Annotated in this window: 55 protein-coding genes (1 of these 55 running past the window's edge); 36 read left to right on the top strand and 19 right to left on the bottom strand. The window is 56.8% G+C overall.

Annotated elements, in window-relative coordinates; translation table 11 throughout:
- The 7 genes from flgA to csrA all read left to right on the top strand — a co-directional run.
- Positions 1–531: the 3' portion of a flagellar basal body P-ring formation protein FlgA gene (flgA, locus tag HQL98_08965; GenBank protein ID MBF0272178.1), read on the top strand. It extends 210 nt beyond the left edge of the window; the window shows 531 of its 741 coding nt (coding positions 211–741); its start codon lies beyond the left edge, outside the window; its stop codon occupies positions 529–531.
- Between the two features lie 28 nt (positions 532–559).
- The gene (locus HQL98_08960; GenBank protein MBF0272177.1) at positions 560–1,279 is read left to right on the top strand and encodes a flagellar basal body L-ring protein FlgH; all 720 of its coding nucleotides are present in this window, start codon (positions 560–562) and stop codon (positions 1,277–1,279) included.
- A gap of 5 nt (positions 1,280–1,284) precedes the next feature.
- The gene (locus tag HQL98_08955; protein MBF0272176.1) at positions 1,285–2,397 is read left to right on the top strand and encodes a flagellar basal body P-ring protein FlgI; all 1,113 of its coding nucleotides are present in this window, start codon (positions 1,285–1,287) and stop codon (positions 2,395–2,397) included.
- Complete coding sequence (locus HQL98_08950; GenBank protein MBF0272175.1) at positions 2,394–2,909, top strand: rod-binding protein; 516 nt, start codon at positions 2,394–2,396, stop codon at positions 2,907–2,909. Before HQL98_08955 ends, HQL98_08950 begins: the two co-directional genes overlap by 4 nt.
- 50 nt (positions 2,910–2,959) lie before the next feature.
- A complete protein-coding gene (gene flgM / locus HQL98_08945) occupies positions 2,960–3,268 on the top strand; it encodes a flagellar biosynthesis anti-sigma factor FlgM (protein MBF0272174.1) in 309 nt (102 codons plus the stop codon).
- A gap of 23 nt (positions 3,269–3,291) precedes the next feature.
- A complete protein-coding gene (locus tag HQL98_08940; GenBank protein MBF0272173.1) occupies positions 3,292–3,807 on the top strand; it encodes a flagellar protein FlgN in 516 nt (171 codons plus the stop codon).
- A 93-nt stretch (positions 3,808–3,900) separates the two neighbouring features.
- The gene (csrA, locus tag HQL98_08935; protein ID MBF0272172.1) at positions 3,901–4,134 is read left to right on the top strand and encodes a carbon storage regulator CsrA; all 234 of its coding nucleotides are present in this window, start codon (positions 3,901–3,903) and stop codon (positions 4,132–4,134) included.
- 374 nt (positions 4,135–4,508) lie between these two features.
- Here csrA and HQL98_08930 read toward each other — a convergent pair whose 3' ends face one another.
- Positions 4,509–5,126, bottom strand: a complete 618-nt coding sequence (locus tag HQL98_08930) for an RloB domain-containing protein (protein MBF0272171.1) — start codon at positions 5,124–5,126, stop codon at positions 4,509–4,511.
- Positions 5,123–6,502 (bottom strand): AAA family ATPase, encoded by a 1,380-nt coding sequence (locus HQL98_08925; GenBank protein ID MBF0272170.1) that lies wholly within the window; start codon positions 6,500–6,502, stop codon positions 5,123–5,125. The genes HQL98_08930 and HQL98_08925 overlap by 4 nt, the downstream gene beginning before the upstream one ends.
- 283 nt (positions 6,503–6,785) lie before the next feature.
- On the opposite strand from HQL98_08925, the gene HQL98_08920 reads away from it, so the two are divergent.
- Positions 6,786–6,947: a hypothetical protein gene (locus HQL98_08920; GenBank protein ID MBF0272169.1), complete on the top strand. Its 162-nt coding sequence runs from the start codon at positions 6,786–6,788 to the stop codon at positions 6,945–6,947.
- A gap of 162 nt (positions 6,948–7,109) precedes the next feature.
- Here HQL98_08920 and HQL98_08915 read toward each other — a convergent pair whose 3' ends face one another.
- From HQL98_08915 to HQL98_08900, 4 genes are all read right to left on the bottom strand, one after another.
- On the bottom strand, positions 7,110–9,995 hold the full coding sequence (locus HQL98_08915; protein ID MBF0272168.1) for a hypothetical protein: 2,886 nt from the start codon (positions 9,993–9,995) through the stop codon (positions 7,110–7,112).
- Between the two features lie 69 nt (positions 9,996–10,064).
- On the bottom strand, positions 10,065–10,475 hold the full coding sequence (locus HQL98_08910; protein ID MBF0272167.1) for a hypothetical protein: 411 nt from the start codon (positions 10,473–10,475) through the stop codon (positions 10,065–10,067).
- The gene (locus HQL98_08905; GenBank protein ID MBF0272166.1) at positions 10,448–12,898 is read right to left on the bottom strand and encodes a response regulator; all 2,451 of its coding nucleotides are present in this window, start codon (positions 12,896–12,898) and stop codon (positions 10,448–10,450) included. The genes HQL98_08910 and HQL98_08905 overlap by 28 nt, the downstream gene beginning before the upstream one ends.
- 43 nt (positions 12,899–12,941) lie before the next feature.
- A complete protein-coding gene (locus HQL98_08900) occupies positions 12,942–13,940 on the bottom strand; it encodes an RluA family pseudouridine synthase (GenBank protein MBF0272165.1) in 999 nt (332 codons plus the stop codon).
- Positions 13,941–13,988: 48 nt separating this feature from the next.
- On the opposite strand from HQL98_08900, the gene HQL98_08895 reads away from it, so the two are divergent.
- Positions 13,989–14,321: a hypothetical protein gene (locus HQL98_08895; protein ID MBF0272164.1), complete on the top strand. Its 333-nt coding sequence runs from the start codon at positions 13,989–13,991 to the stop codon at positions 14,319–14,321.
- Here HQL98_08895 and ubiG read toward each other — a convergent pair.
- On the bottom strand, positions 14,269–15,003 hold the full coding sequence (gene ubiG, locus HQL98_08890) for a bifunctional 2-polyprenyl-6-hydroxyphenol methylase/3-demethylubiquinol 3-O-methyltransferase UbiG (GenBank protein MBF0272163.1): 735 nt from the start codon (positions 15,001–15,003) through the stop codon (positions 14,269–14,271). The genes HQL98_08895 and ubiG overlap by 53 nt on opposite strands.
- Positions 15,004–15,074: 71 nt before the next feature.
- Between ubiG and HQL98_08885 the strand changes: the two genes are divergently transcribed.
- Positions 15,075–15,380, top strand: coding sequence for a hypothetical protein (locus tag HQL98_08885; protein MBF0272162.1), 306 nt, complete (start codon positions 15,075–15,077; stop codon positions 15,378–15,380).
- Between the two features lie 33 nt (positions 15,381–15,413).
- A complete protein-coding gene (locus tag HQL98_08880; GenBank protein ID MBF0272161.1) occupies positions 15,414–15,878 on the top strand; it encodes a transposase in 465 nt (154 codons plus the stop codon).
- A gap of 231 nt (positions 15,879–16,109) precedes the next feature.
- Here the strand turns inward: HQL98_08880 and HQL98_08875 are convergent, their stop codons facing one another.
- The 4 genes from HQL98_08875 to HQL98_08860 form a co-directional block, all read right to left on the bottom strand.
- Positions 16,110–16,322 carry a hypothetical protein gene (locus HQL98_08875; protein MBF0272160.1) on the bottom strand — a complete coding sequence of 71 codons (213 nt, stop codon included), beginning with the start codon at positions 16,320–16,322 and terminating at the stop codon, positions 16,110–16,112.
- A gap of 81 nt (positions 16,323–16,403) precedes the next feature.
- Positions 16,404–17,318, bottom strand: coding sequence for a transposase (locus HQL98_08870; protein MBF0272159.1), 915 nt, complete (start codon positions 17,316–17,318; stop codon positions 16,404–16,406).
- A gap of 26 nt (positions 17,319–17,344) precedes the next feature.
- A complete protein-coding gene (locus HQL98_08865) occupies positions 17,345–17,971 on the bottom strand; it encodes a hypothetical protein (protein MBF0272158.1) in 627 nt (208 codons plus the stop codon).
- A gap of 304 nt (positions 17,972–18,275) precedes the next feature.
- Positions 18,276–22,544, bottom strand: coding sequence for a PAS domain S-box protein (locus HQL98_08860; GenBank protein MBF0272157.1), 4,269 nt, complete (start codon positions 22,542–22,544; stop codon positions 18,276–18,278).
- A 390-nt stretch (positions 22,545–22,934) separates the two neighbouring features.
- Between HQL98_08860 and HQL98_08855 the strand changes: the two genes are divergently transcribed.
- From HQL98_08855 to HQL98_08805, 11 genes are all read left to right on the top strand, one after another.
- A complete protein-coding gene (locus tag HQL98_08855) occupies positions 22,935–24,356 on the top strand; it encodes a sigma-54-dependent Fis family transcriptional regulator (GenBank protein MBF0272156.1) in 1,422 nt (473 codons plus the stop codon).
- 301 nt (positions 24,357–24,657) lie between these two features.
- Entirely contained in the window at positions 24,658–25,767 is a 1,110-nt protein-coding gene (locus HQL98_08850; GenBank protein MBF0272155.1) for a response regulator, read from the top strand.
- A gap of 154 nt (positions 25,768–25,921) precedes the next feature.
- The gene (locus tag HQL98_08845; GenBank protein MBF0272154.1) at positions 25,922–26,476 is read left to right on the top strand and encodes a hypothetical protein; all 555 of its coding nucleotides are present in this window, start codon (positions 25,922–25,924) and stop codon (positions 26,474–26,476) included.
- A gap of 99 nt (positions 26,477–26,575) precedes the next feature.
- A complete protein-coding gene (locus HQL98_08840) occupies positions 26,576–26,995 on the top strand; it encodes an Rrf2 family transcriptional regulator (GenBank protein MBF0272153.1) in 420 nt (139 codons plus the stop codon).
- Positions 26,992–28,437 (top strand): Fe-S cluster assembly protein SufB, encoded by a 1,446-nt coding sequence (gene sufB, locus HQL98_08835; protein ID MBF0272152.1) that lies wholly within the window; start codon positions 26,992–26,994, stop codon positions 28,435–28,437. Before HQL98_08840 ends, sufB begins: the two co-directional genes overlap by 4 nt.
- A gap of 2 nt (positions 28,438–28,439) precedes the next feature.
- A complete protein-coding gene (gene sufC / locus HQL98_08830) occupies positions 28,440–29,189 on the top strand; it encodes a Fe-S cluster assembly ATPase SufC (GenBank protein MBF0272151.1) in 750 nt (249 codons plus the stop codon).
- Positions 29,186–30,499, top strand: a complete 1,314-nt coding sequence (sufD, locus tag HQL98_08825; protein MBF0272150.1) for a Fe-S cluster assembly protein SufD — start codon at positions 29,186–29,188, stop codon at positions 30,497–30,499. The genes sufC and sufD overlap by 4 nt, the downstream gene beginning before the upstream one ends.
- A complete protein-coding gene (locus HQL98_08820; GenBank protein MBF0272149.1) occupies positions 30,496–30,954 on the top strand; it encodes an SUF system NifU family Fe-S cluster assembly protein in 459 nt (152 codons plus the stop codon). The genes sufD and HQL98_08820 overlap by 4 nt, the downstream gene beginning before the upstream one ends.
- 15 nt (positions 30,955–30,969) lie before the next feature.
- Positions 30,970–31,287, top strand: coding sequence for a non-heme iron oxygenase ferredoxin subunit (locus HQL98_08815; GenBank protein ID MBF0272148.1), 318 nt, complete (start codon positions 30,970–30,972; stop codon positions 31,285–31,287).
- A gap of 24 nt (positions 31,288–31,311) precedes the next feature.
- Complete coding sequence (locus tag HQL98_08810; GenBank protein ID MBF0272147.1) at positions 31,312–32,115, top strand: ferredoxin--NADP reductase; 804 nt, start codon at positions 31,312–31,314, stop codon at positions 32,113–32,115.
- 10 nt (positions 32,116–32,125) lie between these two features.
- Positions 32,126–32,743: a VOC family protein gene (locus tag HQL98_08805; GenBank protein ID MBF0272146.1), complete on the top strand. Its 618-nt coding sequence runs from the start codon at positions 32,126–32,128 to the stop codon at positions 32,741–32,743.
- Between the two features lie 117 nt (positions 32,744–32,860).
- On the opposite strand, the gene HQL98_08800 is transcribed toward HQL98_08805, so the two are convergent.
- Positions 32,861–33,895 (bottom strand): GGDEF domain-containing protein, encoded by a 1,035-nt coding sequence (locus HQL98_08800; GenBank protein ID MBF0272145.1) that lies wholly within the window; start codon positions 33,893–33,895, stop codon positions 32,861–32,863.
- A 363-nt stretch (positions 33,896–34,258) separates the two neighbouring features.
- On the opposite strand from HQL98_08800, the gene HQL98_08795 reads away from it, so the two are divergent.
- The 4 genes from HQL98_08795 to HQL98_08780 are packed head-to-tail and all read left to right on the top strand — an operon-like array spanning position 34,259 to position 37,868.
- The gene (locus HQL98_08795; protein ID MBF0272144.1) at positions 34,259–35,179 is read left to right on the top strand and encodes a polysaccharide deacetylase family protein; all 921 of its coding nucleotides are present in this window, start codon (positions 34,259–34,261) and stop codon (positions 35,177–35,179) included.
- Positions 35,176–36,072 (top strand): SPASM domain-containing protein, encoded by an 897-nt coding sequence (locus HQL98_08790; GenBank protein MBF0272143.1) that lies wholly within the window; start codon positions 35,176–35,178, stop codon positions 36,070–36,072. The genes HQL98_08795 and HQL98_08790 overlap by 4 nt, the downstream gene beginning before the upstream one ends.
- Complete coding sequence (locus HQL98_08785; protein ID MBF0272142.1) at positions 36,069–36,950, top strand: NAD-dependent epimerase/dehydratase family protein; 882 nt, start codon at positions 36,069–36,071, stop codon at positions 36,948–36,950. Before HQL98_08790 ends, HQL98_08785 begins: the two co-directional genes overlap by 4 nt.
- A 27-nt stretch (positions 36,951–36,977) precedes the next feature.
- Complete coding sequence (locus HQL98_08780) at positions 36,978–37,868, top strand: class I SAM-dependent methyltransferase (GenBank protein MBF0272141.1); 891 nt, start codon at positions 36,978–36,980, stop codon at positions 37,866–37,868.
- 78 nt (positions 37,869–37,946) lie between these two features.
- Here HQL98_08780 and HQL98_08775 read toward each other — a convergent pair whose 3' ends face one another.
- From HQL98_08775 to HQL98_08750, 6 genes are all read right to left on the bottom strand, one after another.
- The gene (locus HQL98_08775; GenBank protein ID MBF0272140.1) at positions 37,947–40,226 is read right to left on the bottom strand and encodes a response regulator; all 2,280 of its coding nucleotides are present in this window, start codon (positions 40,224–40,226) and stop codon (positions 37,947–37,949) included.
- A gap of 144 nt (positions 40,227–40,370) precedes the next feature.
- Entirely contained in the window at positions 40,371–40,940 is a 570-nt protein-coding gene (locus tag HQL98_08770; GenBank protein MBF0272139.1) for a hypothetical protein, read from the bottom strand.
- A 96-nt stretch (positions 40,941–41,036) separates the two neighbouring features.
- Positions 41,037–43,115: a TonB-dependent receptor gene (locus HQL98_08765; protein ID MBF0272138.1), complete on the bottom strand. Its 2,079-nt coding sequence runs from the start codon at positions 43,113–43,115 to the stop codon at positions 41,037–41,039.
- A 238-nt stretch (positions 43,116–43,353) separates the two neighbouring features.
- Positions 43,354–44,052: a pirin family protein gene (locus HQL98_08760; protein MBF0272137.1), complete on the bottom strand. Its 699-nt coding sequence runs from the start codon at positions 44,050–44,052 to the stop codon at positions 43,354–43,356.
- A gap of 166 nt (positions 44,053–44,218) precedes the next feature.
- On the bottom strand, positions 44,219–44,434 hold the full coding sequence (locus tag HQL98_08755) for a DUF4351 domain-containing protein (protein ID MBF0272136.1): 216 nt from the start codon (positions 44,432–44,434) through the stop codon (positions 44,219–44,221).
- A 232-nt stretch (positions 44,435–44,666) separates the two neighbouring features.
- Complete coding sequence (locus HQL98_08750) at positions 44,667–44,837, bottom strand: Rpn family recombination-promoting nuclease/putative transposase (GenBank protein MBF0272135.1); 171 nt, start codon at positions 44,835–44,837, stop codon at positions 44,667–44,669.
- Positions 44,838–45,062: 225 nt separating this feature from the next.
- Between HQL98_08750 and HQL98_08745 the strand changes: the two genes are divergently transcribed.
- From HQL98_08745 to HQL98_08700, 10 genes are all read left to right on the top strand, one after another.
- A complete protein-coding gene (locus tag HQL98_08745; GenBank protein MBF0272134.1) occupies positions 45,063–45,584 on the top strand; it encodes a hypothetical protein in 522 nt (173 codons plus the stop codon).
- Positions 45,585–45,886: 302 nt separating this feature from the next.
- Positions 45,887–47,794: a potassium transporter Kup gene (locus HQL98_08740; protein ID MBF0272133.1), complete on the top strand. Its 1,908-nt coding sequence runs from the start codon at positions 45,887–45,889 to the stop codon at positions 47,792–47,794.
- Positions 47,795–48,119: 325 nt separating this feature from the next.
- Entirely contained in the window at positions 48,120–48,212 is a 93-nt protein-coding gene (kdpF, locus tag HQL98_08735; protein ID MBF0272132.1) for a K(+)-transporting ATPase subunit F, read from the top strand.
- Positions 48,209–48,466, top strand: coding sequence for a hypothetical protein (locus tag HQL98_08730; GenBank protein ID MBF0272131.1), 258 nt, complete (start codon positions 48,209–48,211; stop codon positions 48,464–48,466). The genes kdpF and HQL98_08730 overlap by 4 nt, the downstream gene beginning before the upstream one ends.
- On the top strand, positions 48,463–50,271 hold the full coding sequence (gene kdpA, locus HQL98_08725) for a potassium-transporting ATPase subunit KdpA (protein MBF0272130.1): 1,809 nt from the start codon (positions 48,463–48,465) through the stop codon (positions 50,269–50,271). The genes HQL98_08730 and kdpA overlap by 4 nt, the downstream gene beginning before the upstream one ends.
- Before the next feature lie 15 nt (positions 50,272–50,286).
- The gene (gene kdpB, locus HQL98_08720; protein ID MBF0272129.1) at positions 50,287–52,350 is read left to right on the top strand and encodes a potassium-transporting ATPase subunit KdpB; all 2,064 of its coding nucleotides are present in this window, start codon (positions 50,287–50,289) and stop codon (positions 52,348–52,350) included.
- An 11-nt stretch (positions 52,351–52,361) separates the two neighbouring features.
- Positions 52,362–52,940, top strand: a complete 579-nt coding sequence (gene kdpC, locus HQL98_08715; GenBank protein MBF0272128.1) for a potassium-transporting ATPase subunit KdpC — start codon at positions 52,362–52,364, stop codon at positions 52,938–52,940.
- Positions 52,941–52,983: 43 nt separating this feature from the next.
- Positions 52,984–53,844, top strand: coding sequence for a hypothetical protein (locus HQL98_08710; protein ID MBF0272127.1), 861 nt, complete (start codon positions 52,984–52,986; stop codon positions 53,842–53,844).
- A gap of 35 nt (positions 53,845–53,879) precedes the next feature.
- Complete coding sequence (locus tag HQL98_08705) at positions 53,880–56,573, top strand: DUF4118 domain-containing protein (GenBank protein MBF0272126.1); 2,694 nt, start codon at positions 53,880–53,882, stop codon at positions 56,571–56,573.
- Between the two features lie 141 nt (positions 56,574–56,714).
- Entirely contained in the window at positions 56,715–57,419 is a 705-nt protein-coding gene (locus HQL98_08700) for a response regulator (GenBank protein ID MBF0272125.1), read from the top strand.
- A gap of 119 nt (positions 57,420–57,538) precedes the next feature.
- Here the strand turns inward: HQL98_08700 and HQL98_08695 are convergent.
- Positions 57,539–57,671: NAD(P)(+) transhydrogenase (Re/Si-specific) subunit beta (locus HQL98_08695; GenBank protein MBF0272124.1), on the bottom strand; the 133-nt coding region annotated here is incomplete at its 5' end.

Raw genomic sequence — 57,671 nt, 5'->3', positions numbered from 1 at the left:
TTGACCTTGCCCGACGGGAAAGTGACCTGGAAGGTGGTGCCCTCTGCGGAGGAGTGGCGGACCGGGCGGCAGAATGTCCCGGTGGAAGTGTCGGTGAACGGCAAGGTGGCGACGGTCATTCAGGTGGCGGTCACCTTGAAGCAGTCGATGCGTTATCTGGTGTTGCGGCGGCCCTTGAAACGGGGGGACGTGGTGACGGACGCGGATCTGAAGTGGGAAGAGAGCGAGTTGGAGCGTCCTCCGGTGGGTTTGGTGGAAGATCCCAAGCGGGTGGTGGGCCAGTCGGTGACGCGACAGATTCAGGCCAACCGTCCGTTGCAGTCCGATTGGTTTTCGGCTCCGGTGGTGGTGACCCGGGGTGAACGGGTCCAGGTGGCGGCCTCCCGCGGGGGACTGCACATTGAAACCACCGCGGTGGCTCATACCGCCGGACGTGTGGGGGAGACGATTGTTTTGGAAAATCCCTCCAGCCGTCGGCGGTTCGATGCCCGGGTGACAGGGCCGGGCCGGGCGGAAGTGGTGGCGTGGTAAGGTTGACTCTTGGGTGGGAGTGGATGCAATGAATGGACTGGCTAAAATGATCCTCCTGTTGCCGGTGCTGCCGATCGCGGTGAGCGGTTGCGGCATGACGCGGGCCACGGAACGTCCTCCGGCGCCCATTGCCGTCGTGCAGCCCACCCCGCCCGAAAGCCTGACCCCCAAGAAGGGATCCATCTGGCAGACCACGGATCGCAATACCCTGTTTTTGGACAACAAGGCCCGCAATATTGGTGATCTGATCGCGGTCATCATTTCGGAAAGCTCCAGCGCGGTCAGCGACGCCAACACGAAACTGGAACATACGGGCAGCAAAACCGTGGGTCTCACCGGCACCTCGGGATCCGCAGGCAGCAACAATATCGGCAAACTCCTGAACAGCACCTTGGGTACGGGTGGTGTGGCGGCAACCTTGGGGGGAACCAACGACAGCACCTTGAGCGGGAAGGGCAAAACCGATCGCAAAAGCGAGCTGAAAGCGAAAATCTCCTGTGTCGTGACCCAGGTGCTGCCCAACGGCAATTTGCGGATCGAGGGGCGTCGGGACATCACCGTCAACCACGAAAATCAGTTCATCATTCTTTCCGGGGTGGTGCGGCCTGAAGACATCAGCGCGGACAATTCGGTCACCTCCGACCAGATCGCCGATGCGCGTATTGATTATTCCGGGGATGGCGACATTGACGATCAACAGCGTCCGGGCTGGTTCGATCGTTTCTTCTCAACCATTAACGTTCTGTGACGTTCATGAAAACCTATCGCCGCAGCCCGAATTGGATCCTGGCCCTGTTGATCGCGGCCCCGGGTCTGGTCTACGTTCCACCGGTCGAAGCCGCCCGTCTCAAGGACGTGGTGGAGATCGAAGGGGTGCGGGACAACCCGTTGACCGGATTCGGTCTGGTGGTGGGTCTCAGCGGTACGGGTGATTCCAGTGCCGCTTTCACCAACCAGTCCCTCAAGATGATGCTGGAGCGGATGGGTATCTCCGCCGAGCAGGGGGTCAAGGTGAAGAACGTGGCTTCGGTGATGGTCACCGCCACATTGCCGCCGTTCGCCCGTCAGGGCAGCCGTTTGGATGTCACCCTGTCGTCGCTGGGGGATGCCAAGAGCCTCAACGGGGGTACCCTGATTCTCACCCCGCTGAAAGGCGCGGATGGTCGCATCTACGCCGTGGCTCAGGGACCGTTGGTGCTGGGTGGTTTTTCCGCCGAGGGGGGTGGGTCGTCGGTGCAGAAGAATCATCCCACGGTGGGTCGCATCTCCGGCGGGGCGACCGTGGAAAAAGAGATCGATTTTGAACTCAACAAGGAACAGCAGTTGCAGCTCTCCTTGCGCAATCCCGACTTCACCACCGCCAATCGTATCGTGCAGTCCATCAACGACGTGTTCGGCAAGCCGTTGGCGTCGGCCCGGGATTCGGGCACCATCGCCTTGACGGTTCCGCCGGATTATCAAGGCAAGGTGGTGAATTTCGTCTCCCGTCTGGAGGCGGTGCAGGTGGATCCGGATCAGCGGGCGCGGATTGTGGTCAACGAACGCACCGGCACCATCGTGATGGGTGAGAATGTGCGGGTTTCCACCGTGGCCTTGGCTCATGGCGGGTTGAGCATCAAGATCAAGGAGACCCCGAAGGTCAGCCAACCCAATGCGCTTGGTCAGGGCACCACCACCGTGACCCCCAATACGAATGTGACCGCCACGGAAAAAGACGCCAGAGTGCTGGAAATGCCGGAAGGGGTTACTCTCGGAGACTTGGTGCGCGGTCTGAACGGCGTGGGGGTGACTCCCCGTGATCTGATCGCCATTTTGCAATCCATCAAGGCCGCTGGCGCTTTGCAGGCGGATCTGGAAATCCTGTGAGTACCATTGATTCCTCTCTGCCGCCGGCGCCGATGCCCAAACCCTCGGCGTCGATTTCCAAGGACGATCAACGCCGGTTGAACAACGCCACTGCGGATTTCGAGGCCATGTTCATCCAGCAGATGTTCAAGGCCATGCGCAAGACCGTGCCCGAGGATCCCAAAGGCGGACTGTTTTCCAAGGGTCAGGGCGGGAAGATTTTTGAGGAAATGCTCGACGGGGAGTATGCCAAAAACTTCAGCCGCAATGGCAGCGGGCTGGGTCTGAAGGAGGCCATTTTCAAGCAGACGGTCTCCAAACAGATCGCGCAGGGCGTGGATGTCCAATCCGCCGTGAATCGTGCGCAAGGAACAGAGAATTCCTTAAACGCTGCGGCGCATTCGCCGATAGGTAAGGCAGGGGTGGTGAATACGGGTTCGATTCCGTACTTCCCCCCCAAAACCCATTTACCAGCGGCGGACAATCCACCTCGCGTCGGCCCCGAGGGTTCGGTTCATGGCGGGGACTCTTAGAGTTTTGAGTCCAGGCGTGACCGGATCGGGATTGAAGGAATGGAAGAGGCATGGTCACGAGAATCAAAAGCGTCAATGTCGGTCAACTCGGTCGGATCTCCCGCAAACGCACGGGGGGGAAGTCGGGCGGAGGAGTGGCGGGTAACGCGGCAGCGCGTGCGGATGACGCCGAATTTTCCTCGGGAGCCAGAACCATGGGGCTGGCGGGCGAGGCGATCAACGCGGCACCCGATGTGCGCGTGGAACTGGTGGAACCGATCCGTGAGGCTTTGGCCGGAGGTCGGTATCAGGTTTCCAGCCTGGAGGTGGCGGACAAGATCTTGCGTCAGGTCTTGATGGAACGGAAAAAATCAATCTGAAACACGTGGGGTCGGCTTTGCATATGTCATCTTCCTCCTTTGACGCGGTTGCCGAAACGCAACGACTCATCACGCTGCTGGAGCCGTTGATCGGTCAATTTGAACGGTTGATGCCGCTTCTGGAGCGGGAGAGGCTCGCTTTGAAGGCGCGCAATCCCGAGGAGTTGGAGATGGCCGCCCGTCAGGTGGAGGAGGTATTGATGGAGATCCGACGGATGGATCTCTCCCGTCAGGCCCAATCCCAGCGCATGGGGCAGGCGCTGGGATTGGCGAAAGATGCGATGAATCTCAAAGAATTGGACTTGGCCATGGGTGGCAACACCGGATTATTGGCCTATCGGCAGAAATTGCGCGACCGCATCGAACAGGCGGATCGCTCCAATCGGGAGAATCAGGCGATCTTCAAAGGGGTGTTGGTGGCCACCGAGACCATGTTGCGCGCTCTGAAAGGAAGCGCGCAGGGGCAATCCACCGCCTATGATCGACGCGGTTTCCGGCAAAGCGGACCGAGCTATCATTTTTTGTCCAAGCAATTCTAACGACCCATTGGCAATGGGCTGTCCAAGGATCGCGCGGGGTGGGGAAACCCCGCGTACCCTGTAGACCATTGCCCCCAGGGAAGGGATGACGACATGTTGATATTAACGCGCAGAATCGGTGAAAGCCTGAACATCGGCGATGAGATCAAGATTACCCTGCTGGGCATCAAGGGCAATCAGGTGCGCATCGGCATCGATGCCCCCCGTGATGTGGAGGTCCACCGGGAAGAGATCTACGACAAGATCAAGCGCGAAACCCGCAAGGCCAATACCAAAATGTCCATCGATACCCTGGATGCCGCCTCGCGTATTCTGTCGCGGACCTGATCGATCCTCCCCCCTTGCTTGTTAGGGGGGGTAAGTACCATGCCGCCTGCCTTTGTCAGGGGATGGGCACCATGCCGTCTGCCGTGTCCCGCCGCCAGGAGGTGATTTTCTGGCTCAGCGCCCTGTCATCCCACACGTGATCCGTCTCGCCGTGCCCTGGCTGCGTGGGTGGGGCTGTTTGGTCGGTCTGTTGTAATTACTTATATAATTCTATTGGCGAATGCTGGACCGGACCGGTTTTCATCCACGCCGGTTATTCCCCCCAGGCAATTGCATTTCAAATTAGGCCTGCCTGCCCGGGACGCTGGGTATTGATTATTCTGAACCGGAAGAGAGCAAATGCTAACGGACAATATGACGGTTTCAATGGTTCATTAGATCACCCAGGCTTGAAGTTTTTCGATCAACAAATCCATCTCGGTCGAGGGGCAGGTGAATCTCTGCGGCCCGCGGATCTTCTTGGCATGCTTCATGGCTTGGGACTGACTTTCCGGAGTAAAGAGTGAATAGATATGGATTGACTTGCAATATTCCTGATTGATTTTACCGCCAAGCCTGTTACAGATACTCTCACAGTCTTGATCTGGTTTATCTGTGAACCCATAATGCAATAAGAACCAATACTCAATACACGGAACAGAAACATACACTTCAATAGCAGGTGCCGCTCCTGCCTTGGTGATCGCTCCATCAAACTGAGCCTTTTCCGGACCACCCCGCAAAATACCATCACCATCGAAAACAGCGCAAACCTCGTTGTATTTTCCCTGTTTCAGGCTTCTCTTCGCAAATGTCACCACGCTCAAAGGATCCGTTCCCTGCTCACTGGGCTTGACGACCGTGATTGCGGACAATTGCAAATCATCCACCAGATCCTCCAGATAATACAGACCGCTTTTCGAGTCCTCACAAACGATCAGCATTTTCTTGGGTCTGGGGCGTACGCCTGAACGTCTTGCTGAGAGGGTGGTCTTGGGGGTGGAGATTCTCATGCGCCTTTCTCCTTCCCGGCCACATCTTCCGACAATCGCCGTTTGCGCACCATGGGCACGGCTCCGAACATTCCATCCAGATAGAGTTGCTGCAACGTCTCATGCTTTTTGAGCTGAATATCAAAATCCGAAAGCGCATAAAGCTGGGAAGAGTGATCGCGTTTTTTGTTCATTAACCAGATCTGATCCAGACGCAAAATTCGATGATCCAGCAGCGTGGTATCGTGGGTGGTCGCAATCAGTTGGGCATTGTTGGGGTTTTGTTCGGGATCGTGGATCAAATCAAACAAGAATCGCACCAGCCTGGGGTGCAAACCGTCCTCGATCTCATCCATGAAGCAGACCTGCCCATTGTCCAGAATCTCCCGCCATTTCCCAGCCAGAGCGAGCATCTGGTTGGTGCCTCGTGACTCCATGTCTTTAGAGAACGATAACGCTTCTCCGGTATTCGGCATCGTTCGAATGGAACGCAACCCTCTTGAAACGACCTTGAAAGCTTTATTGAGAATGTCAAAGTTCTTATTTTCTACAGCATTCTTTAATTGGCTCTTTACTCTTTCCGAAACCCCCTCATCATGATTGATCAAATCATTCGCAAGTTCAAGATAGATTTCATCGGGCACTTCTTTAACGTCTTCGAGTACGATATCATCGATGCCCAAATCAGCAGCCTTGACAAACCCCAAGACCCAATCATGTCCTTGTGCTGTTTCGCAAAAGTCTAGAGTTTCAGAAAAAATGACTTTCTGTTGAGGATCCATCACACGCAATTGCTTTTGAAACCAAGCGTACACATTTTTCAACGCGCCATGCAAAACCGGTTTTTTTTGCCCCAGTTGTGTCAAGGCCAACCAATCTTCCGGAAGCGATTGCACGGCATCCCGAATATCCGTTCCAAGGTCACTTTCGACCCAGTAACTGTCCTGTCCGGCGTCATATTCCCTGCGGAAAACCACGCTTTCCGGGCGCTTCGAAAACAGATACAACCACTCACCCACCACCCTTTTCCGGTCCACCTCAAACCCGTATTGATAGCGTGCGCCATTGGCAATAAAAATCATCTGAAAAGTGGCCGGAGCCTGTCGCGTCTCGGGATGCAACAGAAAGGGATCCTGGAAAATGGGATTATCCACCGATTTGCGATTTGAATTCAGGACTAGATGTCTCATGAAATGAGTCGCCCGGACTAGATTGGTTTTCCCGGAGGCATTCGGTCCATAGACCACCGAGGAACGCAGCAAACGGCGCGGTTGGCTTGACAATTGGGTGCCAAAACAATTTTCCGGCAAGCGGCGGATATTTGGTGCAGGCGACAGATTCAGCACGATCGGCTCATGGATGGAGCGATAATTCTTGACGGTGAACTCGATCAGCATCTCAATCTGACTCCTGCAATGGGTTTTCTCATGCCATTTCCATAAACCAATTTTATTGTCAGGGGAGTGTGAAGGATTGCAGGGAAAGACCTTTTTGAACGATAATCCAAATTCAAAAGAAAATAAAGCGACGCCTTGCTACCCTACTCACTCAATTCTGAAATGCGATTGCCCTGTTTTCCCCCACGATTTTCTTGACAGAGTATGCTGGGCAGTGTCACTGTGAATGGGCCTGACAACGGAATCAACCGGTTTCGTCACCCCATTGAAAAGAGTCCATCCCATGATCGGAGTGCTGATTGTCATCGGACTGTTTGTGGTGTTGTTCGTTTGGGTTTTGCGCGTCAATCGTCAGGATTTGCGGGAGCTTTACAAGGATCTGGAGTCGGAGGAAGACGACCAGAAGCCGAGCCCACCCGTCGCCCCGACAGGATCGGTTCCTTAACCACCACAGGTTGCAAGGGTGGTATTTTCTCGGGCGATTGGCTCCTGATCGCGCCGCCGCAAGGCTGTTGATTGCTTTTTTCCTGCCTGATGACACCCCCGGAAAGGCCGGTTTCCAAGTTGGAAGCCGGCCTTTCCGGTTTTTTTTGTCCCCACCGTTACCTCATTGCAGCGCGAGTCGCATCTGGTTCAAGACCTCTTCGGGACGTTGCAGGATCTGCTCCAGAGAGTCGGCCAGACACAGTTCCACCTCCGTGGGACCGATGGCCTGGATGAAGAGCCGTTTTTCCTTGAGATGGCCAGGGCCGAAGGTGACATTCTTTTCTTCGAGTTCCTGGGAGCCGCGGGGCAGATTGCCCATGCCCGCCTGGGGCGAACTGGAGTACAACAGCACAAAGGCTCCACGGGTCGGCACCCCCAGTTCCTGCCATTCCCGATAGGGACCGTTCTGGTGCAAAATCGGCTGGAAGTAACCGGAATTGAGACGACCGACAAAAATGCGGAAGGGCGCTTCGCCGCTTTCGCACGACGGGGTGGCGTTGAGGGCTAGCAGGGTTTCGCCCGGGATCAGTTTCAGCAGACCGATGGCCACCCCGGTTTTGGCCGTGGGGCAATAGGGGTTGTCCGGATCCCCCACCGGGGGACGATGCACCACGAAATGGGGAAAGGCCACCGCCCGTTGGATCTCTTCCAGGGCGGTGTTTTTGGCGATGCCTTCCGGGGGAGGGCACCATTTGAACATCTTGTTTTGCAGCATGGCCGCGAACAGCGCCTGCACCAGCAGGGCGCGACTGGCGTTGCCGGCTTGCAGGATGTGGACCTCCCGGGGGGCGAGGTTGCGGTTTTCAAAGGCCCGTTTCATGGCGATGAAAAAGCGGTGAATCCCTTTGCCCACCCGTTTGACCAGGAAATGATTGATCTGGTCCCGGTCGATGCGGAACAGGACCGGCACCTTCTCTCTGGCCCGGTTGAGAAATTCGATTTGTACTTCCAGTACGTTATCCGGGGGGGCGAGGGTCAGGGTTCCGGGGGCGAGGGCGAAATTTTCGTCCACCAGGAATTGGCTCAAGGCGTCGGCGATGCGGTCGGATTGGCGACGGGAGCTTTTTTTATGGTTGGGATCCGACTGGTGGGGATCTTCCAGATCCCAGCGGAAATTTTCCCACATCTGCCGCACTTTGGCGGTGAGCAGCGCGGTATTGGTTTGGGCCACGTGGGAGTTGTCCAGGAACAGCTCGTGTCCCGGGAATTTTTCCGCTTCCGGGGGGATGGAGAAGGGCAGTTGATGTTCCCGGCAGCTTTCCAGGTTTTGTTTGAAGGCGATGTAGGCCAGATTGGCCACCAGATTCTCACCACCCAGATACATGTCGCCGCTGGCCCCGAACCGCTCGATCACCCGTTCGTATCCCTGTTCGGTCTCTTCGGGGGTGGGCATGCGGTACAGTCCGAAATCGAAATCCGTGCTGCCGCCGCCGAAGTCGAAGACCGCGTAGGCGGTGCCGTGCAGGGTCGGAACGATGTCGAGCTCCTCCAGGGCGCAGGCCGCGTAGGCTGCCGGTTCCGAGGCCTCCTCCCGCATCTGGAACCGCTCCATCATCGGGCTGGCCATCAGGGATTCCGGCAGGCTGCGCATCAGCCCGCGGGAGAAGGCGGTGAGGATGGTGCGTTTGATCTCGCGGGGATAGGTGACCGGAAAGGTCATGTAATACTCCAGGAAAAGTCCGTTGGAGCGGTGATTGATGAACAATCCCAGATAGTAGGCGTACAGCTCGATGGGATCGAAGGGATCTTCCCTGGAGACCGCGATGGGTTGGCCCCGTACCGGCATGGGGGCGTCCGTGGCATGGATTTCCAGCTCCAGTCCGGTGTTTTGATCGGTGATGCGGCGGGAACGGGTCTCCGGCGGAGAGAGGGGCCATTGTTTGATGTTGGTGAGCATGCTGGCCACGATCCGTTGATTGGCCTCATTTTCCCGGAAGTTTTTCAAGGCTTCGTGGGAAAAGTGGAAGTCGTCCCAGCGGGTCAAGGGCTGATGGGCCTCGCCGGTCCAGGCGGCCAGCAGACGGGGCAGATGGATGAACTCCAGCACCGTGGGGTTTTGATAGTCCGCCGGAGCGGGCTTGCGGAAGAAATCCGGCATGCCGACCCGCAGCAGAGTGGTCTTGCCGTTTTCCCGGCAGGCCACCACCGTGGAACTGGTGCCGAAATCGATGGCGATCACCCCTTTGCGCACGTCGAGTTCCGGGTTGCGCGCCTCCCAGGGGGGATCCAGGGTCATTTCGATCCACCCTTTGCCGGTGGGGGGCACCGGTTGATACAGCTCCCACAACCCTTTTTCCATGTCCGTCAGATAGGATGGTTCTAAAATGGGCAGACGGGCGCGGATCCAGTCCCCTTCCATCAGACGGTTTTGCAAGGCCTTGAGGGAGGGCAGGGTGGGTTCGGTGGTGTTGCGGTTTTTTTCGTTCAGCTCCTTGGTGAGCAAATAAAGCTCGTGCATCTTGTCCCCGACGCCGGTGACATCCCGGGGGATCAGTCCATGGTTCAAAATGAACGCGAACACGTCCCGTTGCGCCACCCGGTGGATGGGCAGCACCATCTGCAAGGCGTCCGTGGCTTCGGTTTCACCGACCGCGCCGCCGAAGGTGATGGTGCGATAGCCCGGTCCGCTGGTGGCCGGATCCCGGGACAGAATGGTGGCGCCCCGGAATTTTTCGTGATTGCGGAACAGATCCTCCCGGGCGATGGAGCGCAACTCCTCCATGGAGGGGATTTCCCAGTGGCGGAAGGCGTAAATTTGCAACCGGGCCACATGCTGGAACATCTGTTCCGGGGTGGAGTTGAACTCGTGCAACAGCCACAGGCAGTTGAGCTGGTTGTCAAAGTGGAGCTTCGGCTGCTTGATGAAGGAGATGAACCGTTGCCGGGTCAACAAGGAGAGGATCTCCTCGCGCAGATCCCGCAGTTTTTTGCGGGCGTGTGGGTCCACCTCGGAAGGCAAACGCGGCACAAGGCGGTTTTCACGCAGTCGGATGTTATAAACCTTCATGGGGAACTCCAGTGGCGCGACGTGACGGATTCGGATGCGACCTGGGATGGCCGGGGGGTTGAAATGGGGTCATCGGGACTCTTCGCCCACGTGGATCACCTTGAAATCGGGCCAGACCGGTTGGATGCCGGCCAGGATCTCCCGGACGCCGCGGATCGGGTCGGCGTGATCGTCCAGGGCGTTCAAGGCCTCTTCGACGGGCAGGCCGAATAGTGGCCACTCTCCCACGTCGTCCAGATATCCCTTGGCCAGGGCGAAGGCCCAGTAGGGCAGATCGGCGGCCTCCTCCAGATAGGCGACATACCGTTGTCGATCTTCCGCGGGGCCGTCTTCGGTCACCACCACCCAGCGGGCCGAGGGGGATTCCAGAAAGGCGGCGAGCCATTCCGGCGGGTGTTGGCTGGCCAGGGCCAGCCAACGGTGCCGACGACCGGAAGCGGGCAGGGGAGGGGTCAGATCTTCTTGATATAATTCTCGCATCGGCGGAATTCCTTTTGTATCCGATCGATCAGCAAACGGCATTCGCCGGGGTCGTTGTTTTTGGCCGCGTCTTGCAATTGAATGCAGAGCCGGGACATGAGATGGGCTCCCATGTTGGCGCTGGCTCCCCGGAGTTCGTGGGCGTTCTCATCCAGGGATGCGGTGTCCTTGATCTTAAGATTTTTCTTCAATTTTGCAATGATCACCGAAGCCGACGAGAGAAAGGCCTCGATGAATTCCAGAATCACCTTGGGATCGCGACCGAAATGGCTTCTCAGCAGATCCAGGGAGATGGGGGGCAGGGCCAGGGCCTCGTTGGTATCCGGAGGGGGTGAGGCCGTCGGGGCCGGGCGGTTGGGCAGCCACTGGTCCAGACGGGCGGCCAGATCCTCGATGCGGATCGGCTTGGTGATGGTGTCGTCCATGCCGTGATCCAGACAGCGTTGCTGATCGCCGGGCAGGGTGTTGGCGGTGAGGGCGATGATGGGAATCCGCGGACGGTTTTCCAGGGTTTCCATCTGGCGGATGGCGCGGGTGGCTTGCAATCCGTCCAGGATCGGCATGTGACAATCCATCAGGATCATGGCATACGAACCGGATTGCAACGCCTGGATCGCATCCTTGCCATTGGCCACGGTATGCACCGTGAACCCCAGACGATGGATTTGCATCTGGGCCACCTTCTGATTGACCGCGTTGTCTTCCGCCAGCAGAATCATCCGTTCCCCCAGTTCCTCGGTCCGGTTGTGGGCGGAAGGGGGTTGATCCACCGGTGGGGTTTTGTCCGGAGGTGTGGGATCCGCGTCGGACAGCGGTTCCGGATTCACCAGGGAAAGCAGCCGGTCCAGCAGTTGATGACGGTGCAAGGGGCGGGTGAGATGGGCCACGAAACCGACTTTGCGGGCTTCGTCGAACCAGCGGTTTTCGTGGATGCCGGTGATCAGGATCAGTCCCACCGGGGGGATGGAGCGATCCTCGGTGATGGTCCGGCCCAGTTCCAGACACTGCTCCAAAGGAATGGGGGAGGCGGCCAGCAGCAGCAGATCGCAGGGCGCCCCGGCCTTGGCTTCGTGGCGGAGATAGGCCAATGCCTCCTCCGGGCTTTCCACGGCGGCCCCTTTCATGTTCCAGTTGAGCAGATGGTTGAGCAGAATGGTCTGACTGGTCTGACGGGGATCCACCACCAGGGCCTTGAGACCTTTGAGATGGGTGGTGTGTTGGGTCGGGTGGGGATCGTTGCCGTTTTCCGCGTGGAGGGGAAACGGGACCGTGAACCAGAAGGTGGAACCTTTGCCCCGACGGCTGGTCATGCCCATTTCGCCGCCCATCAACTCCACCAGACGGTTGGCGATGGACAGTCCCAATCCCATGCCTCCGAAGGCCCGGGTCGAAGAGCCGTCCACCTGGGCGAAAGGCTGGAACAACCGATGCCAGGCGGTCTTGGGAATGCCGATGCCGGTATCGGCGACGGTGAAGCGTACCATGAGCGGGGATTTGCTTTTTTCTGTCAAGCGGGCCTGGATGACCACCTGTCCCTTGCGGGTGAACTTGACCGCGTTGCCCACCAGATTCAGGAGAATTTGTCGCAGCCGGGCGGGATCCCCCAGCAACAGATTGGGCAGTTTGGGACTGACATCGGTGAGCAGTTCGATGTTTTTCCTTTGGGCATGGGACGAAAGCAGTTCGGAGACCTCTTCTACCACCTTGATGGGGCTGAAAGGGGTGGCAGAGGTTTCCATTCGGCCTGCTTCCAGGCTGGAGAAGTCCAGGATGTCGTTGATGATGGTCAACAACGCCTGGGCCGACTCCCGCAAGGTGGTGGCCAACTCTTTTTGATCCTTGTTGAGTTTGGTGTCGAGGAGCAGATCGGTCATGCCGATCACCCCGTTGATCGGGGTGCGGATTTCGTGGCTCATATTAGCCAGGAATTCCGATTTGAGGCGTGCGGTCTCCAGGGCGATGTCCCGGGCCTGTTTGATTTCCCGTTCCCACTGCTTGCGCAGATTCAGATCCTTGAAAAGGGCGAAACTGCCGACAATGCGACCCTGTTCCCGCAAGGGGGCGGCGGTCACCGAAACCGGGATGAGATGGCCATCTCGATGGGTGAAGACATCCTCGTCGGCGTGAAAGCTCTCCCCCCGCTGCACACATTGCAAAATCGGACATTGCTCCGTGGGGACATGCTCGCCGGAGGCGTTCTGGAAATGGAGCCGATCGTGGGGATTTTTGCCGAGCAGTTCGTATTGTTTCCAGCCCAGCAATTTTTCGGCGATTTCATTGAAAAAAATGATTCGACCCTCCCGGTCCAGAATGTACAATCCCTCTTCCAGATGGGAGGAGACCTGGTGAAAGACGGCGGTTCCCGAGGGGTGATCGGAAGACGAAAGGGAGCCGGACCAGAGGGGAAAGGAATGTGTGTTCATCCATTTTTTATATAATAATCCGACGTCAAAGCCAATTGATTTTTCATCGGGGAACGCGCAGGGACACGAGGAGCCGGTTGAAATCTTCCGGGGGTTCGGCGGTGAACGACATCTCCTTCAAGGTGGTGGGATGGGTGATGGTCAGTTGTCGGGCGTGGAGCGCCTGACGACGAAAGGACAACACGATTTCCCGGCGTTCTTCGGGCCACTCCTGGGGGGGGTGAAAGGGGCGGGCATAGAGGGGATCCCCCAGCAGTGGATGACCGATATGGGCCATGTGGACCCGAATCTGATGGGTGCGACCGGTTTCCAGACGACAGGCCACCAGAGTGAAACCGGTCAAAGACTCCAGCCGTTGCCAGTGGGTGACGGCGTGGCGACCATGACGGGGTTCCACCGCCATTTTTTTCCGGTCTTTGGGATGGCGGCCAATGGGGGCGTCGATGGAGCCTTGGGGGGTGGTCAGGTTGCCCCGGGCCAGGGCCAGATAACGCCGAAAGGCGGAATGGCTGGCGAACTGTTCCGCCAGATGGAGATGGGCGTGGTCATTTTTGGCCGCCACCAGCAGGCCGCTGGTCTCCATGTCCAGACGGTGGACGATGCCGGGGCGGATGGCTCCGCCGATCCCCGACAGTCCCCCGGCCCGTTCCGGACCGCCGCAGTGGTGCAGCAGGGCGTTGACCAGCACCCCGTCGTGACGGCCCGCTCCGGCGTGAACCGCCAGACCCGCTGGCTTGTTGATCACGATGATGTCATCATCTTCAAAGATCACATCCAGGGGGATTTCCTCGGGACGGGCCTCGATGGGACGGGGGGCGGGAATGGCCAGCAGAAAGATTTCCCCGGCCATGGCCTTGTCGTCGGGCCGGGGCGGGGGGCCGTCCGCACGGGTGACGCTGCCAGTCTTGAGCAGTCGCTGAAGCGCGGAACGGCTCAAGGTCGGGTCGGCGGTGGCCAAAGCCTTGTCGAGCCGTTCCCCGTCAAGGTCGTCGGGGATGCGGATGGAACGGATGGGTGGGGTGTCGGGACCGGGCAGGTTCATGGGGGCACTCCATCCGGGTGAATGGTTTGGATCGGGAGAAATGGCGCAATGAAGGTAGTCAAGTTTTTTGTGGTGTTCGGGGCTGTGTTGATTCTGGTGGGATTGGGGGCGCTGGTCACCCGCATTCAGGACCGGGCCACCCGTCCCGCGAATCCCGTGCCGGAGGCGGAAGGGGCTCCCCGGATGGAAGAGACCCTCACCCTGCCTGCCGGTGCGCGGGTGACCCAACTGGCCGGACTGGACAGCGGAGCCGCCGTATTGGTGGAGTTGCCCCAGGGCGGCGGTCAGATGCTGTTTTTTTCCGCCCAGGGCAAGCTGAAGCGGCGCGTCATTCTGACGCCGGAAGCTCCCCCGTCCGCACCCCGTGGCCCAGGTAGTTGACATCCGCCTTGCCCACCGCCAACTCCCAGGAGTCCCGCCAGGGAATGTAGCGCATGCCGGTCACATCCCGCATCTCGACTCCCGTATGGCGCAGCCAGCGGCCCAGATCCGACGGGCGGATGAACTTGTCGAACTCGTGGGTGCCTTTGGGCAGCCAGCGCAGCACGTATTCCGCCCCCACGATGGCCATCAGCCACGCCTGGAAGGTCTTGTTGAGGGTGGCGAAAAAGAACGTGCCGCCCGGTTTGAGTAGGGTGGCGCATTCCATCAGAAAGGCCGGCACGTCCGGCACATGTTCCAGCACTTCCATGGCCAGCACCACGTCGAATGATTCCGGGCGTTCCCGGGCCAGTTCCGCCAGGGATTGCACCCGGTAGATCACCTGGGAGCCGCTCTCCTTCTGATGGGCCTGGGCCACGCCGATGATGGTGGCCGAGCGATCGATGGCTGTGACCCGTCCCCCGAGGCCGTCCATGGACTCGGCCAGGATGCCTCCCCCGCAGCCGATGTCGAGGATTTCCAGCCCTTCCAGTCCCCCCCCGGAGGGGCGCAACTGCTTGCGGATGTATTCGGTGCGCAACGGGTTGATGCGGTGCAAAGGCTTGAACTTGCCGTCGGGATCCCACCATTCGTTGGCCATTCTTTCAAATTTGGCGATCTCCTCCGGATCTTCTGTGGACATGCACTCCTCCCTTGATGTGTGGCTTGGCCTTTGGTTCGTGAGCCTGTGCCGAATGAACAACGGACAATCCGATGCGGCAGCGTTTTCTGGGGGACGCCAATCCCTTTGATGACGGTCCGGCAACGTGTCGTCGTCATCAGGCGGGCCTTTGCGCGCCCCTTGTATTGAGCGGTGGAGCGGGCTGGCTCACGGTCAATGATGAAAATAGGGTATCACATTCCAGGCCGGTTGGCTCTGTTTTGCGACAGGTTTTCCGAAACAGCGGTGATAACCTGATCGTGGCGGCGGAACGTGGCATGAATCTGATGGCGCCCATCCCCGGCAAGACGGATCCGGACGGGATTATGATGGACCCCGGATTTGAGACAGCGGAATAAGCTATACTTCGGCCTCAAAAAGGAGGAGCGAAGATGAGCACGATGAAGAGGAAGACGCACAGCTCGGAGTTCAAGGCGAAGGTGGCGGTAGCGGCGATCCGAGGCGAGGAGACGATTGCCCAACTGTCGAGCCGGTTTGGGGTGCACCCCACCATGATTCACGGCTGGAAGCGGGAGTTGCTGGAGAAGGCGGCGACTCTCTTCGAGCGTGGCAGCCGTGCCGGGAAGGAGCAGGAGTCCCTGGTTGACGCGTTGTACAAACAGATTGGCCAGTTGTCGGTGGAACGGGATTTTTATCCATGGACTGGTACAGCCGAAAAATTCTGGCTTGGCGGCTCTCCAATACTCTGGATGCGGATTTTTGCCACGGGTTCAGATGCCCGGTGCGGAATTGGTCGATGGATTCAGCAGTACAACAATCAGCGACTTCACCAGTCGCTGGGTTACCGAACACCGGACCAGGTTCATGGCAGCATCGGCGAAAGGGTGGCAGCCTGAAGGCTCAGGCCACAATCAGCCCGAAGAAGGGGGGACGCCCCGGCTAGGCCTGTGGAAAACGATACAACCGTTTTCCACAGGCCTACCCCTTCTCCTCATCAGGTAACCGAAGGGTGATTGAAAGCATTTTTACGATTTCCAAAAGTCAAAGGCCAAACTGGAACGGCCTTCATCCATGGACGAGGTGTCGCTTATTTCGGTCCGGTTTCTGTCCTTGATTTAGGAGCCACCTCATCCTTCATCCACCCACTCGTCCGTGTTGCTGGAGAAATCCAATGAGGACGGTTCCAGCGGAATGGCCAGATACGCCTGCCGGTTGGCCTCGGACTCGAAATGAATGGTCAGCAAATTGTCCCCCTGACCATCCACATGACAGGGCAATCCCGCCGTGCAGCCATGGAGATCCTTCATGCTGATCGGATCGGTGGTAGAAACAATATTCATCACATCCTCCCATTATGCCAATCATGACACGACCCGTCACGCGTCGAAAATCATGGGCAAAACATAAACATTTTCATTGCATCATGCCCGACCGGACATGATCATGATGTCGGTCAATCCGGATCCAAGAAACGAATCCGGCAGCAGGAAACCAACCTGCAACCCGGACTGTTCTCCCTGCATCCGCCGGAGCGTCTTGAACGACTGAAACCGATTGATCGCCACATCCTCGGCAAACCGGGTGGTCAGCATATCGGCATCGTTCAACACCAGATCCAACTGCCGCCGGCATTGACCGGGACGGACATTGGCAAAGGCTCCGGACCGTCTCCGGTAGCGCTCCGATATCAACGCGGGCAACGCGTTGAAGCCGACTGGGCACTCCGCTTCGAGGGCATCCAGGAAGGCCTCGATGCTCCCCACAAGCCCTCCCAGGCGCATTTGCATTTTCATATTGAACCGCATACCCTTCGCATCGAGACCCGATCGGCCCATCTCCGGACCCAACTGCCCGATGATCCGATCCGCCACGGTATCGAAGATCAACACCGCCTCCGAAGACGACACCACCTGCTCACGAAAACGGTAAAGGGCCCGCAAACTCAAATCGGTTTCATCCAGATCCAGACCGAGAGCATAATGAAACCGCAAATCAAAACGCACCGCCTGCTCCAACTCCTCGTCGGTCAACTCCAAAAACTCCTTTAGAACCGACAGGGAAAGCAACAGGATCATGGAAACGTCGTTGGACCGTTCCTGGGAGAAACCATTCGACGCACCAACGCCATCCGGAGCCATTCCCAACACCTGTGTTCTGAAAAAATGCGGCCAAGTCTCCTGGAGATACCGCCGCGACCTGTCGGGCAATCGGTCCAGAGGATCGCCCCCGCTTCCCTTTTCCATGAAAAGCGTCAGAAAATCCAGACGATCCTCAAGATCGGCTGACGAATCGATTCCACTGCTTTTGAAGGTGAAAAGACCAACGGGATGGCGCATCACTGTCATTTCTCCCAAGATGGAAACTAACAAAGCATCTGGCGCAAACTGGCCATGATCCGTGCAGACTGATGGCTCCTGCCCTGCAAAGACAACTGATTTTCCAGGCTGGCGGTCTCCAGCACCAGCAACTCACACTCTCCGTCCGACACGGCCGTCATGGAGTGGCACACTTCACGGGTCAGGGGAACACCACCCAGACACTGGCTGGCCGAACAGACCTGATACCCTTTCCAATCCGGCTCATCATCTTCGTCCATGTTGATCATGCCGTAGGGTCCCATATCGATCCAGAAGGGCTTGTGGGCGGTTTTGCCCAGTTTGACCTTGCCATCCAGAATGATAAAAATCACGTCGTTGCACTCCCCCTCGCAGAACAACTGCTGACCATCACGGGTATGCATCACCCGACCCACCTGCATCAGCAGATTCAAATCCTGCTCCTGCAAACCGAAAAACCGCGCCTTGCTGCAAAAGGCTCCCCACGAACGATGCTGGTTCACCGCGGCATGCCGGACTGCGGTTTTCGGAGCCTTCTTTTCGGACCGTCCAGTCACGCTCTTGCAGACGGCCTTACCCATGGCTCGGGTTCCGGCCCTGAAAAATCCATTGTTCATGGCTCCGGTCTCGGTCGTTTCAATAATCTGTTCCATTGCTGTCACTCCTCTTTTTTGTTCTTTATCCTCACCGCAATCTGATGATCCTGTCCGATCACCCGGTGAGGGTAGAATCTTCTTTTGGTTAATGTTGTTTGGATAAATACAGAGCAACGACAATGCCAAGACGTGCAATCGAGCAAGAATGCGCTTCAGCAGGATATTCGAGAGAAAAAGGGGTGAAAGAAAATTTGTCTGACAGAGAGGAATCGTCGGCGTACTGAAACGTCAACCATATAGAAACAATCATGAATTACAAGAAAGGAAACTTTCCAGACGTGTTGTCTTTTCTTTACACGGTTTATTCCCCCGCTTCCGATTCAGACAAATTTTCCTTCAAACGACCCACCACCGTTCCCGCCAGGACCAGATTGCCATCGAACAGATGTACCATCAGCTGCTCGACATCCTCCATCCAGGAGGTTTTCAGAAGCTGTTGCTGCAACAAGGAGGTCTCGTTCATGGCATCGACGACATTGCTTTGCCGCACGAGATCCTCCAGCACGCCCACGTGGTTCCTGGCCTGATCCAGGGCTTCCCGGTCCAGGGAACGACCGGTCTCCCCCCGGGTCTCCAGCAGTGACTGCACAGAGCCCATCACCTGGGAAAGGCAGGAGAGAAACTGGTTCAAGGCTTCCTTCACGGCAGGAGCGTCCGGACCGCATCCCGGTACGCAAACCCCCTCCAAAGCCCGGGCGGCGAGCATCAAATCCTGCGCCCCCAGGTTGCCGGACACACCGGCCAGGGCATGCAACAACTGCCGGGCCGGGCCGTCATCCCCCGCCTGCAACCGTTGCGACACCTCCAGACCGGACCGGGCATAGGTCTGACCAAACTTGCGCAACAAAACGCGATACAACAGCTTGTTGCCCAAGACTCTCCCCAGTCCCATCTCCAACTCGATACCCGGCAGTTGCGCAGGCAGCAGCGCATCCTCCTCCATCGGGTTCTCCACCGGTTTGGAAACGACAGGCAAGGCTGAAACGGGACCGGGACCGGCATCAGGATCGAAAGCGGGATCCGAGGCCGGTCTGGCCAAGGATCGAACCCAACGCTTCAAGGTGGCATACAGCAACGTCCGATCGATGGGTTTGGCCAGATGATCGTTCATGCCGGACTCCAGACAGCGTTGACGATCGCTGCTGAAGGCGTAGGCGGTCATCGCGATGATGGGTAAATCGCGCAACCGGGGGATCGCTCTCAAGCGACGGGCCACCTCGAAACCATCCAGATCCGGCATTTTCAGATCCAGCAACACCAGATCGCAGATATGGTTTTCCAGGAGTTCCAGGGCCTGCCGTCCGCTTCCGGCCACCAGCACCTCCACCCCCACCCGCTGCAACAGTTCGGTAATGATCAATTGATTGATCTCCACATCCTCGACCACCAGCACATGCGCCCCTGACAGATACTCCCGGGCGCTCTGGAGATCTTCGTCCAGACCGGAAAGCGCGCCGCCGATGGACTCCCCCTCCTCCAGGGGCAGGGACGCCACACCGAAAAAGGCGGTGAAGGAAAAGGCGCTCCCCAGACCGGGTTGGCTATCGACCCGGAACTCTCCCCCCATCAACGTCACCAGATGACGACAGATGGCCAAACCCAATCCGGCCCCTCCGGAACGGCGCGCCAGCCCCTGATCCCCCTGGTAGAACGGCTGAAACAGCTGTCGCAACTGACTTGCGTCCATGCCGCATCCGGTATCGGTCACGGTGAAACGCAACCCCACCTCCTGCTCACCCGGATGCGCCAACTCCACTGCCAGGGATACACTCCCCTGATCGGTGAATTTGATGGCATTGTTCATCAGGTTCAATAGTACCTGACCCAGACGCTGGGGATCCCCATGCAACGCCGGAGGCATGGCCGGATCCACCTGGATCCGCAGGTCCAACGGCTTGCGATTCAACGTACCAACCAGTGTCATCAAGTTGTTCAGTACATCCATCAGACGGAACGGGAGCAGTTCCATGACCAACGCCCCGGCCTCCACCTTGGAAAGATCCAACAAGTCGTCGATGATCCGGGAGAGGGCTTTGCCCGCCTCCTGGATCTTGAGAAGATAGGGATGGATCACCGTGTCCTTGGTATGCAAAGAAGCCAGAAAACCCAGATTGATCACGGCATGCAAAGGGGTTCGGATTTCATGACTGATGCTGGCCAGGAAAATGTTCTTGGCCTTGTTGGCCAGCACCGCCTCGTCCTTGGCGTTCTGCAAGGCCACCTCCGTCGCCTTGCGTTCGGTGCTGTCGGTGATGATGGCGATCACGCTGCTGTCCATGTCGGGGAGATCCGGCATCCGCCGCCCCATCAGATGTCCCCAGAAGACAGAACCATCCCGACGCACATAAAGACGTTCCACATCCACCTGGATCTGACTGGTCAAACTGTGTCTGGCCACCTCGTGCAGACTGGGATGGACCAGATCGAAATAAGAGAGCGTCGGCAGATCCTCCCTGGGATAGCCGAACATCTCCATCATGCTCCGGTTGGCCAGCAGAATCCGCCCGGAAAGATCCAGTTGCATGATCGCGGCAATGGAGGCATCGAAAATGGCCTGCAACTGGGAACGATGACGACGTACCGCCGCCTCGTCCTGCTGCTGCCTGTGGCGCAATCGCAACAAATGAAGGCTGTGACCCACATTGGCAGCGATCTCGCTGAACAGTTGCACCTCTTCGTCCACGAAGGCATAGGGCTGATCCGCATAGACGTTGAGCGCCCCCGAGCAGTGGCCCGCATAACAGATGGGAAAAGCGGCAGAACTGGCGTATCCCCGCTCGTCGGCGACCTTCAGCCAGGGAGAAAACGACGCATTGGCGCCGGAATCCTGGTTCAGCACCGGTTGACCGGTACGGATCGCCCGGCCTGTCGGCCCCTGCCCCAGTTCCGAATCCCCCCAGGAGATGCGCAGATGATCCAGATACCCCTCCTCGAATCCGGCATGGGCAACCGGTCGTACCCACCGTTCGGGTCCGTGTTCGGCCAGACCGATCCAAACCAGACGATAACCGCAACACTCCTGAATGATGGTGCAGATGTTTCGGAACAGTTGTTCCTCGTCCCGAGCACAATAGCCGATCGCATTGCAGCGGCTCAGCGCACGATACGCACGATTGGACTTCTCCAACTGCCGGATGTAGTACTGCTCCTGCTCTTCTGCCCCCCGGCGTTCGGTCACATCCAGCAGCACCCCGATCACCCGTTTGATCCGACCGGATTTGCCCCGGAAAACCGCTCCTTTTTCCAGCACGAAGCGTTGCTGTCCATCCGGACGCACGATGCGATAGGAGCGCATGAAGCTGTTTTCCCGTTCGATCCGGGCATACAACTCCCACATGGTCTGCGCCCGATCATCCGGATGAACGCATTGCTGAAACGTGATCCGGTTGGCTTCCACGGCGCCCATCGGCAGACCCAACAGGGAGTACAACGTCTCGGACCACACCTCCCGATCCGGGTAGGGATCCCAATCCCAACTGCCCACCAGTGCCAACTGCTGGGAAAGATTGAGACGATCCATGCTCTTGCGCAACAACGCCTGGGTGTTGTTGACCCACCACAACCGCAGCCCGATTGCCGCCATGGCCAGCACGAACAGGATCGCCACCACCGAAAACCAAGTCTGCATCCGCAAGGGGGCGTACACCTCCTCCTGGTCGATCTTGGCCACCATGACCCAGGGCATGCGCCGCATGGGAATGGTGGCGGCCAACACCGATTCCCGGCGGTAATCCCGTCCCTCCATGATGCCCCGCTCTCCGGTCACGCCACGCACGGCGGGAATGTCACTGCCCGCGACGATCGGCAGACGGAACTGCAACGTGGTATTCTTGCGATGGCGCAACTCGTTGAGAAACACCACCTCATCCCCATCCCGGGTCACCAGCAGCGTTTCCGCACTGCGACTGGGAGTTGGCCATTCGCTCAACAAAGGATAGAGAAATTGATGCACATCGATGGAAAGAAGCAGCGCGGCAACCCGCTTGATCCCCGCGGCACTCTCCAGTTCCATCGGCGCGATCACGTCCAGACGGATGGTGCCGGAGGAGGCTGGATCCAAACGGATCGATGAAAAACGGATCTGCCCATCGGCCATGGATTCCCGGACCAGACGTTGACACGCCTCATCCACCCCGGTGCCGGGAGAGGTGGCCAGCAACACCTCGCCCGACTCCGACAACAGCAGGATCTCCCGATACTGCAACAGGGATTTTCTGGAGTTCAACCGACCCAGAATCATTCTGGACAGGTCGTCCGGTTGGCGACCCTGGTTCAACCACAGGGCCACGGTCTGGGACAACATGGAATTCTTCTGCAACAACAAGGCATCCCGATAATACTGCTCCACCCAGTCGTCGATCTGACGCGCTTTCAGGGTGCCGATCCCCAACATTTTCTCCTGGAATTCCCGCTTCAGATTGGCCTTCTGGGTCTGCGCGAACATCACGACGGTCCCGACGCTCACCACCAGCAACACCATAAAAACAATCAGAGGCAATAAACCAAAAACCGGACGGTCCAATGATCGGACCATCAGCTCCCGTTTGCCGGCTCCCATCGCAGAAAACATAGGCCTCCCCCCTCCGGGTTTCCTCTACCATGGAAATCACGAACCGATTATTTTAGGCATGCATTGCCGCCCCGCGACTTATGAAAGGCCCCTTACGAACCGGTAGCCAGTTTTGCCAGGATATCTTTGGATACTACCGCAGCGCGTCAGGCCTTGCAAGCGCAAAGCACGGACAAACCGCATGCAATTCATGCAAATAGTATGATCGTCCCCCGCGACGTGGCGCGGGATGCCGCATAAAGCTCTGGTATTCTCCCACCGGTTCCTATATCCTTTCATTGCTGGGTATCATTGACAAACACGATGGGATTTTGCACAACACGACTCCGCCCGCCTGACATGTTTGGCACGGGCGGATCAGACCCACTTTCCCGACAGGATGATCACAGCATGACAACCCGCTGCACCGCCGCCACGATCGTCTTGGTGGATGACGACGAGTGGATCCTGAATACCACACGTTTGTGGCTTCTGAATGCCGGGTTCACCTCCATCGTGGTCTTGAACGACAACCGCGAACTGTTGCCCATGTTGAACGACAACCTGGTCGGCGTGGTGGTTTTGGACCTGATGATGCCCCACTGCTCCGGACAGGAACTCCTGCCGGAGATCACCCGTCTGCATCCCGAAGTGCAAGTGATCGTGATGACCGGTTCCCAGGAGATCGATTCCGCCGTCACCTGCATGAAACATGGCGCCATCGATTACCTGCTCAAACCGGCGGATCCCGACCGGCTGGTCACCTGCGTACAAAATGCCATGCAGATCTACAATCTGCGCAGCGAGTTGCATGCGATCCGTCGCCACCTGAACACCGAGACACCGGCCAATCCTTCCGCCTTCTCTCCGATCCTGACCCGCAGCCGAATGATGCAGCAGTTGTTCAAATATCTCGAAGCGGTCTCCCTCTCCCCGGAACCCCTACTCATCACCGGTGAGACCGGCGTGGGCAAGGAGTTGTTCGCCCGGGCCTGCCATGACGCGGGCTGCCGCACCGGCGCTTTCATCGCCGAGAATGTCGCCGGCCTGGATGAGCTGGTTTTCACCGATACCCTGTTCGGTCATCGTCGGGGTGCCTTCACCGGGGCGGACCAGGACCGGAAAGGGCTGGTGGCCCAGGCGGCGGGTGGCACCCTTTTTCTGGATGAAATCGGCGACATCGGCCCGGCTGCCCAGATCAAGCTGTTGCGCTTTCTTCAAGAAAAGCAGTATCTGCCCCTGGGCATGGACCATCCGGTGCGCACCGATGTCCGGATCGTCGCCGCCACCTTGCGGGATCCGAACGAACTGGTCGCCAAGGGACTGCTGCGACGGGATCTCTATTATCGTCTTTCGTTCCACCAGTTGCACATCCCACCGTTGCGGGAGCGCAAGGAGGATATCCCCCTGCTGACGGTCAACTTTCTGGAAGAGGCCGCCGCGGCCCTCAACCGACCCACTCCCACGCCCCCCCAGGCCCTGTTCGACCATCTGGCGGTCTATCCTTTTCCAGGCAATGTGCGGGAACTCAAAGCCATGGTCTTCGACGCGGTTTCCCGCCACCAGGGCCATGTCATGTCCCTGGACTGTTTCCGCGCCTTGCAACCGGGACGCCATGGAACGCCCTCTTCCCCCGCACGCCTCGACGATCAAGGCCCCTCCATCCAATTTTCCCAGACCAGCTTTCCCACCCTCAAGGAAGCGGAAGAACTGCTCATCCGCGAAGCCCTCCTCCGCGCCGGGGGCAAAAAAAGCGTTGCCGCCGCCCTGCTGGGCATCACCCGACAGGCCCTGTACAGCCGCCTGTCCAACAACAAACCATCCCCCTCCTGAAAAACCAACCGCCACAGCCTTTGGCCCTACAAACCCTGTAAAGATTGCTTGAAATTGGCGGAAAACTTGTCATTCAGGTCATTTTCTCCTGCAATGACCGGAGTTTCCCCAACTTTTCCACCTTGTTCCCGTTGACCCCCCGTTCCATCCTGTCAAGAATTCTTTCGCGACTTTTCCACCCCATCCCCGAACAAAGGCCCGCAGATTACAGTAATCCATTCTGGCGTTCATATTGCTTGATCTTTAATCCACCCACTCACTGTCTGAACCACTTTAAAATGTGTTTCGGGAGCATCACACCATGAACGAACAGAAAGACCTGGTGGAAAACGCAGCCAGACCCTCCCTCCTGATCATCGATGATCAACCCTTCAGCATTTTTATTCTGGGTCAATTGCTGCAACAGGAATATCGGGTGGATTTTGCCACCGGAGGCACGGAAGGATTACAAAAAGCCCGCCAACTGCAACCGGATCTGATCCTGTTGGATGTCTCCATGCCGGATATGGATGGCTACACCGTTTGCCAACATTTGAAACGCGAAGAGAGCACCCGCTCGATCCCCGTGCTGTTCATCACCTTGTTGAGCGACATCGAAAACGAATGCCACGGTCTGCAACTCGGCGCCCTGGATTACATCACCAAACCGTTCAACGCCGATACGCTCACCAAGAAAATCAAGAATCATCTGCGCACCCAACAACAACTGCGCACCCTGGCCACCGCGAACCAGGAGATGGTCCGCCAAGCCCGATCCAGGGAGTGGGTGGAACAGTTGACCCTCCACGATCTGAAAAGCCCCCTGGGATGGATCATCAATCTCCCCACCCTGTTGGAGGATATCGAGGGAACCACCCACGCCCATCTGGAAGTGGCCTCCATGGCGGGGAAAGCCGCCTATCGCATGCTGGATACCATCAATCACGCCATGGATCTGTACAAACTGGAAAACCAGGATATGGACTTGCCCAACGATTCCATCGATCTGACCGATCTGCTCAACCAGGTGTGCCGCGACATGCAGCCGGTAGCCGCCGCCAGAAAGATCAACCTGCGGATCGTGAAGGCACAAGAGACCGGATACACAGTCCAAGGCGCCTTTCATCTGCTTTATTCCCTGTTCGGGAACCTGCTCAAAAACGCCATCGAGGCCTCCCCGGATCAGCACGATGTCACCATCCGTCTGTTTCCAGGCCATACGGTCCAGATTCACAACCACGGCGCCGTCCCCGAGATGATCCGGAAGAACTTCTTCGAGAAATTCGTCACCCACGGCAAAAGACACGGCTCCGGTCTGGGTTCTTACGCGGCGTCGCTGATCAGCAAATTGCACAAGGGCAACATCATGCTGTGCGCGGGCATGGAAGAGACCGAAATCGCGGTCCAACTCCCGGCAAGCCCAACACCATGACCCACGCGCCCCGCGAGGCGTCTTAAAGCAACACCGCCATCACAGACACGAAATCGAAAAAAAATCCCGGTCTGTGCTTTTTTTAGGAACCAATATGATACCAATTTAGTCTTAATTAATGTCTCAAGCAAGCATCCAACCAAGGAGCGATATCATGGAACCACATGAATTTTCCAAAGAAAGCCAACAACTGCTGGCCTCGGGAAACGCCCAAGGCTGCATTGAGCAGATCACCCGGGAAGTGGCCGCCGACCGGGCATCCATCCCGCAACTTCTGGCACGGGCGATTGCCCATATGTGGCTGTCCCACTACCCGGAATCCCTCGCCGATTGTGAGGCCGTCATGCGGATCGATCCCGACAACAGGCAACTTTATTTCATTCGTGGTGCGGTATTCCGCAGAATGAACCGTCTGGACGACGCCGTCGCCAATTTGACCCAGGCCATCGATGTCCATCCGGAGTACGGCATCGCTTTTCTGGAACGGGCCTACTGCTACACGGCCATGGGACATTCCATGGCGGCGGAGCGGGACCTGCAAACCGCCTTGATGCTGATCGAGGCCGCGCTTCAGGGTTTTTGTGACTCCATGGGGGTGATGCGCACCCAAATGGATGCCACGGAGTCCCTGATGAATGGAGAGCGGGATTATCCGCGTCTGTTCCTCTCTCCCGCGGAAATCGAAAACCTGAAACGCACGCTCCATTGATGAACAGGGAGCGGTTTTAAAAAGCCAGGGGAGTTTCCGTTCCACCAGGGACGATCCCACACCATCACACTCCACCCACACCCGGTCGAGGAAGATGCCATGTCAGCCATCAATCGCATGACCGAGTACGCCACAATCGTGATGGTGCGCCTCGCGGCGGAACAGTCCCAACCCATCAGTGCCGCCGGACTGGCCGCCGAAATTCCCCTGGCTCCCACCACGCTGCGGAAACTGTTGCAGGTTCTGGCCAACCGGGGATTGTTGATCTCCCGGAAGGGACGCAATGGCGGTTTCATCCTGGCGCGTCCCGCCTCGGAGATCAACCTGGCCCAGGTGATGGATGCCATGAACGATCCATTGGAACTGATCCCATGCCACAACCCCACCAGCGTGTGCACGCTTGCCCATGTCTGCAAACCGCGTCCCCACTGGATGCGCATCAACCAGGGAATCCGTTCCCTGCTGGAAAACACCACCCTGACTCAGATGATTGCCGAGGCCAAGGAGCCCGCACCATGAACGACAGACCAGTGGTCGCCAGCGCCATGGCGCGCAGTTACAAATATGGCTTCGTCACCCCGATCCAGTCCGATACCATGACACCAGGACTCGATGAACAGGTGATCCGACTGATCTCCGCCAAAAAACAGGAACCGGCATTCATGCTGGAGTGGCGATTGGCCGCCTATCGACATTGGCTGGGCATGACCGAACCCGACTGGTCGAGCGTGCGTTATCCACCCATCGATTATCAGGCGATCAGTTATTACTCTTCTCCTCTTGCCGACAACCCGGATGCGGTCGCCTTGAAAGATGTGGATCCGGCCCTGCTGGCCACCTACGAAAAGCTGGGCATCCCCCTGGATGAACGCCTGGCTCTGGCTGGAGTGGCGGTGGACGCGGTGTTCGACAGTGTGTCGGTGGCCACCACGCATCAAAAGAAATTGGAGGAAATGGGCATTTTGTTCTGTTCCATGTCCGAAGCGGTCCGAAAATACGGGGCGCTGGTGCGTCGTTATCTGGGTTCGGTGGTGCCGCCCGGGGACAACTTCTTCGCCGCTCTGAACGCGGCGGTCTTCAGCGATGGCACGTTTTGCTACATTCCGCCGGGTGTACGCTGCCCCATGGAACTGTCCACCTATTTCCGCATCAACGCGGCCCGGACCGGCCAGTTTGAACGCACCCTGATCATCGCGGACGAATACAGCCACGTCGGTTATCTGGAAGGGTGCTCGGCACCCCAGAGGGACCGCCATCAACTTCATGCCGCCGTGGTGGAACTGATCGCCATGGAAGGGGCGGAGATCCGGTATTCGACGGTGCAAAACTGGTATCCCGGAGACGCCGAGGGACGGGGAGGCATCTACAATTTCGTGACCAAACGGGGCGAGTGCCGGGGAGACCACTCCCGCATCTCCTGGACCCAGGTGGAAACGGGTTCCGCCATCACCTGGAAGTATCCCAGCGTGATTCTGCGCGGCGCGGGATCGAGCGGACAGTTCCATTCCGTGGCGTTGACCAACCATCACCAGCAGGCCGACACCGGCACCAAGATGATTCACATCGGCGCCAATACCACCAGTACGATCCTGAGCAAGGGGATTTCCGCCGGACACGGGCACAACGCCTACCGGGGGCTAGTCAAGATGCTGGCGGGGGCGAAAGGAGCGCGCAATCACAGTCAATGCGACTCCCTGCTGTTGGGCGGACACTGTTCGGCCCATACCTACCCTTACATCGAGGTCAAGAATCACAGCGCCAACGTGGAACACGAGGCAACCACTTCCCGCATCAGCGAGGATCAACTGTTCTACTGCCAGCAACGGGGCCTGAGCAGCGAGGAGGCGGTTTCCCTGATCGTCAATGGATTTTGTCAGGAAGTCTTGAGCGAACTGCCCATGGAATTCTCCGTGGAGGCGCGCAAACTCCTGGCCGTCAGCCTGGAGGGGAGTGTGGGATGAACATTCTGGAAGTCCGCAATCTGCATGTCACCGTCATGAACAAACCCATCCTGTGGGGAGTGGAACTGGACCTGAAACCCGGCGAAGTCCACGCCATCATGGGACCCAACGGTTCCGGCAAAAGCACTCTGGCCAACCTCCTGGCGGGACGGGAGGATTGTCAGGTGACCTCCGGAGAGGTGATCTATCGGGGACGGAATCTGTTGGCCATGCCTCCGGAAGAACGGGCCCGGGAAGGGGTGTTTCTCGGGTTCCAGAATCCGGTGGAAATCCCTGGCGTCAGCAACACCCGACTGTTGAAAGAGGCCTTCAATGCCCATCAACGCCATCATCAACGACCGGAAATGGATGCCGTGGCCTTTCGTGATCACCTCAGCGACCGGGCCAAACGGCTCGGATTGTCCGAGGAGTGGTTGCACCGACCGGTGAATGTGGGGTTTTCGGGAGGCGAGAAAAAACGCAACGAATTGCTGCAACTGATGGTCCTGGAGCCCCATCTGGCCATTCTCGACGAAATCGATTCCGGGTTGGATATCGACGCCCTGGCCCTGGTGGCGGAAGGAATCAACGCCTTGCGGGATCAGCAACGCTCCATGCTCCTCATCACCCACTATCCCCGCCTGCTGGAGCAGGTGCCTCCAGACCATGTGCATGTGCTCATGGGAGGGAAGATTCTTTTGTCCGGGGGGATGGAGTTGGCCAGAACACTCGAAAAACAGGGATACGGCTGGCTTGAGGAGATGGCGACATGAACACCATTTTGCACACCTGCCAAACCCGATTCAACGCCAACGGCGCGCAACTGCCTGGATGGAACGCCCTGCCGATCCGCAGCAGTCGTCAGGAGTCCCTGCAACGCGGTCTGGAGAGCGGTCTGCCAACCCAGAAACTCGAAACCTGGAAATACACCCCAACCCGAACACTCTCCCGGGACAACTGGGGGTTTCCCGCCAACGGTTGCGTGGGAATCGACCTGGAGGATCTCGATGTGTTCCTGGTGGACCGTCGGGAGGCCTATCGACTGGTGTTCGTCAATGGCGCGCTCTCCCGTCCGCTCTCCTGCCTGAAGGATCTGCCCGTCGGAATCCGGGTGGAAAGCATGGCGAGAATGGCCCGGGAGTCCCCTGCCGTGCTCACACCCTATCTGGACAACTTTCTGGCCGGCAACGATCAGGGATTTGCGGAAATCAATCATGCCTTGTGGCTGGATGGCGCCTTTGTCCAACTGCCGCCGGGGAGCAGACTGCCCAAACCCTTGCAACTGCTGTTTCTCACCACCGCCTTTCAAGAACCGATCGTCACGCTGCCCTGGAACGTGGTGGTGGCCGGAAACGATGCCCAGGCGACGGTGATCGAAAGTTACGCCACCCTGGGTCAGGCCAGCCATTTCACCAATGCCTACACGACCCTGATTCTGAACCCACAGGCCAGACTGGAACATCTGCTGCTGTTGGCGGAAAGCCGTCTGGCCCATCATGTGGGCACCGTGCAGGCCATACAGATGGACCGCAGCCAACTGGATTCCAAAATCTTCTCCATCGGGGGAGAACTGACCCGTCAGGAACTGCACATCACACTGGCCGGCGAGGAGTCGGCCTGCGTACAGGAGGGCTTGTTCCTGGCTGACGGGCGACAACACATGGATTTTCACACCTGGGTCCACCACACCCGCTCCCACACCCTGTCCAGACAACAGTTCAAGGGGGTTCTGGATGATCAGGCGCACGGGGTGTTCAACGGAGTGGTGCGGGTTCCCCAAGGTCTGCACCATATACACGCGCACCAGAAAACCGCCAATCTGCTGCTGTCAGACAGCACGGAAATCGATGCCAAACCCCAACTGGAAATCCACAGCGACGCCGTGCAATGCAACCATGGCGCATCCGTCGGCACCCTGGACCAGGAAGCGCTGTTTTATCTGCGCAGTCGCGGACTGGATCCGGATGCCGCCCGCAGGGTGCTGGTCCATGGATTCGCCGACGAACTGTTGCAACGGGTCAAACCGGACGCTGTGCGGAACTGGGTCGGACAATGCCTTCATCTGGGAGAAACATCGCCATGAAACCGGATCGGGATCTTTACGAAGAGGTGATTCTGGATCACAACCGGAATCCCTTCCATTACATGCACACCCCACCCAACACCACCCATCGTGCCCATGGATTCAACCCCACCTGCGGCGATGAGTTCACCCTCTCCTTGCAAATCGAAGACGGGGTGATTCAACACGCCGGTTTTGATGGGGCGGGCTGTTCGGTTTCCGTCGCGGCGGCCTCCATGATGACCGAGGTGCTGGAAGGGTTGAGCGTACCCGAAGCGGAAACCCTGTTCCAGCAGATGACCGCCTTCTTGCACGGTGATCCCGTCACGCCCCGGGCAAAGGACAGGCCATTGGGCAAACTGGAACTGGTGGGGGGATTTCTCGACTATCCGGACCGCATCAAATGCGCCAATCTGGCCTGGTTCATTCTGCACGCAGCCCTGAAACAAGACTCCAAGACCATCAGCACCGAATGAACCGGGAGAACGGATATGCAAACTTCTAAAGAGTGGCTCGATGTGGCCCGGGTGGAGGATTTTCCTCCAGGTTCCATGCGCAGCGTGACAATGGATGGTCGGGACGTGGTTGTCTTCCATGTGGATGGAAGCTTTCATGCCCTGTTGGACTGTTGCACCCACGACGGCGGGGATCTGTCCAGCGGCACCCTCGCCGGCGCAGAGATCATCTGTCCCCGGCATGAAGCCCGCTTTGATGTCCGGACCGGCATGGTGCGCGCGCCTCCCGCCTACGAGGATGTCCCTGTGGTGGAGGTTCGGGTCTGCCATGACCGGGTACAGTTGAAACGGTAATCCACACACAAACGGAGTCCTGCCATGTACAACGCGACCGTTCTGAACACGACTTTCGTGACGCCCCTGATCATGATCCTGCAAGTCAGGTTGGACAAAAACAATTTTGACTTCATTCCCGGTCAATACACGGTGCTGGGACTGAAATGGTCGGAGCCCAGGGTGTCGGAAGCCGATCCGGAAGAGGTTCCCGCGGAAAAACAGCACGCCCTGATCCGACGCGCCTATTCCATCACCAGCAGCTCCCGGTCGAAGGAGTATCTGGAATTTTACATTTCCATGATCACCAGTGGCGAATTGACGCCGCGTTTGTTTCATCTCAAACCGGGTGACCGGCTGTATGTGGGGGACGGCTCCAAAGGGATGTTCACCTTGAAGGATGTGCCGCCGGACCGCAACATTCTGCTGGTGGGGACCGGAACCGGGTTGGCGCCTTACATCAGCATGGTACGCAGCTTGGCTCTGGAGGTCCGGACTCCAGCGGTTTCCATGACGGTGATGCATGGAGCCACGTATTCATGGGATCTGGGATATCGGGCCGAACTGGAATCCCTGACGCGACGTTGTCCAAAATTCCACTACTTTCCGATCGTTGCCTGTCCAACCATCGACAAGAACTGGCACGGACCTTCCGGCAGGTTGCAGCAATGGTTGACCCGACCCGACATTGACGCATTGTGCGGCCTGCCGATTGATCCGGAACGGACCCACATCTTCTTGTGCGGCAATCCGGTCATGGTGGAGTCCGTCAGCCAGCTTCTCAGTTCCAAAGGTTATACCCATGGCACCCGGCATCAACCGGGAACTCTGCATCTTGAAAAATTCTGAGGAAACGGTCATGAACCATTATACCGGCATACACCATGCGGCATTTGCCACCAAAAATATCGAACTGACCGTGCGCTACTGGAGGGATCTGTTGAAAATGCCCCTGATCTACTCCTACGGTCAACCCGGATCCCGGCAATATTTCTTCCGCATTGGCACCAGCTGCAAGATTTCATTTTTTGAATGGCCGAACGTGGAAAAAATCCCTCTCAAAAGGCACGGAGATCCCGTGAATGGTCCCTTCGCCTTTGATCACATCTCGATTGGCGTGGATCACGAGGAGGCCTTGTGGGAACTGCTGGCCACTCTGGAAGGGGCCGATTTCCCGGTATCGGACGTAGTCAACCATGGTTACTTCTATTCGCTTTATTCTTATGATCCCAATGGCATCCCTGTTGAATTCAGTTGGGATCGCCCCGGCAGCGGCGATCGACTCCGCCATTCAGAGCCGCACCGCGACCATGGGCCCGAATCCGACATCGCCTCCGAACCACTGGAGGACCAATGGCCCGCCCCTTTCCCCATTCTTCCGGAAGAACGCATTATCGTGGATGGGGAAGGAAGCGAGAATGGGGAAAAAATCGGGGATGGCACGACTGAACCAACGGCGTTGATGGCTGAAGTGTGACCACAACCCAAAAAAACCACCGGAGGCCCTGCCCATTTTTCAGGCCCATTTCTCGGCACGGCGGAGTCGTGACCTAAAGCGGCCACTTGCCGGATCGCTCCCCGGCGGGTGGACTCTTCAACAACAGACCCGGGAACGTCCAGCCGATTTGGCGCGGTACAAGGCCTCGTCCGCCTGGTGCGACCAGCTTTCCAAAGAGTCGTTGGGCCTCCACAAGGCCAGTCCGACGCTCACCCCCAAAGCCGGAAAACCGGGAACCCGAATATCCAGCCCCCGGATCGAGGCACAGAGACGCTCCATGAGTTGACCGGCGTTTTCAAGTGTGGTGTTCGGCAGAATCATGATGAATTCATCGCCGCCCACCCTGGCCAGCAGATCCGAGTCCCGCACCATCCGGGAAAAAGTTTGCGAAACGGTTTGTAGCACCTCATCCCCCCTGCCGTGGCCGAGACGGTCGTTGATCACCTTAAAATGGTCCAAATCCATACAGGCCAGCACCAGAGGATGACCCTGACGGTTGGCCGTGGCCATTTCGGTGATGGCGCGTTCTTCGAAAACCCGTCGATTGGCCAAACCGGTCAACGCATCCCGACGCGCCAGATCATACAGCCTCTCGTAAGCCAATGCGCGATTCAAAGGCCCCATGAGTTCTTTCAAGATCTCCTCTTCAAAATTCTGAAAAGGAGGCACCAGCAACTCCGGCTTGGGGTGGACAATCAGCAGGCAATCCTTGTCCTGCCTGTCCAACTGCCAGAAGTGATAATACAGATCGGATTGCCGGAAACTTCCCACCTGCCTTTCCGCGGACGAGTGGGAGATCAATTTGTTGAAGATCGCGTTCAGTTGCAGACGGGGAGGCACGCGACAGGAATCGTGAGAGCAGGCGGAACAGATCCGTCTCCCTCCCAAAAACCGGAAAGCGACCAGATAGTGGGTGGTGATTTGGCTGAGCCAGCGCGAAAAGGCCCCAATCATGGCATCCAGGTCCACCGTGGAACCCAGCAGACGATGCATGGCGTAGATTTGACCGTTACGCTCGTTCTCCTGGATGTATTCTTCAATCTCCTCAATCAATTCATGCGCCTGTTTGGCAAATTGCGATGGATTGATCCTGGCGGCATGTCGGCTGGTATGGGAAAGAGTGGTGCCCATTGCGGTTCCTTCCTGTCCGGGTGCAAGGTTCTTGTGTGGGCTTTATGGTGCATCCTGATGATTGAAGGGAACGCAGGTTTTGTTCCAAATCATTTCATGATCCTTTTCAATGGGTTGCCCACGAAAAATCCGTCCATTTGTAAAAAATGCTGACAAACTTGGCCTCCTGTCACAGTCAATATATTGTTATAATTGATAAAAATAAAAAAATCCCACCGGTTGCCAGGATGCGACCGACAGCGTTTTTGACAGTCTCATGAATGCCACGGGCCAAAAACCGGAGGGTTTACAAGAAACGAAAGGTCGCATAATCTAGCTTTCAAACGATTGCCCGACATTTCAAACAAGGCGACACAAACACCCATGCCACATGGAATCATGTTTCACCATTTTCATGACGCGTTCCATCCGCAAGGCCAGGGATCAATCACAGCCGAACACCTGATGGCACTGCTGCGCTCCTATCAGCCCGGTCAATGGCTGGACGCCGACGACTGGCTGGAACGCGCCAAAACCGGCACCCTGGAGCCGCAACATCGCTGCGTCACCTTCGATGACGCGCTGTTGTGCCAGTATGATGTGGCGGTGCCTGTCCTCAAACAGTTGGGAATAACGGCGTTCTGGTTCGTCTACTCCTCCGTGCTACAGGGCAATCGGGAACCTCTGGAGATCTATCGCCTGTTTCGCACCGTCGCCTTTCCCTCGGTGGAGGCGTTCTATCGGGCCTTCTTCAAAACCGCCACCGAACGGCATCCCCGCTGCCAGCCCCATCTCTCCTCACCGACGGCGCGGCAACATCTGGCGGCATTCTCCTTTTATACGGTTGAAGATCGCATTTTCCGCTATTTGCGCGATGAGGTGCTTTCGACCGCCGACTATGCACAGATCATGGATGCCATGATGGATGCCCACGGCTTCGATGTCGCCGCCGCCGCCCGGCAACTCTGGATGCGCGACGCACATCTGCTGGAACTGCATCGGGCCGGACATCGGATCGGACTCCACTCCCATTCACACCCGACCCGTCTCGACCGTCTGCCCCGCGCAGAACAATTCAAGGAATATTTCCTCAATCACACCCATCTGACACGGCTGTTGGGGGAGCGTCCGCGGGCCATGGCCCATCCTTGCAACGCCTACAATGCCGACACCCTGGAAATTCTACAGGAGTTGGGGGTGGAAATCGGATTCCGGTCCAACCGGGCGACCGTGGCTCATCGCACCCTGCTGGAACTGCCACGGGAAGATCATGTCAACCTCTTGCCAGGACACACCGGGAAATGAGTCTCCGATTCCGTTGGGTGGCCATCGAAACCACCACGCATTGCAACAGCAACTGTGCCGTCTGTCCCCACGGCAGCTTGTTCCGTCACCCGTTGACCACCATGCCGGTGGAGCTATTTGAAAAGATCCTGCGGGAGATCGCCACCCACCATCAGGTGGATGAACACATCCGTTTCGGCGGCATGGGGGATCCGAGTTGCGACTCCTCGTTGCTGGAACGGCTGCGTTTCATGCAAAAAGAGACCCCCAATCTGCATCCCCATGTGGCCAGCAACATGGCCTCCTGGAAAAAACGCTACTCCGAGGCCGTGGTGAAGGAACGCTTGTTGCCCGCGATGCGTTTTTCGCTTCTGGGCATGACGCCGGAAGCCAGCCAACGGGTCTACAACCGACCCGATCAAGGCCGACAGGCCTGCGAGGCCATCGACTATTTTCTGGCCTGCAATGCGGCGGCAGGTCATCCGGTGCGCACCGAATTGTATACCCTGCTGCTGCCCGAAGACGACGGCGAGGTAAAACGGATCCAAGCCGCCTACTGGGACCGGGTCGACGACTTCGAGGTCTGGAAACCCCACAGTTGGTCCAACCTGCTGCCGCACCTGCGAAAACGGCAAGAAAAACGACGCACCTGCAGCAAACTGGTCAATCCGGAACCGGTCATCTGCGTGAATGGCGATGTCTGTCCCTGCAGCATGGATGTCAATCGGGATCTGGCTTTCGGCAATTTGCAACATCAGACGTTGCAAGAGATTTACGAACACGCTGCCTGGCAACGGCTGGTCTCTCTCAACCAAAGCGGCGACATCGAAACCGAACCGACCTGCACCGGTTGCACCTTTCTCAATGCCGACAATTCAGAGGTGCTGATCGAACAAAAACAGAGGCACTCATGAATATTCTGGTCCTTGGAGGCAGCGGTTTCCTGTCGGGTCGCTTCACACAGCACGCCTTGCGGGCCGGACACCGGCTGCACTGCGTCACACGGGGCCAAAAACCCCTTCCGGAGGGCGTGACAACCGCCCTGACCATGGATCGCCAAGAGATTCCGGCAAACCTGCCGGATGAACTGGAATATGATCTGGTCATCGATTTCATCGGCATGAATCCGACCCATCTGCAACAAAGCGTCGCCTTGGCGCGCCGGTGTCGGCGTCTGATTTTCATCAGCAGCGATTACGCCTACCACCCGGCGCACCGCAAGCTTTTCCTGCGGGAAGAAGAGGCGATCTTCAGCGATTTGCCCGACTATGGTGGAGCCAAACGGCAGGCGGAAGAGGTGGTACTCCAGGCCGAAGCCGCAGGCCGATTGCAGGCGATCATTTTGCGCCCCCCCCACATCTACGGCCCGGGCAGTTGGCCGGGAACCATTCCCAGACATGGCCGGCGTCCAACGCTTCTGGACGATCTCCGACGGGAAGAGACGCTCCATCTGCTGCATGGCGGACTGGGGCTGATTCAGCCGATTCATGTCGATGACCTGGCACGCATCATCCTGACGCTGATGGACAATGAACAAGCCTATGGCCTGCAATTTTCGGCGGCTGGACCCGATCTGATGACTCATTTGGACTACTATCGCACTCTGGCGGAGTTGTTGAACAAACCCCTGCATGTGCGCCCCTATTGTCCGGAAGGCGCGGCTCCGGATGTCAACGCCTATGTCGGCGGCCATCGTTGTTACGACCGAAGCCGGCTGGAGGGTTTCCTGTCTGGATTTGTTCATACCCCCTTCCGGCAGGCCATGGCCGAATGGGTCGAAAAGCTCGGATAACCGCCGACTGCGTGGAGAGAAAAATCGATGAACAATCAGGTATTGGATGCCATGGTCACGCTGGGTCTGACCACACCGGAAGCTTTGGAGCCGTATTATCCCCAGGTTCGGGACAACCCGGAGATCGAGGTCTTGCGTTGCCGTCGCACAGGCGCCCTGCTGCTTTCCCGCAGCGACCATCAGGATCCGGACTACCACGAGGCCAAACAAAAACTCACCCAGGCGTCCACGGAGGAGCAGGCCTATCACGACGCGCTGTTCCGGCAGTCGATCACCGACGATCAATTGCGCGCCCACAAACACGAATCGCTGATCCTGAACCAACGCTGGCTGGATGTCGGCACGGGAGGCGGTGGCATTCTGCAACTGCTGGGACGCAAGGCCAAAACCGCCCACGGCGTGGAACCGAACCGCCGGGATCGCGAACATCTGCAACAACACGGCACACTCTGTTTTGCGTCAATCGACGACGTTCCGGAAAATCCCCCTTACGATGTGGTGACCCTCTTTCATGTCCTGGAGCACATCCAGGATCAACCCGAATTTCTGCGGGCCATCCGGCGTCGCATGGCACCGGGTGGCACCCTCGTGGTCGAAGTCCCCCACGCCCGGGATCTGCTGTTGAGTCTGTTCGATCTCAACGCCTTCAAGCAATTCACCTTCTGGAGCGAACATCTGGTGCTGCACACCCGCACCACCCTGTTGACCTTTCTGCAAGCCGCTGGATTCCAACGGGTGACGATCGAGGGCATCCAACGTTATCCGCTGGCCAATCATTTGCGCTGGCTGGTGGAGGGAAAACCGAACGGACATCGCGACTGGAGCCATCTGCGGGCCGAGGATCTGGACACCGCTTACGCCAACCTGTTGGCACGGCTGGATATGACGGATACCCTGTTGGCCACCGCCATCGCGTAAGAGGTTCGGCCCATGATGGTGGACCCCGTGTTCAAAATCGAGACCTGCTGGATAAGCGACGCTTCGACTTCGGAGGAGCTAGTGGCAAGTTGGGGTTGAATGGCAGATCACCTGACGAGGAGTCGTACCTTCGGCGACATGAGGAGCCTCCGACATCATCACCTGTCGCACCTCCGCGCACGAATCGGACAACAAATCGACCAGTTGCGCAATCAGTTCGGTCAATTCATCATGCCGGGTGACATCGGTGTGCTGCGCGACAATGCACTCGATCTCTTCTGCCAGATCCGTCAACCGGGTCAGACCTAAAAACGCGGCAACCCCTTGAAGGCCATGGGCCAGATTCTGGATGCTCACGCCATCATTGCGGCTTTGCGCAATCTGCAATTCGTGACAGGTCTCTTGCACCTGATGCCTGAATTTCTCCAGCAGATCCAACAGACAGTTGGATCCCATGGACTGCTGCAAAACACGCACGGATTCACAATGAATCAGTGAATCCCCCGCATCCAGATCGGTTGTCTTGTCCATGTCCCCGCACAGGGGCTGCATGGTTGTCTTGGCCATGTCCCCGCACAGGGGCTGCGTGGAGTGCTGATCGAACAACGGCACGATGGTTGACAACACCTGATAGAGCCTGGGCACCTGCAACGGTTTGGACAACACCTTGGAGGCTCCCGCCTCCATGCAGCGGACATAAACCTCCTGGGTCACATCCGCGGTCAGAATGATGATGGGAATGTCCGCAACGGGTCCCTCCATTTTTCTGATCCTCTTTATAATCTCTTCACCGTCCAACTCCGGCATCCGCAAATCCAGCAAGATGACGTGGAACGCTTCCCGCTGCAACAATTCCAGGGCAACAAATCCATTGTCCACGATGGAAACATGATGACCATCCCCTTCAAGCAACGCCTGAATCACCTGTCTGTTGATCATCTCATCATCCACCACCAGTATGGACAAAGAAGGTAGCTTCATATCGGATATGGTGGACGCCACCACATCTCCCACCGGCAACCGGACACGCAGGGTAAAACTGCTGCCTTTACCCGGAACGCTGACAAAGGTCAATGTCCCTCCCATGAGTTCCGCCAGATGTCTGCTGAGAGCCAGACCCAGACCGCTTCCACCATAACGCCGCGTCGTGGATGGATCCGCCTGCATGAATGGAGAAAAAAGATACGCCTGTTTATCCTCCATGATGCCGATGCCCGTATCCCGGATCGTCACGGACAAGGGATACCCCCGTTCATCGTCCACACCATCCGGCATAACCGCCACATCCACCTCCCCGCGTTCGGTAAACTTGATGGCATTGCCGATCAGGTTGAACAGAATCTGACGCAGTTTGAGCGAATCCCCCACCAGTGCCAGCGGCAACGTCGGATCCATGAAACAGGAAATGGCGATCCCTTTTTTGTCCGCCAGAGGAATGAAAGATTCCATGGTGCCGCTGAACAGAGGAATCAGTAAAAAATCCGTTGGGTCGAGATTGAGTTTGCCGGATTCGATTTTGGAGATGTCCAAAACATCATTGAGCAGCGTAAACAAATGCTCACCTGATGAAATCATCGCTTGCACGTAGTAACGTTGCTGGTCGGATAAACGACTCCGGTTCAAAAGCTGTGACAAACCCAGCAACCCATTCAGCGGGGTACGAATCTCATGACTGATGTTGGCCAGAAAATCGCTCTTGGCCTTATTGGCAACCAAGGCCGACTCCATGGCACAGTTCAGCTCATGGGTGCGTTGTTCCACCCGTTGTTCCAGATGATCCCGCTCCTGTTTCAATTTGGAAAGCAGATCCCGGATGGAGGCATACACCCAGCGTATCTCATCGCTGGTCCATTTTTCCAGGAGTGGCAGAATTTGCTGATTCATATCGGATTTTTGCAAAGTTGTGGCCAGCAGGACCAGGGGCCTCAACAAAAACGAAAGAATCAGCCAAGCAATAATGAAAATCAAGGAAACGCTGACCAGCAACCAAAACAGTTTGAGCTTGCCATCTTCTTGCAACTGCATAAAGAAATCACTGCTGTAGTATAAACGCAGCACCCCAAGAGGAACCAGTCTGGTCTCAGAAACCACAATCGATTCCGCGACAAATCCATTGAAATCAGGATCAGGGGGATGACTGACCAATTTTTCGCTATTGATCCCTTCCAGAACCACTCCCTTGAACAAATTTTTTCCCGAAGATGAGTCTTTGACCAACAGGATGCGACTCGTGATCAAATCGAGTTGCAATTTGCGTTTCTCCGGATCTTCGATATCCAACGCACCTACAAAATGATCCGCATAAAGCGCGATCAACAGTTCCACCTTGTTTTGTTCCTGGAAATGGATTTGTTCCATAACCACGTTCTTCCAATACCACAAGACACTGCCGAGCACCAACAACATGATTCCAAAAAAAATGATAACAATACGTGTTGTCAATCGTCCAGGCATGATGGCATTCAATTCGATCTCAAGAGTGCTTTGATAAGGCGCAAACCATCAATTCTCTCCATAAATCTTGGCCACCTTGATGAACAGAGAGTTCAAACGTATGCCGGATTTGCGCAGGGTCACCAGATTCAAGGCGGGTTTGACCTGGGTGGAGATCTCCATGCCCGCCATCACCCCATTTTGCACATCGCCTTCAAATGGCGAGAAAATGATCGATTTCTTGGCGATACCAAATACGATGATTTCTTCCATAGGAGCGGACTTCAAGGACTCAGCCAGAAAGATACCGGCAACGGGACGGTCGGCAAACTGCCTGAACTCAGAAACCATACACACCACCACCTGGATTGGATAATGATCGATCACCCGGGTCGAAGTATTGAGCATGCGTACCAGATTTTCTCCAGTTCCCCGGTCCTCGCCATAGACGATCAACAGCAACAAGGTGCCATCCTTGTTGGTTTGACTTGCCAGATCCAAATTCCCCCCAACCAAAGCTGGAAAAATCTTGATACCGAGTTGCAATCTATGACCATTCGTATCAGAACAAAGTCCTTCCGATGCATACCACAGCATCAGGAGCAGAAAAAATTCATAAATTATGGATCGCTTATTCATGAATAAGTGTCACTTCCATGCGCTCCTTCAACATAAAAATAAGTCTTGAAAAAACACGACTAATTTTTAGAGTCAGGATCCATCCAATTATAAAGATCAAAAACCGTAACTCATGGTCAACATCCAGGTTCGCCCGGGACGAGGATAATCTTTTGGAATTTCCGGTACGGCGGGAACAATCACCTCAGCATCAAAAAGATTGAGAACGGACGCGCGAACTGTCATATCCTTGTGCAAGAAATTCTTCCGGGTTCCAACCACATTGATTGTCGTATAACCATCCGGTTTGTCCCGCTGATCACCAGGAACGCGATTGCTCTCTCCGACGTAAAAAGAACGAACCGCCAGGGTATAATCGGTCAAAGGTTGCCAAAGCACGCCCGCACGTCCCAACCAGTTGACCGCAGATTCAATTTCCTGTCCTGTCGCCTCATCGGTGGTGGAAATGAACGAAAGCGAGCCATCCACTTTGAGAGAACTGGTCAAAGCGTATTCAACTTCCAACTCGACCCCATTGATACTGGCGCCTGTGGAATTCTGATACAACCCGGTGAGATTGTCACCGACAATCAGATTATGCAACATGGAGTGAAACAAGGTCACGCGACCCACCATGTCGGGCACCCGATAAATATATCCAATCTCGTAGGTCTTGATCGTTTCAGGCCTCATATTTGGATTGCCATTGATCACGAAGCTTTTTGAATACATCTCAAAAAAGGTTGGAGGACGAAAAGCATGCCCATATTGAGCCTTGAAAATATGATGATCGGTCAACCGATAGACCAGGGCAAGCCGGGGTGACACGTCATCACCCACATCATCATAATGGTCCAGACGCACTCCAGAAGTGATGTCCAGGTGCTTGGTAACGGCGTACTGGTCCTGAAGAATCAGACTGGAGACCGACCGGTGCGCGCCATTCAGTATCCAGCTTTTGTCCGGGCTGGTCCGTTGCCAGGGTGTGAGTTCCAAAGTGATCGGATCCACATTGGCTTCGCTCCAGGTATCCACCAATCGGGTGGAAGCGTGGTTCAACTCCATCAAAATCTGATGTTTTTCCCAGCCGTTCCAGATCGTCTCCGCTCCCCAATCCAATCGATGCTCTTTCGCCAGACTGCTGGCCACCACCCCATCCGGGTGAGGAACAAATCCTCCGTTGGCGTCCAAAGAGATGAAACCGGGTGGGAAAAAAGTCAAATGATCCATCTCCATGGCATATTGAGACCAACCAACCTTGAACGTGGTATGCAAATCCGAGCGCCAGTCCACGTCTCTTTGCAGATTGACGCCCCACTCCCCTTGTTCCCAGGCCAAATGGTCTCCAGGAGGAGGGAGCGCGCTGGTGGTGCCAAAACCATCCGTAGTGGCGGAAGCCAGATATCGGGCTTCCAGGGACCACTGTTTGTAATGCAAATCCAACGCACTGAAACGATGACGATTCTTGTTGCTGACCGGCCCAGGCGCATAGGAGATGCCGGCCTGCCCGAAAGCGGGAGAATAAAGAATATCCTCTCCGCTGATCACATGTTCCCCCACCGATGAAAAACCAGCCACATTCAGGTTGGTGGTCAGGCCGCTCTCCGGATCGGTATGAGAATAATGTCCCCCACCGGCATAGGTGGCATAACCGCCATAGCTGGCAAAAACCTCCTTGCCTTGCGAGTGGGTAATGATGTTGACCACACCGAGATAGGCGTTTTCGCCATAGACGGCGCTGCCTGGTCCACGGACGACCTCGATACGCTCAACAGCCTGAATCGGAATATTCAACGGAGGTGCAGGATTGGCGGTGACAGAATGATTGACGGCATGACCATTCAGCAACAGTTTGATCTTGCCAGATCCCCATTTCTCGACTCCACGCATGACCAGATTTTCAAAGCTCACGTGCAATCCCGGCACCATCATCAAGGCATCAAGAACCTTGACAGCCCCTTTTGCCTCCATATCCTCTCCATACAAGACGGTGACCATGCCAGGAACAAAGTCTGCATTCATCCTGGTTTTGGTGGCAAGAGACGTTGTCTCTTCCAAAACCGACATCAGGTTGCGAAAGGCCGGCAATTCCCCATCCTGAACATTCCTGATTGGATCATCCCGATCGGAAGCGTTCGCCGACAAACAATGCACAGCCAATAAAAGAAAAGCAAAATATCGCAACATTGGTTTCATTTTACTTTAATATGCCAGTGTAAGAGTTGGCTACATCATTGCTCAACAGGACGCCCTCATGACATCACAACCATGAATCTCTACTATAATATTTATAATTTAATTTTGGCAAACATAATTTTATTGATCGCTTCAATCGCGACCCATTCAACCGTCACATCGCCTCCATGATCAAAGCGAAACGTCTGGCCATTGGAGCGCAAGCGGAAACAGGTCCGGATGGATCCGGAACACAGTTTTACGCCAAATCAAAAAGCAGCAATTCTGTGGCCGTGCTGGTAAAAAAATGCAGTTCAGCCTCTTCGCTTATGGCCACTCCATCTCCAGCCTTGAGTTCCAATCCCAACAGATTGACCCTGCCAGAAACGACCTGCACCCAGGCATGACGCTGTGGCGCGAGAAGATGGGTCGTCTCTTGTCCACTCTCCAGGAGAAGACCATACAGCCTGACATCTTGATGAATCGTCAAAGAACCTTGCGCCCCATCGGGTGAGGCAATCAGTCCGCAACGACCCAAAAATTGCGCACGGGGAAAATCCTTTTGTTCATACCCAGGATCATGCCCTTTGCGATCCGGAACAATCCAGATTTGCAGAAAATGGGCGGATTGGGTGTCAGAAGCGTTATGTTCGCTGTGGCGGATGCCTCTGCCGGCGGTCATCCGTTGAACCTGTCCGGCACGGATGATGGAGGTTGCCCCGGTGCTATCCCGATGGGCAAGGGCTCCGGAAACCGGATAGGAGATGACCTCCATATCCCGATGGCCATGGGTATCAAAGCCGGTTGACGGCAAAATGATATCCTCATTGATCACCCGAAGCGCACGAAACCCCATATGGGCTGGATCGTAATAGTCGGCAAACGAGAAAGTATGGCGGGTATCGAGCCAACCATGATTCGCTGTACCCCGCGCCTCGGCGGGTCGAAGGTTGATCATGCGGATGTTTGCTCTGTTATGGTTGATTGTTTAAGACATCCAGCCAATGTCAAGCGATGCTGTGCGGCCTGCTTAATGCCCCACCCCCTCACCATCCGACACCCGACCGCCCTTTCAAGATGCCAGGACAAACGTTCCAAACCGGATCTTCCACTGAGCGTCCACGTCACGACGCAAACACCTCTTCCACAGAGTTGGCAAACACGAAGTTGTCACTCCACATTTCGAGCCGTTCCAGGCTGGCCGACCCTACTTTCTCGTTCACCCAGTCTGGTGTTTGACCAAACTTGCGTCGCATCAACTTGAGAAGCATGGAAGCGGCTTCTTCCCGACGCCCTTCCTGACGCCCTTCCTGGCGCCCCTCTTGACGTCCTATTGCCACCCATTCCGGCTTGTTCCTGGCCAGGATCTCTTGCGCGAATGTGACATCATGACATGTTCCTCCTCGGGGTTGATGCGACGCACCACCTGTCGCACTTGCGCTTCATCCAAATTCTGGAATGTCGTCAACAAGTAAAGAAGCACCGGCACCAACAGTTCCGGGGCATCCTGGAGAGGAATAACGATCCAATCCAGGGCCGCCATTTGGGATTGCGGATCACGGGTGCCATACTTCAAGGCCAACAAACCGGCCCGCAATTGGGCGTGTCGGGACAGTTCCGCTCGGAAGCCAAAAGTTCCGCCACCTCCGGCGGCAACCGTTCCCGCAACAGCGCACCCGCCGTATCCGGGCTGGACAATAACGCCTTGAACAGGCGGTCATGGGGCTGACTGATCTCGCTCATAACCAAAGCATATCAAATCCAGACCACGAAAGCCAATGGGGCGGTAGCGGGTTTCTGATTCCTGTTATCAACCAATCGAAGGTTCCCTGTTGGTATGGTTTGCGTCCATCTTGATACATTATTGACTCAAGACGGCTCGGATTTGATGCCAAATTGACAATAAAAATATTAAAATTTGACTGTAAAAAAATCAATAATCTCTTTTATTGTCAAAGGTATTTCACAATGGACATCCTCTTGCAAGAATTCGGCAATAATATCCTTGAGCCGGCCAGCGGTTTGACCGAACGGCTACGCTTGGCCATCCGGGCCGGATCAGATTCACAAGTGATTCTGTACAGCGATGATCCGGAACAAGAAAACAATGAACTGCTCGCGGTTCTGGAAACACTCAAAGAATATGCCCGCTGTAACCCGGAGATCGTGACCGCAACCCCCTATCCAACAGCTGAGTGGCAAAAACGGATGACCATTGCCGGATTTGACCGCCTGTGGATTGCCTCGGAGCGGTTGGGACGGATGAAAGATCCCAATCAAGCCCAATTTTTTGCGTTGGAGCATCCATTATGCCCATTTTTGCACACCCGTTCGGATCCATCCGAACAGGTATCGGCACCGGTGTGTGGCGTATGTGACGATCGGATGGTTCTGGCCATACACCACTTACGCAAATGGTGCATGACCGATCCAACCCCCTGCCCCTGGAAAAGCGGTGAAAAATCGAACCCGCTCCAATCGCTTCGATAGCGCCCAGAACCGACCATCGGAGTCCGTGACGCGAGAGGAGTTCTGGCGGGTGACTCAAGGTTGACGCCATCACCACCCTTGAATGGGTGTGATGACCTTTTATATACAAAAACATTACTTTAATAATATATCTCCTGTCAAGAATAGACCGCTCATTGATAAGCCCATTTTGATATTTTCTTAATATCTCCCCACCCATTTTATTGACCATTTTGATGTTTTCTTTTCTAGAATTTCCCGGTTCATGTTTCTCGATTCCCATTTTCGATCAGCAACAGGATTCGTCCTATAATGGAGTGTTTATGAGTCAATCCATGCAACACAAGAAACACAGTTCGCTGCTCACCTTGATGATTGGGGCCATTGGTGTGGTCTTCGGCGATATCGGTACCAGCCCGTTGTATGCGGTGAAGGAGGCCTTGGGTGGGGAACACTCTGCCATGCCCACCCCTGACAATGTTCTGGGCATCATTTCCCTGATCATCTGGACGCTGTTGATCGTGTTGACCGTGAAATATCAATTTTTCATCATGCGCGCCGACCATCAAGGGGAAGGTGGCAATCTGGTGCTGGTGGCCTTGGCGCGCACCTTCACCCAGGGCAATGCCCGCATGCAACGCATCATCATGATCGTGGGCATGATCGGGGTCTCGCTCTTTTTCGGGGATGGTGTGATCACTCCAGCCATTTCCGTATTGTCGGCGGTGGAAGGGTTGGAGGTGATCACACCGGCTTTCCAGCCCTATGTGCTTCCGATCACGCTTTTGGTGATCTTTCTGCTGTTTTTCTTTCAGAACAAAGGAACCGCCACCATTGGACGTCTCTTCGGTCCCATCTGCATGCTGTGGTTTCTGGCGATCGCCACAGTGGGTGTGAAAGAGATCCTGCTTCATCCGGAAATTCTGGCGGCTTTGAACCCGATCCATGGCTTAAGATTTCTGTTCGGGGAGAGCGGAGGAAAAACTTTCGTGGTATTGGGATCAGTCTTCCTGGCTGTCACAGGAGCCGAGGCCTTGTATGCGGACATGGGCCATTTCGGCAGAAAGTCAATCAACTGGTCCTGGGGAACTTTTGTGTTTCCCGCCCTGATGTTGAACTATCTGGGACAGGGTGCGTTGATTCTGGGTGATCCGACCACCGTGAGAAATCCATTTTATTTGAGCGTACCGGAATGGGGCATGTTGCCCATGGTCGCCTTGGCCACTTCCGCGACCATTATCGCCTCGCAGGCGGTGATCTCCGGAGCCTTTTCCGCCACCCGTCAGGCCATGCAGTTGGGATACCTGCCCCGTTTACGGGTGATCCACACCTCTTCTTCGGAATTTGGACAGATCTATGTGCCGCTGACCAACTGGGTGTTGTTGCTGGCGGTGGTGGTTTTGGTATTGGGATTCAAAAGTTCCACCAATCTGGCGGCGGCCTACGGCATCGCGGTGACCGGCACCATGATCGCGGTGACCGTATTGGCCTTCGGCATCGTATTACGGCATCTCTTTTCCTGGAGTCTGTTTCTGTCCGTGCCACTGCTTGTGATCTTCCTGACGGTGGATCTGGGTTTCTTCGGTGCCAATGCCCTCAAATTCATGGATGGGGGTTGGTTCCCGGTGATCATGGGGGCGCTGATTTTCTTTTTGATGTCCACATGGCGCAAGGGACAGGATCTGGTGAGCCATGCGGTACGCAAGGGGGAAATCCCTCTGGAACCGTTCCTGCGGCAACTCACGGCGGACACCATTCATCGCGTGCCTGGAACCGCTGTCTTCATGACCCAGAATTTCGATCTGGCCCCCCCGGCCCTGGTGGAACTGTTGAAGCACACCATGACATTGCATGAAAAGGTCATCTTCTTGAGCATCCAGACGGAAGCGATCCCCTATGTGCCCGAGTCTGAACGGATCCATGTGAGTACTTTGCTCCACGACTATTACCGCGTCCGCATCTCTCACGGCTACATGGAAACCGCCGATGTGCCCAAAACCCTGCTCGGCTGTCACCTGCCCGGCGCGGAACAGGTGGCCATGGAAGATACCTACTTTTTCCTGGGGAAAGCCAATTTCGTCGCCGGCAGCAATCCCGGCATGGCCCATTGGCGTTTGAAATTGTTCCTGGGTCTGTATCGCAACGCGGAAAGTGCCACACACTTTTTCAAGTTGCCATCCGCACGGGTGGTGGACCTGGGCACACGGATCGTTCTGGGCCAGCAGGAGTGACACGCCATCCGCTCTGATCCCGACAATCGATGATTGGGTTTCGTTCCCGACTCCTGGTGCCTCAAAAGCCTCCAGACACCAAGAGTCGGGAACACACGATCCAGACATCATCCATCCATTTTCCATGCTTGATTGACAAAATCTTAATGTTTGACGACATGCTTTATTGCCCATTTTGATTATCAATGACCTACACTTTCCGTCCATACATCCATTCCATCTGCAAGGAGTTGTCATGGACATTTTTTATCTTGGCGCAATCCTCGTCTTCTTCGCGGCATCTGAACTGATGGCATCCCTGTTCCAGAAGCTTGGGAGATCCTGAATGAATCCACTCTATCTGATTGGCTTGGTGGTGACTGCCGCCGTATTCGTTTATCTGGTCGTTGTCTTGTTCAAGCCGGAGCAATTCTCATGAGCAACCACACCATCTGTCTGAAAGTGGGCATCTCCATGGCATCCCTGCTGCTGCTTTCCTGGCCGACCGCCTATTGGATCAATCGTGGCAGTACGGGTTCCGACATCCTGACCGTTTTGGCCCACCGGGAGGATTCACGCCGCCATGCGGAGAACAACGGTGCGCCTTGTGTATCGTCCACGACTGAAACCGGGGCGTTTCGCATGGGCATCAACCCGGATTATCCACCCTTTGCCCGGAAGAGCCTCCCATGACCACCAACGGAATCGTACAACTGCTTGTTTATCTGTCGGTCTTGCTGCTGCTGGCTTGGCCTTTGGGAGCGTACATGGCCGGAATTTATGGTGATTCATTGCCCTCGGGATTGCGCTGGTTCGCCCCCGTGGAGCGGGGCATTTATCGCCTGTGCGGCATCCGTCGGGACGAAGAGATGTCTTGGACCCGCTATGCCGTTGCATTGCTGGCCTTCAATCTGGTTGGCCTGCTGGCCGTCTATTTTCTGCAACGGTTTCAAGCCGGTTTGCCATTCAATCCCCAGGCCATGGTCAATGTCGCACCGGATCTCGCCTTCAATACCGCGGTCAGTTTTGCCAGCAACACCAACTGGCAAAGCTATGGGGGCGAGACGACCCTTTCCTATCTGACCCAGATGATCGGCCTCACCGTGCAAAACTTTGTCTCGGCGGCAACGGGCATGGCGGTTCTGGCCGCCTTGATGCGGGGTTTCATCCGCAAGGAGGCGTCGGGCATCGGCAACTTCTGGGTGGATCTGGTGCGCTCGACCCTCTATGTGCTGCTGCCGCTCAGTCTCGTGTTTGCCTTGCTGCTGGTCAGTCAAGGTGTGATCCAAACCTTCGCGCCCTATCAGAACGCCTCGCTGCTACAACCGGTGGACTACGAACAACCCGCGACAACCCCGGATGGCCAACCCCTCAAGGACAACCAGGGCCAGCCGATTCTGGAAAAACAAACCGCCCGTGAACAGATGATCGCCCTGGGTCCAGCCGCCTCCCAAGTGGCCATCAAGCAGTTGGGCACCAATGGGGGTGGTTTTTTCAATGTCAACTCGGCCCATCCTCTGGAAAATCCCACCCCGTTGTCCAACTTTCTGGAGGTGCTGGCCATTTTGTTGATTCCGGCAGCACTGTGCGTCACCTTCGGACGTTTTGTCGGGGATGTGCGTCAAGGCGGAGCGATTCTCGCAGCCATGACCATCGTTTTTACCGTGCTGTTGGCGTTGTGTGTCTGGTCGGAACAAAACGGAAACCCCCTGTTCGAGCGTTTGGGACTGGAAACCCAGGCTTCCGATCAATCCCCGGGGGGCAACATGGAAGGCAAGGAGAGCCGTTTCGGGATCGTCAATTCGGCTCTTTGGGCCACCGCCACCACCGCCGCCTCCAACGGCTCGGTCAACGCCATGCACGATTCGTTCACCCCACTGGGCGGATTGGTCCCCATGTGGATGATACAACTGGGAGAAGTGATCTTCGGCGGAGTGGGTTCCGGGTTGTACGGCATGATCGTATTCGCACTGGTCGGGGTATTCATCTCCGGTCTGATGATCGGACGCACCCCGGAATACCTGGGCAAAAAAGTCGAAGCCTTTGAAATGAAAATGGCTGCCGTGGTCATTCTCACCCCCTGTCTGACGGTGTTGCTCGGTACGGCGCTGGCCGTGGTGAGCGAGGCGGGACGGGCGGGTATCGCCAATCCCGGCATTCACGGATTTTCGGAGATTCTCTACGCCTTCTCCTCGGCGGGCAACAACAACGGCAGCGCCTTTGGTGGGTTGACGGTCAACACGCCCTTTTACAACACCCTGTTGGGCATTGCCATGCTGCTGGCCCGTTACTGGGTGATCGTACCGGTCCTGGCCATCGCCGGATCGCTGGCTGCCAAAAAGAGCATTCCGCCTTCGGCGGGAACCTTGCCCACCCATACTCCTTTGTTTGTGTTTCTGCTGATCGGAACCGTGATCGTGGTCGGGGCCTTGACCTTTCTGCCCGCCCTTGCCCTGGGTCCCATCGTGGAACATGTACAGATGATCAACGGACAGTGACGGAGATCCATTCCCATGCAAAATCAACTTTCCTTGCTTGACCCGGGCCTGCTCCACGAGGCCATGGTGGATGCATTCAAGCGTCTTTCGCCCCGGTATCAAATCCGCAATCCGGTGATGTTCGTGGTCTGGCTGGGCAGTCTGTTGACCACGGGACTGTTTTTCCAGGCGTTGACGGGCCAGGGGGAAGCCCCGACCTGGTTCATTCTGGCCATCACCGTGTGGTTGTGGTTCACCCTGCTGTTCGCCAACTTTGCCGAAGCCATGGCCGAAGGCCGGGGCAAGGCCCAGGCCGCCGCGCTGAAAGGTCTGCGCAAGACCGTCATGGCCAAAAAACTCAAAGAACCACGCCAGGAGGCCACATGGAACAATGTCCCCTCGGAAACCCTGCGCAAGGGGGATGTGGTCCTGGTCACCACCGGCGAGATCATCCCCGGCGATGGCGAGGTGATCGAAGGCGTGGCCTCGGTGGATGAATCGGCCATCACCGGCGAATCGGCCCCGGTGATCCGGGAATCCGGGGGGGATTTTTCCTCTGTCACCGGTGGCACGCGTATTCTTTCCGACTGGCTGGTGGTGCGGATCACGGTCAATCCGGGCGAGACTTTTCTGGATCGCATGATCGGCATGGTGGAAGGGGCCAAACGACAAAAAACCCCCAACGAAATCGCTTTGACCATTCTGCTGGTGATGCTCACCCTGGTTTTTGTGCTGGCCACCGTCACCTTACTGCCCTTTTCGATCTACGGGGTGGAGACGGCTCATTCCGGCGCTCCGGTGACGGTCACGGTATTGGTGGCGTTGTTGGTCTGTCTCATTCCCACCACCATCGGCGGATTGCTGTCCGCCATCGGTGTGGCGGGCATGAGCCGCATGATGGAAAAAAATGTCCTGGCCACCTCCGGCAAGGCGGTGGAGGCCGCCGGTGACGTGGATGTGCTGCTGTTGGACAAAACCGGCACCATCACCCTGGGCAACCGACAAGCCTCCTCTTTTGTCCCGACCCTGGTCATCACCGAGAAAGAGTTGGCGGAAGCGGCCCTTCTGGCCTCTTTGGCGGACGAAACCCCGGAGGGACGTTCCATTGTCACGCTGGCCAAGGAGTTGTTGCATCAACGGGGCAGAGACATTCACGCCGACGGGGCCAGTTTTGTCCATTTCACCGCCCAGACCCGCATGAGCGGTATCGACTGGCAAGGGCGTTCCATCCGCAAGGGGGCGGCAGAGGCGGTGCGTCGTCATGTGGAAAGCTCCGGTGGTCTCTGGCCCCATACCATTCAGACGGCGGTGGACGATATCGCCCGTCGGGGTTCGACTCCGTTGGTGGTGGCCGATGGCAACCGGGTATTGGGGGCCGTGGAGTTGAAGGACATCGTCAAGGGGGGAATCAAGGAGCGTTTCGCCGAATTGCGCCGCATGGGAATCAAAACCGTGATGATCACCGGCGACAACCGTTTGACCGCAGCGGCCATCGCCGCCGAGGCCGGCGTGGACGACTTTCTCGCCGAGGCCACCCCGGAAGCCAAACTCGCCCTGATCCGCCACTATCAGCAGGAAGGACGCCTGGTGGCCATGACCGGAGACGGCACCAACGACGCTCCGGCCCTGGCCCAGGCGGATGTGGCGGTGGCCATGAACAGCGGCACCCAGGCCGCCAAGGAGGCGGGCAACATGGTGGATCTGGATTCCAACCCCACCAAATTGATCGAGGTGGTGGAAACCGGCAAACAGATGCTCATGACCCGCGGCTCCCTGACCACCTTTTCCATCGCCAACGATGTGGCCAAATATTTCGCCATCATTCCGGCAGCCTTCGCCGCCACCTATCCGGATCTGAATGTCTTCAACGTCATGGGGCTGGCCACACCGGCCTCGGCCATTCTTTCGGCGGTGATCTTCAACGCCCTGATCATCATCGCCCTGATCCCGCTGGCCCTGAAAGGGGTGGCCTATCGACCCGTCGGTGCCGCCTCCCTGCTGCGGCGCAATCTATTGGTTTACGGGGTGGGCGGATTGCTGGTCCCGTTTGTCGGGATCAAGGCCATTGATCTGCTTTTGGTTGCCTTCAACCTGATCTGAGGTGCTTTGACATGCTTAAGGAACTGAAAACCGCCTTGTCGATGTTGATCCTGATGACCATCCTGACCGGTATTCTTTACCCGGCGGTGGTCACGGGTCTGGCTCAATCCTTGTTCTTTTGGGAAGCCAATGGAAGCCTGCTGCGTGTCAACGGTCAGATCGTCGGTTCCAACCTGATCGGTCAGCCTTTTTCGGATCCGCGTTATTTCTGGGGGCGTCCTTCGGCTACCGCACCCATGCCCTACAATGGGGCTTCTTCCAGCGGTTCCAATCTGGGACCGCTCAATCCGGCCTTGAAGGAGGCCGTTGAGGCAAGGATCGCCGCGCTCAAGGAGAGCAATCCCACCCAGAAACAACCCATTCCCGTGGAACTGGTCACGACGTCGGGAAGCGGGCTGGATCCCCACATCTCTCCGGCAGCGGCACTTTGGCAGGCGCCTCGTGTGGCACAACTCCGGGGAATGTCCGCACCGGTGGTCAACGAACTGATCCAGCGCCACACCTCCGGGCGCACGTTCGGTCTGCTGGGAGAACCGAGGGTCAATGTCCTGACTCTGAATCTGGCCCTGGACCAGAGGATTGCGAAATGATACGCGATTCATTCTGAAGCCTCAATTCGACAAGGAATCGATTATGACCATCCATACAAAAGCACTGTTTGTTGGCCTCCTCGGCGGCCTGGGAGCCTTTTTCCCCGTCATCGGACAGACGGAAGAGGCAAAGGCCGCGCCATCCCTCCATACCTTCACGCCTAATGTGGCCGTGGTGGGCAACTACATCTATCGGGGATTGACCCAGACATGGAATCGGCCAGCTCTCCAGGCAGGCATCGATTACAGCCACGAGGATGGCTGGTACGCCGGAATTTGGGGTTCCAACATCAGTGATCGGCAATATGCCGATGGCACAGTGGAGTTGGACCTCAACCTGGGATACAATGGTAAATTCCCTCAACCGGACTGGACCTGGACCATCGGTATGGCCAGTGCCTTTTATCCAGGCGCCAATTACAATAAAGTGGTTCCGGCTGGCAACGGCAATCAATCCTACAACAACGTAGAGTTCAACGGTGGTGTGGGCTACCAATGGGTGTCTTTCAAACTTTCCACCGCTGTGACGGATTATTTCGGAGCCAACACCCGAAATGGTTACACCTCCGACACCAGATGGAGTACTTATGCGGACCTGACCGCAACGGTTCCTCTGCCCGAAGATCTCTTTGGCCAGAATGTCACCCTGCCCATGCATGTGGGACATACCAATTATACGGCCCGATTCGTCGCACCTGCTCCTTCCGGCGGCATCAACCCGGATTATACCGATTACAAAATCGGCATTGCCAAGGGATTCGATCCTGGATTCAACCTTTCCCTGGCCATGACCTATGCGGATCAAGGCAACGTGTACGATCACACCTTGTCGGTGAAAGATCCCAATAATGCACGCAATCTGGGAGGGACACACCTCGTGCTCTCGCTGGCGAAAACGTTCTGATGGCAACCATTCCAAACATTCGGTGAACCGCTCCCATGGTCCATGACGCCACCACTGTTCGTCCGAATCCCGACGCCATCCTCGCGCAACTGAACGCCGAGGAGAAACGCGGACAACGGGGCAAGCTGAAGATTTTTTTCGGGGCCTGTCCCGGAGTGGGCAAGACCTACGCGATGTTGACCGCTGCGCGGGTCTTGCGCGCCCAGGGGGTGGATGTGGTGGCGGGGGTGGTGGAGACCCATGGACGAAACGAAACCGCCGAATTGTTGCAATGGTTGGAGTGTTTGCCCCGTCGCCGGATCGAATACAAAGGCCACCTGTTGGAGGAGTTCGATCTGGATGGGGCCTTGCAACGCAAACCCCAGCGGATCCTGGTGGACGAACTGGCCCATTCCAACGCCCCCGGCTCCCGCCATCCCAAACGGTGGCAGGATATCGAAGAGTTGCTGTCAGCCGGGATCGATGTCCTGACCACGGTCAATGTTCAGCATGTCGAAAGTCTCAACGACGTGATCGGCAAGATCACCGGGATACGGGTGGCGGAACGGATTCCCGATCATGTCATCGATCAAGCGGACGAAATCGTCCTGGTGGACCTGCCCCCCGAAGAACTGTTGCAACGACTGCGGGAGGGAAAGGTCTACATCCCCCGACAGGCGGAACGGGCCATGGACCATTTTTTCCGCAAGGGCAATCTGTTGGCCTTGCGGGAGTTGGCCTTGCGCCGGACAGCCGACCGGGTGGATGGGGATGTGTTGGCCTGGCGTCGTGAAAAGTCCGTCACCTCGATCTGGCCAACCCGTGAATCGGTGCTGGTATGCGTGGGATCGGGACCGGACAGCGAAAGACTGGTACGTCGTGCGGCCCGTCGGGCCAATCAGACCGGCGCCCCCTGGCATGCCATCGCCATTGAAACCCCGTCCATGCAGCCATTGCCGGATGCCGTGCGAACCCGCATCTTCGGCATTCTGAAACTGGCCCAGGAGATGGGCGCGCATACGGCCAATCTGTCGGGTCAAAACGCCGTAGAAGTCGCCATCGCCTATGCCCGGGAATACAATCTGGGCACCTTGCTGGTGGGACGGGATCGTTATCGCCGTCTGCCCTGGCAGCACGGTTTCGCCGAGAAACTGGCGCGTCTGGCTCCGGATCTGGAACTGCTTCAGGTGGCCATCGAGGAGGAGGAACGATCCTCCACCCCCTCCTCCTCGATGGCCAAACCCGGAAACACCACCGGAACCGAATGGCGTCCTTACCTGTCGGCCTTTGTGAGCGTGGCCGTGGTGACTGTGGTGAGCGCGCCGTTGCACGCCCGTCTGGATCTGGCCAACATCGTCATGATTTTTTTGCTGTCGGTGGTGTTTGCCGCGGTTCGGTTCGGACGCGGCGCGGCCATTCTGGCGGCGTTTTTATCCGTTGCCGCCTTCGATTTCTTTTTTGTCCCACCCCGTTTCACCCTCGTGGTCCATGATGTCCAATATCTGGTCACGTTCACGGTCATGTTGATCGTGGCGTTGGTGATCGGACAACTGACCGCAGGTTTGCGATTTCAGGCTTCGGCAGCCTGCAAACGGGAACAACGCATGCAGGCCCTCTACGAAATGTCCCGGGATCTCTCCAGCGCCTTGAGCGTGGAGCAGATTATCGAAATCTGTCAGCGGTTCATCAAGCGGGGGTTCAACGCTTCGGTGGCGGTATTCGTGCCAGGATCCCAGGAGCGGTTGTCGCTGGCGGAAGGCTCCGCCAACCTGGACAAGGCCGAATGCGGAATTGCCCAATGGAGCTTCGATCACGGCCAATACGCCGGATTGGGAACCGATACCCTGCCATCCGCCCATGCCCTTTATGTCCCGCTCAAGGCGCCATCACGCCTGTGTGGAGTCTTGGCTCTGGTACCCGATGAAACGATCTGGGAACTTCCTCCCGGTCAACAACAGTTGCTGGATACCAGTTCCACCCTGATCGCCATCGCCCTGGAACGGATTCATTATGTGATTTTAGCTCGGGACTCCCAGGTGAGCATGGAGTCGGAACGGCTGCGCAACTCCTTGTTGTCGGCCATTTCCCATGATCTGCGCACCCCGTTGACGGTGATCACCGGTCTGGCCGACGCCATGCGCATGGCCTCTCCCCCTTTATCCGCACCCCATCTTGGTCTGGCCGAGGCCATCCGGGACGAAGTGTCCCGTACCAGCACCATGGTCAACAATCTGCTGGATATGGCCCGCATGCAAATGGGCCAGATCGTGTTGAAACGGAGTTGGCAAACCCTGGAAGAGGTGATCGGATTATCCATGAACAACTGCGCCTCCCTGCTGACCCGTCATGCAGTCCACATCTCGCTTCCCGCCGATCTGCCGTTGCTGGAAATGGATACCGGACTCATGGAGCGGGTTTTCAACAACCTGCTGGAAAATGCCACCAAACACACCCCGTCTGGCAGCATCATCACCATTTCCGCCTGTCTGGAAGGATCTGCGGTCCAGGTTTCGGTGTGCGACAATGGTCCTGGACTGCCTCCGGGCATGGAATCCAGACTGTTTGAAAAGTTCACCCGAGGCAAAATGGAATCCAAGGTGGTGGGATTCGGCTTGGGACTGGCCATTGTGCGCGCCATTATCGAGGCCCATGGTGGCACGGTGTGGGCTGAAACGCTATCCGCCGGAGGCGCGTGTTTCCATGCTCTGTTGCCTGTGGGCAATCCGCCTGCGATTCCTGAGGAACTTTAGAAATGGCCGACTTTCCCGTTGATGGCGGTCAAACTCCCTTTCCCAATCCGGATTGAAAACCTAGCCAACCGGCAGTACGGATTTTATCCTGATGTCATGGGGCTGGGCACCTGCTCGCCATTTTTCCAGGAGGAATTGCTGATGAATGATGGCCAAGTGCCCGCCATTCTGATCGTGCTGATCGAAGATGAACCGCAAATCCGTCGGTTCGTCCGGGCCGCTTTGGAGGCGGAATCGTATCAGGTCATGGATGCGGAGACCGGAAAACGGGGACTGATCGAAGTGGGTACCCGCCGTCCCGATCTGGTGATCGTGGATCTTGGGCTTCCGGATATGGATGGCATCGAGGTGATCCGGGACATGCGTTCCTGGTCCAATCTTCCCATCCTGATTCTTTCGGCGCGGGGCAACGAAACCGACAAGGTCACGGCGCTGGATATGGGAGCGGATGATTATCTGACCAAACCCTTTGGCGTGCCTGAACTGCTGGCACGGGTACGGGCTTTGCTGCGTCGTTCCGCCCGGACTCCAGGGGATGGGACACCGGTTGTCACATTCGGGGATGTGGAGGTCAATCTTGTACAACGACTGGTGAGCCGCAAGGGTCTGCCCGTTCACCTGACCGCCATCGAGTATCGCCTGCTGACGCAACTGGTGGCCAACTCCGGACGGGTTCTGACCCATCGTGTGTTGCTGCGGGATGTCTGGGGACCGAGCCATGCCGACAATACCCATTATTTACGGGTCTATATGTCCAATCTGCGCCGCAAGCTGGAAAACGATCCCAATGTCCCTCAACATATTCTGACCGAATCGGGTGTGGGATACCGACTGATGTTGTCATGAATCGCCACGCATGCTCAATCCGATCTTTTCCAATCCAGAAACAAAGACCCAATACGATTCAACACCAGGTCACCCCTTCCGAAATCAAAGGGGTGACCTGAGTGAAGAAGCAATCCCAATCAAGCGGCAGCACGCAAATGGTTGAGCACTTCGTCCAGCATCTTCTTGGCATCACCGAAGAGCATGCGATTGTTCTCTTTGTAGAACAACGGATTGTCCACACCGGCGTAGCCCGAGGCCATGGAACGCTTC

This window comes from Magnetococcales bacterium, assembly GCA_015231755.1.
In the GTDB taxonomy this organism is placed as follows: Bacteria; Pseudomonadota; Magnetococcia; order Magnetococcales; family Magnetaquicoccaceae; genus Magnetaquiglobus.
Note: the sequence above shows the minus strand (reverse complement) of the source record. Positions and strands in the feature narration are given on the sequence as shown.

Bases quoted from the DNA above. Each gene is read 5' to 3' on its own strand.
- HQL98_08930 (MBF0272171.1), bottom strand. From the start codon at position 5,126: ATGAGAATCTCCACCCCCAAGACCACCCTCTCAGCAAGACGTTCAGGC.
- HQL98_08885 (MBF0272162.1), top strand. From the start codon at position 15,075: ATGCGGCAGCGTTTTCTGGGGGACGCCAATCCCTTTGATGACGGTCCG.
- HQL98_08875 (MBF0272160.1), bottom strand. From the start codon at position 16,322: ATGAATATTGTTTCTACCACCGATCCGATCAGCATGAAGGATCTCCAT.
- kdpA (MBF0272130.1), top strand. From the start codon at position 48,463: ATGACCACCAACGGAATCGTACAACTGCTTGTTTATCTGTCGGTCTTG.
- HQL98_08775 (MBF0272140.1), bottom strand. From the start codon at position 40,226: ATGGAACAAATCCATTTCCAGGAACAAAACAAGGTGGAACTGTTGATC.
- HQL98_08800 (MBF0272145.1), bottom strand. From the start codon at position 33,895: ATGGGCACCACTCTTTCCCATACCAGCCGACATGCCGCCAGGATCAAT.
- HQL98_08960 (MBF0272177.1), top strand. From the start codon at position 560: ATGAATGGACTGGCTAAAATGATCCTCCTGTTGCCGGTGCTGCCGATC.
- HQL98_08850 (MBF0272155.1), top strand. From the start codon at position 24,658: ATGAACGAACAGAAAGACCTGGTGGAAAACGCAGCCAGACCCTCCCTC.
- HQL98_08845 (MBF0272154.1), top strand. From the start codon at position 25,922: ATGGAACCACATGAATTTTCCAAAGAAAGCCAACAACTGCTGGCCTCG.
- HQL98_08700 (MBF0272125.1), top strand. From the start codon at position 56,715: ATGAATGATGGCCAAGTGCCCGCCATTCTGATCGTGCTGATCGAAGAT.
- kdpF (MBF0272132.1), top strand. From the start codon at position 48,120: ATGAATCCACTCTATCTGATTGGCTTGGTGGTGACTGCCGCCGTATTC.
- HQL98_08860 (MBF0272157.1), bottom strand. From the start codon at position 22,544: ATGTTTTCTGCGATGGGAGCCGGCAAACGGGAGCTGATGGTCCGATCA.
- HQL98_08750 (MBF0272135.1), bottom strand. From the start codon at position 44,837: ATGAGCGAGATCAGTCAGCCCCATGACCGCCTGTTCAAGGCGTTATTG.
- HQL98_08915 (MBF0272168.1), bottom strand. From the start codon at position 9,995: ATGAAGGTTTATAACATCCGACTGCGTGAAAACCGCCTTGTGCCGCGT.
- HQL98_08955 (MBF0272176.1), top strand. From the start codon at position 1,285: ATGAAAACCTATCGCCGCAGCCCGAATTGGATCCTGGCCCTGTTGATC.
- HQL98_08740 (MBF0272133.1), top strand. From the start codon at position 45,887: ATGAGTCAATCCATGCAACACAAGAAACACAGTTCGCTGCTCACCTTG.
- HQL98_08765 (MBF0272138.1), bottom strand. From the start codon at position 43,115: ATGAAACCAATGTTGCGATATTTTGCTTTTCTTTTATTGGCTGTGCAT.
- kdpB (MBF0272129.1), top strand. From the start codon at position 50,287: ATGCAAAATCAACTTTCCTTGCTTGACCCGGGCCTGCTCCACGAGGCC.
- HQL98_08705 (MBF0272126.1), top strand. From the start codon at position 53,880: ATGGTCCATGACGCCACCACTGTTCGTCCGAATCCCGACGCCATCCTC.
- HQL98_08815 (MBF0272148.1), top strand. From the start codon at position 30,970: ATGCAAACTTCTAAAGAGTGGCTCGATGTGGCCCGGGTGGAGGATTTT.
- HQL98_08820 (MBF0272149.1), top strand. From the start codon at position 30,496: ATGAAACCGGATCGGGATCTTTACGAAGAGGTGATTCTGGATCACAAC.
- HQL98_08795 (MBF0272144.1), top strand. From the start codon at position 34,259: ATGCCACATGGAATCATGTTTCACCATTTTCATGACGCGTTCCATCCG.
- HQL98_08865 (MBF0272158.1), bottom strand. From the start codon at position 17,971: ATGGAACAGATTATTGAAACGACCGAGACCGGAGCCATGAACAATGGA.
- HQL98_08925 (MBF0272170.1), bottom strand. From the start codon at position 6,502: ATGCTGATCGAGTTCACCGTCAAGAATTATCGCTCCATCCATGAGCCG.
- kdpC (MBF0272128.1), top strand. From the start codon at position 52,362: ATGCTTAAGGAACTGAAAACCGCCTTGTCGATGTTGATCCTGATGACC.
- flgM (MBF0272174.1), top strand. From the start codon at position 2,960: ATGGTCACGAGAATCAAAAGCGTCAATGTCGGTCAACTCGGTCGGATC.
- HQL98_08790 (MBF0272143.1), top strand. From the start codon at position 35,176: ATGAGTCTCCGATTCCGTTGGGTGGCCATCGAAACCACCACGCATTGC.
- HQL98_08855 (MBF0272156.1), top strand. From the start codon at position 22,935: ATGACAACCCGCTGCACCGCCGCCACGATCGTCTTGGTGGATGACGAC.
- HQL98_08900 (MBF0272165.1), bottom strand. From the start codon at position 13,940: ATGAACCTGCCCGGTCCCGACACCCCACCCATCCGTTCCATCCGCATC.
- HQL98_08730 (MBF0272131.1), top strand. From the start codon at position 48,209: ATGAGCAACCACACCATCTGTCTGAAAGTGGGCATCTCCATGGCATCC.
- HQL98_08870 (MBF0272159.1), bottom strand. From the start codon at position 17,318: ATGCGCCATCCCGTTGGTCTTTTCACCTTCAAAAGCAGTGGAATCGAT.
- HQL98_08810 (MBF0272147.1), top strand. From the start codon at position 31,312: ATGTACAACGCGACCGTTCTGAACACGACTTTCGTGACGCCCCTGATC.
- HQL98_08785 (MBF0272142.1), top strand. From the start codon at position 36,069: ATGAATATTCTGGTCCTTGGAGGCAGCGGTTTCCTGTCGGGTCGCTTC.
- HQL98_08940 (MBF0272173.1), top strand. From the start codon at position 3,292: ATGTCATCTTCCTCCTTTGACGCGGTTGCCGAAACGCAACGACTCATC.
- HQL98_08770 (MBF0272139.1), bottom strand. From the start codon at position 40,940: ATGAATAAGCGATCCATAATTTATGAATTTTTTCTGCTCCTGATGCTG.
- HQL98_08745 (MBF0272134.1), top strand. From the start codon at position 45,063: ATGGACATCCTCTTGCAAGAATTCGGCAATAATATCCTTGAGCCGGCC.
- HQL98_08760 (MBF0272137.1), bottom strand. From the start codon at position 44,052: ATGATCAACCTTCGACCCGCCGAGGCGCGGGGTACAGCGAATCATGGT.
- HQL98_08910 (MBF0272167.1), bottom strand. From the start codon at position 10,475: ATGCGAGAATTATATCAAGAAGATCTGACCCCTCCCCTGCCCGCTTCC.
- HQL98_08840 (MBF0272153.1), top strand. From the start codon at position 26,576: ATGTCAGCCATCAATCGCATGACCGAGTACGCCACAATCGTGATGGTG.
- HQL98_08880 (MBF0272161.1), top strand. From the start codon at position 15,414: ATGAGCACGATGAAGAGGAAGACGCACAGCTCGGAGTTCAAGGCGAAG.
- HQL98_08895 (MBF0272164.1), top strand. From the start codon at position 13,989: ATGAAGGTAGTCAAGTTTTTTGTGGTGTTCGGGGCTGTGTTGATTCTG.
- csrA (MBF0272172.1), top strand. From the start codon at position 3,901: ATGTTGATATTAACGCGCAGAATCGGTGAAAGCCTGAACATCGGCGAT.
- HQL98_08710 (MBF0272127.1), top strand. From the start codon at position 52,984: ATGACCATCCATACAAAAGCACTGTTTGTTGGCCTCCTCGGCGGCCTG.
- sufB (MBF0272152.1), top strand. From the start codon at position 26,992: ATGAACGACAGACCAGTGGTCGCCAGCGCCATGGCGCGCAGTTACAAA.
- ubiG (MBF0272163.1), bottom strand. From the start codon at position 15,003: ATGTCCACAGAAGATCCGGAGGAGATCGCCAAATTTGAAAGAATGGCC.
- HQL98_08905 (MBF0272166.1), bottom strand. From the start codon at position 12,898: ATGAACACACATTCCTTTCCCCTCTGGTCCGGCTCCCTTTCGTCTTCC.
- HQL98_08780 (MBF0272141.1), top strand. From the start codon at position 36,978: ATGAACAATCAGGTATTGGATGCCATGGTCACGCTGGGTCTGACCACA.
- HQL98_08805 (MBF0272146.1), top strand. From the start codon at position 32,126: ATGAACCATTATACCGGCATACACCATGCGGCATTTGCCACCAAAAAT.
- HQL98_08920 (MBF0272169.1), top strand. From the start codon at position 6,786: ATGATCGGAGTGCTGATTGTCATCGGACTGTTTGTGGTGTTGTTCGTT.
- sufD (MBF0272150.1), top strand. From the start codon at position 29,186: ATGAACACCATTTTGCACACCTGCCAAACCCGATTCAACGCCAACGGC.